General features: G+C 44.3%; 68 protein-coding genes (2 of these 68 running past the window's edge). 50 read left to right on the top strand and 18 right to left on the bottom strand.

What is annotated here, in order from left to right:
• Both AOC21_RS08105 and AOC21_RS08100 read right to left on the bottom strand, forming a co-directional pair.
• On the bottom strand, positions 1-47 hold the start of the coding sequence (locus AOC21_RS08105) for a CaiB/BaiF CoA-transferase family protein (protein ID WP_215391496.1). 1,180 nt of this gene lie to the left of the window's left edge; 47 of the gene's 1,227 nt are visible here — the first part of the coding sequence; its start codon is at positions 45-47; its stop codon lies off the left edge, out of view.
• An 8-nt stretch (positions 48-55) separates the two neighbouring features.
• Entirely contained in the window at positions 56-1,030 is a 975-nt protein-coding gene (locus AOC21_RS08100; protein ID WP_215391495.1) for a tripartite tricarboxylate transporter substrate binding protein, read from the bottom strand.
• A gap of 446 nt (positions 1,031-1,476) precedes the next feature.
• Here AOC21_RS08100 and acnA point away from each other — a divergent pair, with 446 nt between their 5' ends.
• The 7 genes from acnA (at position 1,477) to AOC21_RS08065 (ending at position 10,894) form a co-directional block, all read left to right on the top strand.
• A complete protein-coding gene (gene acnA / locus AOC21_RS08095) occupies positions 1,477-4,113 on the top strand; it encodes an aconitate hydratase AcnA (protein ID WP_215391494.1) in 2,637 nt (878 codons plus the stop codon).
• 9 nt (positions 4,114-4,122) lie between these two features.
• A complete protein-coding gene (locus AOC21_RS08090; RefSeq protein WP_215391493.1) occupies positions 4,123-5,079 on the top strand; it encodes a tripartite tricarboxylate transporter substrate binding protein in 957 nt (318 codons plus the stop codon).
• 75 nt (positions 5,080-5,154) lie between these two features.
• Positions 5,155-6,039 (top strand): LysR family transcriptional regulator, encoded by an 885-nt coding sequence (locus AOC21_RS08085; protein WP_215391492.1) that lies wholly within the window; start codon positions 5,155-5,157, stop codon positions 6,037-6,039.
• A gap of 97 nt (positions 6,040-6,136) precedes the next feature.
• Positions 6,137-7,570 carry an FAD-dependent tricarballylate dehydrogenase TcuA gene (gene tcuA, locus AOC21_RS08080; RefSeq protein WP_215391491.1) on the top strand — a complete coding sequence of 478 codons (1,434 nt, stop codon included), beginning with the start codon at positions 6,137-6,139 and terminating at the stop codon, positions 7,568-7,570.
• Positions 7,557-8,702 carry a tricarballylate utilization 4Fe-4S protein TcuB gene (gene tcuB, locus AOC21_RS08075; protein ID WP_215391490.1) on the top strand — a complete coding sequence of 382 codons (1,146 nt, stop codon included), beginning with the start codon at positions 7,557-7,559 and terminating at the stop codon, positions 8,700-8,702. Before tcuA ends, tcuB begins: the two co-directional genes overlap by 14 nt.
• Before the next feature lie 14 nt (positions 8,703-8,716).
• Complete coding sequence (locus AOC21_RS08070; RefSeq protein WP_215392796.1) at positions 8,717-9,691, top strand: tripartite tricarboxylate transporter substrate binding protein; 975 nt, start codon at positions 8,717-8,719, stop codon at positions 9,689-9,691.
• 105 nt (positions 9,692-9,796) lie between these two features.
• Positions 9,797-10,894, top strand: coding sequence for an alpha/beta fold hydrolase (locus AOC21_RS08065; RefSeq protein ID WP_215391489.1), 1,098 nt, complete (start codon positions 9,797-9,799; stop codon positions 10,892-10,894).
• 88 nt (positions 10,895-10,982) lie between these two features.
• Here AOC21_RS08065 and AOC21_RS08060 read toward each other — a convergent pair whose 3' ends face one another.
• Positions 10,983-11,678 carry an SDR family NAD(P)-dependent oxidoreductase gene (locus AOC21_RS08060; protein WP_215391488.1) on the bottom strand — a complete coding sequence of 232 codons (696 nt, stop codon included), beginning with the start codon at positions 11,676-11,678 and terminating at the stop codon, positions 10,983-10,985.
• Positions 11,679-11,826: 148 nt separating this feature from the next.
• Between AOC21_RS08060 and AOC21_RS08055 the strand changes: the two genes are divergently transcribed.
• Positions 11,827-12,522, top strand: a complete 696-nt coding sequence (locus AOC21_RS08055; protein ID WP_215391487.1) for a cupin domain-containing protein — start codon at positions 11,827-11,829, stop codon at positions 12,520-12,522.
• Here AOC21_RS08055 and AOC21_RS08050 read toward each other — a convergent pair.
• Genes AOC21_RS08050 through AOC21_RS08035 form a run of 4 tightly spaced genes read right to left on the bottom strand, consistent with a single transcriptional unit; the run spans position 12,519 to position 15,158 of the window.
• Positions 12,519-13,094 (bottom strand): histidine phosphatase family protein, encoded by a 576-nt coding sequence (locus AOC21_RS08050; RefSeq protein WP_215391486.1) that lies wholly within the window; start codon positions 13,092-13,094, stop codon positions 12,519-12,521. The two genes, AOC21_RS08055 and AOC21_RS08050, sit on opposite strands and share 4 nt — an antisense overlap.
• 37 nt (positions 13,095-13,131) lie before the next feature.
• Positions 13,132-13,518 (bottom strand): dihydroneopterin aldolase, encoded by a 387-nt coding sequence (locus AOC21_RS08045; protein WP_215391485.1) that lies wholly within the window; start codon positions 13,516-13,518, stop codon positions 13,132-13,134.
• A 10-nt stretch (positions 13,519-13,528) separates the two neighbouring features.
• Positions 13,529-14,539 carry an NAD(P)/FAD-dependent oxidoreductase gene (locus tag AOC21_RS08040; protein WP_215391484.1) on the bottom strand — a complete coding sequence of 337 codons (1,011 nt, stop codon included), beginning with the start codon at positions 14,537-14,539 and terminating at the stop codon, positions 13,529-13,531.
• Complete coding sequence (locus AOC21_RS08035) at positions 14,529-15,158, bottom strand: alpha-ketoglutarate-dependent dioxygenase AlkB (RefSeq protein WP_215391483.1); 630 nt, start codon at positions 15,156-15,158, stop codon at positions 14,529-14,531. Before AOC21_RS08035 ends, AOC21_RS08040 begins: the two co-directional genes overlap by 11 nt.
• Positions 15,159-15,238: 80 nt before the next feature.
• Between AOC21_RS08035 and AOC21_RS08030 the strand changes: the two genes are divergently transcribed.
• Positions 15,239-15,418 carry a hypothetical protein gene (locus AOC21_RS08030; RefSeq protein WP_215391482.1) on the top strand — a complete coding sequence of 60 codons (180 nt, stop codon included), beginning with the start codon at positions 15,239-15,241 and terminating at the stop codon, positions 15,416-15,418.
• A gap of 18 nt (positions 15,419-15,436) precedes the next feature.
• Here the strand turns inward: AOC21_RS08030 and AOC21_RS08025 are convergent, their stop codons facing one another.
• From AOC21_RS08025 to AOC21_RS08015, 3 genes are read right to left on the bottom strand one after another with little or no spacing between them, the layout of a single operon-like run.
• Positions 15,437-15,808, bottom strand: coding sequence for a DUF4149 domain-containing protein (locus AOC21_RS08025; RefSeq protein WP_215391481.1), 372 nt, complete (start codon positions 15,806-15,808; stop codon positions 15,437-15,439).
• A gap of 18 nt (positions 15,809-15,826) precedes the next feature.
• On the bottom strand, positions 15,827-16,687 hold the full coding sequence (locus tag AOC21_RS08020; RefSeq protein WP_215391480.1) for an oxygenase MpaB family protein: 861 nt from the start codon (positions 16,685-16,687) through the stop codon (positions 15,827-15,829).
• A 4-nt stretch (positions 16,688-16,691) separates the two neighbouring features.
• Complete coding sequence (locus AOC21_RS08015) at positions 16,692-17,333, bottom strand: LON peptidase substrate-binding domain-containing protein (RefSeq protein WP_215391479.1); 642 nt, start codon at positions 17,331-17,333, stop codon at positions 16,692-16,694.
• A gap of 132 nt (positions 17,334-17,465) precedes the next feature.
• On the opposite strand from AOC21_RS08015, the gene AOC21_RS08010 reads away from it, so the two are divergent.
• Positions 17,466-17,615, top strand: a complete 150-nt coding sequence (locus AOC21_RS08010) for a hypothetical protein (protein ID WP_215391478.1) — start codon at positions 17,466-17,468, stop codon at positions 17,613-17,615.
• Between the two features lie 33 nt (positions 17,616-17,648).
• A complete protein-coding gene (locus AOC21_RS08005) occupies positions 17,649-18,077 on the top strand; it encodes a DUF2244 domain-containing protein (protein WP_215391477.1) in 429 nt (142 codons plus the stop codon).
• On the opposite strand, the gene AOC21_RS08000 is transcribed toward AOC21_RS08005, so the two are convergent.
• Positions 18,069-18,482 carry a DUF4149 domain-containing protein gene (locus AOC21_RS08000; protein WP_215391476.1) on the bottom strand — a complete coding sequence of 138 codons (414 nt, stop codon included), beginning with the start codon at positions 18,480-18,482 and terminating at the stop codon, positions 18,069-18,071. The two genes, AOC21_RS08005 and AOC21_RS08000, sit on opposite strands and share 9 nt — an antisense overlap.
• Before the next feature lie 168 nt (positions 18,483-18,650).
• Here AOC21_RS08000 and AOC21_RS07995 point away from each other — a divergent pair, with 168 nt between their 5' ends.
• The 6 genes from AOC21_RS07995 (at position 18,651) to AOC21_RS07970 (ending at position 25,726) form a co-directional block, all read left to right on the top strand.
• Positions 18,651-19,238, top strand: a complete 588-nt coding sequence (locus AOC21_RS07995) for an Rrf2 family transcriptional regulator (protein ID WP_215391475.1) — start codon at positions 18,651-18,653, stop codon at positions 19,236-19,238.
• A 20-nt stretch (positions 19,239-19,258) separates the two neighbouring features.
• The gene (locus AOC21_RS07990; protein ID WP_215391474.1) at positions 19,259-20,659 is read left to right on the top strand and encodes an exonuclease domain-containing protein; all 1,401 of its coding nucleotides are present in this window, start codon (positions 19,259-19,261) and stop codon (positions 20,657-20,659) included.
• Positions 20,660-21,913 (top strand): DASH family cryptochrome, encoded by a 1,254-nt coding sequence (locus AOC21_RS07985; RefSeq protein WP_215391473.1) that lies wholly within the window; start codon positions 20,660-20,662, stop codon positions 21,911-21,913.
• Positions 21,914-21,995: 82 nt separating this feature from the next.
• A complete protein-coding gene (locus tag AOC21_RS07980; protein WP_215391472.1) occupies positions 21,996-24,194 on the top strand; it encodes an OsmC domain/YcaO domain-containing protein in 2,199 nt (732 codons plus the stop codon).
• A 28-nt stretch (positions 24,195-24,222) separates the two neighbouring features.
• The gene (locus AOC21_RS07975) at positions 24,223-24,918 is read left to right on the top strand and encodes a nitroreductase (RefSeq protein ID WP_215391471.1); all 696 of its coding nucleotides are present in this window, start codon (positions 24,223-24,225) and stop codon (positions 24,916-24,918) included.
• Positions 24,919-25,153: 235 nt separating this feature from the next.
• Positions 25,154-25,726, top strand: a complete 573-nt coding sequence (locus AOC21_RS07970) for a phasin family protein (protein ID WP_215391470.1) — start codon at positions 25,154-25,156, stop codon at positions 25,724-25,726.
• Positions 25,727-25,826: 100 nt separating this feature from the next.
• Here AOC21_RS07970 and AOC21_RS07965 read toward each other — a convergent pair whose 3' ends face one another.
• Positions 25,827-26,462 carry an NAD(P)H-dependent oxidoreductase gene (locus tag AOC21_RS07965; protein WP_215391469.1) on the bottom strand — a complete coding sequence of 212 codons (636 nt, stop codon included), beginning with the start codon at positions 26,460-26,462 and terminating at the stop codon, positions 25,827-25,829.
• Positions 26,463-26,571: 109 nt separating this feature from the next.
• Here AOC21_RS07965 and AOC21_RS07960 point away from each other — a divergent pair, with 109 nt between their 5' ends.
• A complete protein-coding gene (locus tag AOC21_RS07960; RefSeq protein WP_215391468.1) occupies positions 26,572-26,928 on the top strand; it encodes a DUF1622 domain-containing protein in 357 nt (118 codons plus the stop codon).
• Positions 26,929-27,000: 72 nt separating this feature from the next.
• On the opposite strand, the gene ahpF is transcribed toward AOC21_RS07960, so the two are convergent.
• Together ahpF and ahpC are read right to left on the bottom strand one after the other, a co-directional pair.
• Entirely contained in the window at positions 27,001-28,578 is a 1,578-nt protein-coding gene (gene ahpF / locus AOC21_RS07955) for an alkyl hydroperoxide reductase subunit F (RefSeq protein ID WP_215391467.1), read from the bottom strand.
• A 107-nt stretch (positions 28,579-28,685) separates the two neighbouring features.
• A complete protein-coding gene (gene ahpC, locus AOC21_RS07950) occupies positions 28,686-29,249 on the bottom strand; it encodes an alkyl hydroperoxide reductase subunit C (protein WP_215391466.1) in 564 nt (187 codons plus the stop codon).
• Between the two features lie 286 nt (positions 29,250-29,535).
• On the opposite strand from ahpC, the gene AOC21_RS07945 reads away from it, so the two are divergent.
• From AOC21_RS07945 to AOC21_RS07920, 6 genes are all read left to right on the top strand, one after another.
• Positions 29,536-30,075 (top strand): OmpA family protein, encoded by a 540-nt coding sequence (locus AOC21_RS07945; protein ID WP_215391465.1) that lies wholly within the window; start codon positions 29,536-29,538, stop codon positions 30,073-30,075.
• A 26-nt stretch (positions 30,076-30,101) separates the two neighbouring features.
• Entirely contained in the window at positions 30,102-30,497 is a 396-nt protein-coding gene (locus AOC21_RS07940; RefSeq protein WP_215391464.1) for a hypothetical protein, read from the top strand.
• 53 nt (positions 30,498-30,550) lie between these two features.
• Complete coding sequence (locus tag AOC21_RS07935) at positions 30,551-31,354, top strand: hypothetical protein (protein ID WP_215391463.1); 804 nt, start codon at positions 30,551-30,553, stop codon at positions 31,352-31,354.
• 96 nt (positions 31,355-31,450) lie between these two features.
• Positions 31,451-32,272 (top strand): hypothetical protein, encoded by an 822-nt coding sequence (locus AOC21_RS07930; RefSeq protein WP_215391462.1) that lies wholly within the window; start codon positions 31,451-31,453, stop codon positions 32,270-32,272.
• Positions 32,273-32,302: 30 nt separating this feature from the next.
• Positions 32,303-33,184: a hypothetical protein gene (locus AOC21_RS07925; protein ID WP_215391461.1), complete on the top strand. Its 882-nt coding sequence runs from the start codon at positions 32,303-32,305 to the stop codon at positions 33,182-33,184.
• Positions 33,185-33,227: 43 nt separating this feature from the next.
• Entirely contained in the window at positions 33,228-34,337 is a 1,110-nt protein-coding gene (locus AOC21_RS07920) for a linear amide C-N hydrolase (protein ID WP_215391460.1), read from the top strand.
• Positions 34,338-34,423: 86 nt separating this feature from the next.
• On the opposite strand, the gene AOC21_RS07915 is transcribed toward AOC21_RS07920, so the two are convergent.
• Positions 34,424-35,101, bottom strand: a complete 678-nt coding sequence (locus AOC21_RS07915; RefSeq protein WP_215391459.1) for a DUF1345 domain-containing protein — start codon at positions 35,099-35,101, stop codon at positions 34,424-34,426.
• 58 nt (positions 35,102-35,159) lie between these two features.
• On the opposite strand from AOC21_RS07915, the gene AOC21_RS07910 reads away from it, so the two are divergent.
• The 3 genes from AOC21_RS07910 to AOC21_RS07900 all read left to right on the top strand — a co-directional run bounded on the left by AOC21_RS07910 (position 35,160) and on the right by AOC21_RS07900 (position 36,685).
• Complete coding sequence (locus tag AOC21_RS07910) at positions 35,160-35,312, top strand: hypothetical protein (protein ID WP_215391458.1); 153 nt, start codon at positions 35,160-35,162, stop codon at positions 35,310-35,312.
• A gap of 34 nt (positions 35,313-35,346) precedes the next feature.
• A complete protein-coding gene (locus AOC21_RS07905; protein ID WP_215391457.1) occupies positions 35,347-35,985 on the top strand; it encodes a hypothetical protein in 639 nt (212 codons plus the stop codon).
• 148 nt (positions 35,986-36,133) lie between these two features.
• Positions 36,134-36,685 carry a phasin family protein gene (locus AOC21_RS07900; RefSeq protein ID WP_215391456.1) on the top strand — a complete coding sequence of 184 codons (552 nt, stop codon included), beginning with the start codon at positions 36,134-36,136 and terminating at the stop codon, positions 36,683-36,685.
• 4 nt (positions 36,686-36,689) lie between these two features.
• On the opposite strand, the gene AOC21_RS07895 is transcribed toward AOC21_RS07900, so the two are convergent.
• Together AOC21_RS07895 and AOC21_RS07890 are read right to left on the bottom strand one after the other, a co-directional pair.
• Complete coding sequence (locus tag AOC21_RS07895; RefSeq protein WP_215391455.1) at positions 36,690-37,598, bottom strand: histone deacetylase; 909 nt, start codon at positions 37,596-37,598, stop codon at positions 36,690-36,692.
• Positions 37,599-37,604: 6 nt separating this feature from the next.
• Positions 37,605-37,979, bottom strand: coding sequence for a DUF2237 family protein (locus tag AOC21_RS07890; protein WP_215391454.1), 375 nt, complete (start codon positions 37,977-37,979; stop codon positions 37,605-37,607).
• A 60-nt stretch (positions 37,980-38,039) separates the two neighbouring features.
• Here AOC21_RS07890 and AOC21_RS07885 point away from each other — a divergent pair, with 60 nt between their 5' ends.
• The 22 genes from AOC21_RS07885 (at position 38,040) to ccmI (ending at position 53,440) form a co-directional block, all read left to right on the top strand.
• Complete coding sequence (locus tag AOC21_RS07885) at positions 38,040-38,444, top strand: thiol-disulfide oxidoreductase DCC family protein (RefSeq protein WP_215391453.1); 405 nt, start codon at positions 38,040-38,042, stop codon at positions 38,442-38,444.
• 44 nt (positions 38,445-38,488) lie between these two features.
• On the top strand, positions 38,489-38,989 hold the full coding sequence (locus AOC21_RS07880) for a chalcone isomerase family protein (RefSeq protein ID WP_251371488.1): 501 nt from the start codon (positions 38,489-38,491) through the stop codon (positions 38,987-38,989).
• Positions 38,990-38,992: 3 nt separating this feature from the next.
• Positions 38,993-39,541 (top strand): DUF3833 domain-containing protein, encoded by a 549-nt coding sequence (locus AOC21_RS07875; RefSeq protein ID WP_215391451.1) that lies wholly within the window; start codon positions 38,993-38,995, stop codon positions 39,539-39,541.
• A gap of 70 nt (positions 39,542-39,611) precedes the next feature.
• Positions 39,612-40,145 carry a superoxide dismutase family protein gene (locus tag AOC21_RS07870; RefSeq protein ID WP_215391450.1) on the top strand — a complete coding sequence of 178 codons (534 nt, stop codon included), beginning with the start codon at positions 39,612-39,614 and terminating at the stop codon, positions 40,143-40,145.
• Positions 40,146-40,182: 37 nt separating this feature from the next.
• Positions 40,183-40,629 (top strand): DUF2452 domain-containing protein, encoded by a 447-nt coding sequence (locus AOC21_RS07865; protein WP_215391449.1) that lies wholly within the window; start codon positions 40,183-40,185, stop codon positions 40,627-40,629.
• 28 nt (positions 40,630-40,657) lie between these two features.
• A complete protein-coding gene (locus tag AOC21_RS07860; protein WP_215391448.1) occupies positions 40,658-41,638 on the top strand; it encodes a quinone oxidoreductase in 981 nt (326 codons plus the stop codon).
• A gap of 128 nt (positions 41,639-41,766) precedes the next feature.
• Positions 41,767-42,132, top strand: coding sequence for a carboxypeptidase-like regulatory domain-containing protein (locus tag AOC21_RS07855; protein WP_251371487.1), 366 nt, complete (start codon positions 41,767-41,769; stop codon positions 42,130-42,132).
• Between the two features lie 91 nt (positions 42,133-42,223).
• Entirely contained in the window at positions 42,224-43,078 is an 855-nt protein-coding gene (locus AOC21_RS07850) for a metal-dependent hydrolase (RefSeq protein WP_215391446.1), read from the top strand.
• A 32-nt stretch (positions 43,079-43,110) separates the two neighbouring features.
• Positions 43,111-43,854, top strand: coding sequence for a transporter substrate-binding domain-containing protein (locus AOC21_RS07845; RefSeq protein ID WP_215391445.1), 744 nt, complete (start codon positions 43,111-43,113; stop codon positions 43,852-43,854).
• Positions 43,855-43,863: 9 nt separating this feature from the next.
• Entirely contained in the window at positions 43,864-44,835 is a 972-nt protein-coding gene (locus AOC21_RS07840) for a tripartite tricarboxylate transporter substrate binding protein (protein WP_215391444.1), read from the top strand.
• Between the two features lie 127 nt (positions 44,836-44,962).
• Positions 44,963-45,388, top strand: coding sequence for a MarR family winged helix-turn-helix transcriptional regulator (locus tag AOC21_RS07835; RefSeq protein ID WP_371817786.1), 426 nt, complete (start codon positions 44,963-44,965; stop codon positions 45,386-45,388).
• Between the two features lie 19 nt (positions 45,389-45,407).
• Positions 45,408-45,821, top strand: coding sequence for a DoxX family protein (locus AOC21_RS07830; RefSeq protein ID WP_215391442.1), 414 nt, complete (start codon positions 45,408-45,410; stop codon positions 45,819-45,821).
• 41 nt (positions 45,822-45,862) lie between these two features.
• Complete coding sequence (locus AOC21_RS07825) at positions 45,863-46,414, top strand: flavodoxin family protein (RefSeq protein ID WP_215391441.1); 552 nt, start codon at positions 45,863-45,865, stop codon at positions 46,412-46,414.
• A gap of 200 nt (positions 46,415-46,614) precedes the next feature.
• Complete coding sequence (gene ccmA / locus AOC21_RS07820) at positions 46,615-47,262, top strand: cytochrome c biogenesis heme-transporting ATPase CcmA (RefSeq protein WP_215391440.1); 648 nt, start codon at positions 46,615-46,617, stop codon at positions 47,260-47,262.
• Positions 47,259-47,924: a heme exporter protein CcmB gene (gene ccmB / locus AOC21_RS07815; RefSeq protein ID WP_215391439.1), complete on the top strand. Its 666-nt coding sequence runs from the start codon at positions 47,259-47,261 to the stop codon at positions 47,922-47,924. The genes ccmA and ccmB overlap by 4 nt, the downstream gene beginning before the upstream one ends.
• A complete protein-coding gene (ccmC, locus tag AOC21_RS07810; RefSeq protein ID WP_215391438.1) occupies positions 47,921-48,691 on the top strand; it encodes a heme ABC transporter permease CcmC in 771 nt (256 codons plus the stop codon). Before ccmB ends, ccmC begins: the two co-directional genes overlap by 4 nt.
• On the top strand, positions 48,691-48,879 hold the full coding sequence (gene ccmD / locus AOC21_RS07805; RefSeq protein WP_215391437.1) for a heme exporter protein CcmD: 189 nt from the start codon (positions 48,691-48,693) through the stop codon (positions 48,877-48,879). The genes ccmC and ccmD overlap by 1 nt, the downstream gene beginning before the upstream one ends.
• Positions 48,876-49,322 (top strand): cytochrome c maturation protein CcmE, encoded by a 447-nt coding sequence (ccmE, locus tag AOC21_RS07800; protein WP_215391436.1) that lies wholly within the window; start codon positions 48,876-48,878, stop codon positions 49,320-49,322. Before ccmD ends, ccmE begins: the two co-directional genes overlap by 4 nt.
• Complete coding sequence (locus AOC21_RS07795) at positions 49,319-51,238, top strand: heme lyase CcmF/NrfE family subunit (protein ID WP_215391435.1); 1,920 nt, start codon at positions 49,319-49,321, stop codon at positions 51,236-51,238. Before ccmE ends, AOC21_RS07795 begins: the two co-directional genes overlap by 4 nt.
• On the top strand, positions 51,235-51,765 hold the full coding sequence (locus AOC21_RS07790) for a DsbE family thiol:disulfide interchange protein (protein ID WP_215391434.1): 531 nt from the start codon (positions 51,235-51,237) through the stop codon (positions 51,763-51,765). The genes AOC21_RS07795 and AOC21_RS07790 overlap by 4 nt, the downstream gene beginning before the upstream one ends.
• Complete coding sequence (locus tag AOC21_RS07785) at positions 51,762-52,232, top strand: cytochrome c-type biogenesis protein (protein ID WP_215391433.1); 471 nt, start codon at positions 51,762-51,764, stop codon at positions 52,230-52,232. The genes AOC21_RS07790 and AOC21_RS07785 overlap by 4 nt, the downstream gene beginning before the upstream one ends.
• The gene (ccmI, locus tag AOC21_RS07780) at positions 52,229-53,440 is read left to right on the top strand and encodes a c-type cytochrome biogenesis protein CcmI (RefSeq protein ID WP_215391432.1); all 1,212 of its coding nucleotides are present in this window, start codon (positions 52,229-52,231) and stop codon (positions 53,438-53,440) included. Before AOC21_RS07785 ends, ccmI begins: the two co-directional genes overlap by 4 nt.
• A gap of 3 nt (positions 53,441-53,443) precedes the next feature.
• Here the strand turns inward: ccmI and AOC21_RS07775 are convergent, their stop codons facing one another.
• On the bottom strand, positions 53,444-54,205 hold the full coding sequence (locus tag AOC21_RS07775) for an SDR family oxidoreductase (protein WP_215391431.1): 762 nt from the start codon (positions 54,203-54,205) through the stop codon (positions 53,444-53,446).
• Positions 54,206-54,321: 116 nt separating this feature from the next.
• On the opposite strand from AOC21_RS07775, the gene AOC21_RS07770 reads away from it, so the two are divergent.
• Positions 54,322-54,630, top strand: partial view of a TAXI family TRAP transporter solute-binding subunit gene (locus tag AOC21_RS07770; protein WP_215391430.1) — the start only. It continues 993 nt past the right edge of the window; 309 of the gene's 1,302 nt are visible here — the first part of the coding sequence; it begins with the start codon at positions 54,322-54,324; the stop codon falls past the right edge of the window.

Genomic DNA, 54,630 nt, shown 5'->3' with positions numbered 1-54,630 from the left:
ACATGGGATATATCAATAACTCGAATACCCTTTAATGATGCTGTCATGACTGTATTTATTCTCCGCTAATACCAGTTAGACGAATGATCTCAGCCCATTTTTTATTTTCAGTGGCCATGTAGGCAGCAAAGGCCTGGGGGCTCTGACTAGGAGTAACAATATTGCCTGCGTCTTCATATGCAGTTTTTAAGGCTGGGTTTGATAGTGCTTTGGTAATGCCTTGGAAAAGAATATTAATTCTATCTTGAGGTGTTTTGATTGGAGCCCAAATACCAAACCATGACTCTTGAATAGTGAGTTCGTTTTTCATGATTTCATTTAGAGTGGGCACTTCTGGAAACTGAGCTAATCGATTTTTGCTCGTGACGGCTAGAGCGCGAAATTTGCCCCCCTTTACTAAAGGAACCCCTGTTCCGGCAATTGGGAATGCAAATTGGGTGTCACCACGTAGTAGTGATGCTGCAATTTCAACGGATCCTTTTAAAGGGATATGTGAAACTTTTAAATTATTGAGCGATACAAAAGTAGCTCCTGCAATATGAGCCGAAGTTCCAATGCCTCCTGAGCTGTAATTCATCACTCCTGGATTTGCTTTTGCAGCATTAATGACGTCCTCTACTTTTTTGTAAGGGGAATCATGGGCAACTACCATCACGGTTGGTGAGGAGTACATGTTGCTGACGGGCGCAAAATCTTGCAACGGATTAATGGAAAGATCTGGCTTCATAATTTTCTGTACTAATTGAATATTTGATCCAAGAAGAACTGTATATCCATCAGGGGCCGACTGGGCAACAAATTGAGTTGCAAGTACGCCCCCAGCACCAACCTTATTTTCAACAATAATTGTTTGTTTTAATGCCTCCCCTAAATATGGAGATACTTGTCGCAATTGAACATCTGGACCACCACCAGCTGCGTAAGCAGAGATAGTTTTAATTGGTTTGTCGGGGAAGTTTGATTGAGCAAAGGCAGATAACGATACTGTGCTAAGTAAGAGTGCAATCTTCCAGAAGATTTTACGATCCATGTTTCCCCCATAGGTGTTCTCAAATATCATTCAAGTTTTATTGAATGCTCCATTAAGACAGATGCTGACCTTAAGATACATCAAAATCTTGCCAGCGAAGTTATGCTCCCTCTTTTTTGCTCAATTCAGTACGCAAATGCTCACACACTGATAAACAGGCGACGTAAGCCCTTGAAATTATTGTAGTTTTCTTTGGGTTTCTGAACTCATGACCCTTTGACCTCAGCTTCAAGTGCTAGTGGCCCACCAGGGATGAAATGGCTAACCTTCGGGTTGGTAATTTGTTTGACAAATTAACTTTTGTAAGTTTTAGTTAAAAGAGCGATCAATATTTAGGGTGCATACAATAAAAATTCGGCTTAAGTTAAGATTAGGCGAAGGACGAATCTCGGTCTTATACTCAAATTTAAATTTCATTTCTTCAGGGGTACTCTTGCATGCATCCAATGCTTAGCGAAAATTTTTTGGTCGGTATTACTGGAGAAGTAAATAAAAATCGACTTATTGCCTTGGAGAAGTTAGGGGGACTCAATGCAAAAATGGATATTTCTCAATTGCCATTTTGTCTTAGGGTTGTTTTAGAAAGTAATCTTCGCCACTGCAAAAGCGAGCAAGAGTTAAGATCTACTATTGATCTATTTGCTAATTGGCAGGAAGCTAGTAAACAAAGCTCCTCAATAAATATTTATGCCACTCGTGTTTTGATGCAAGACTACACGGGCATACCGGTCTTGGTGGATCTTTGTGCGTTGCGCCAAGCTGCAATCAATAAGGGCGTTGATCCCGAGACAGTTAATCCGAAAATTCCAGTAGATCTCGTGGTCGACCACTCCATTGTTGTCAATAGCTCAGGAAACTCTTTAGCTGCGACTGAGAATTCAAGACAACAGTATGAGCAAAATATTGAGAGATTTTCATTTTTAAAATGGGTATCTCATGCTTTTAAAAATTTAAGAATTATTCCGCCTGACTCGGGGATTTGTCATCAGGTTAATTTAGAGTCTTTGGCGACTGCATATGTATTGGAGCAAGGTGATGAGGTTATCAACCTTTTCCCTGAATTGGTTATAGGTGCAGATAGCCATACAACAACAATCAATTCTTTGGGTGTACTCGGCTGGGGGGTCGGCGGGATTGAGGCCTTAGGGGCATCTCTAGGGGAGTCATTGAATATTCCTATGCCAGAGGTGATTGGTGTTCGATTATCTGGGCAATTAGGGGCTGGTGTAACAGCCACAGACTGTGTCCTTACTGTTACTTCATTGTTGAGGTCAGTTGGAGTGGTAAATAAATTCGTAGAATTTTTTGGACCTGGAGCTGCAAGTCTTCCGATACCTGACCGTGCAACCATAGCAAATATGGCTCCAGAATACGGCGCTACTTGCGCTTTTTTCCCATGGGATGAGCGGACACTTGAGTATTTATTGGGAACGGGCCGGGATCAAGAAGGTCTTTTTAAGCAATATGCTCAAGCAGCCTCTTTGTGGTGTGACGGTAATGTCGAACCTAAATACTCTCAAGTGATTGAATTTAATCTTTCTGAGGTTGAGCCTCGCATTTCTGGCCCCAAAAAGCCTGAAGAAAAGAGATCATTATCTGAAGTTCCAAGTTCATTTCCTAATCATGATGTTTTGAATTCCGATCCAAATAAGTCGGGCATCCCAAACGGGGCTGTATTGCTTGCCGCAATTACTAGTTGTACAAATACATCGAATCCACATCTAATGATTGCCGCTGGGCTATTGGCAAAAAAAGCTGTTCTTCTTGGCTTAACTGTTCCACCTTGGGTTAAGACGCTCTTCGCGCCTGGAAGCCTTGTTGTGGGTGAGTATCTTGAGCGAAGTGGCCTGCAAAATTTCCTAGATCAGCTTGGTTTCCAGTTATGTGGCTTTGGCTGTACTGCCTGTATCGGAAATTCAGGTCCACTTTTACCGGCAGCTCAAGATGCTATTGAGAGTGATGGCTTGGTTGGTTGTGCAGTGCTATCGGGCAATCGTAATTTTAGTGGTCGTGTTCAACAGCAATTACAGTTCAATTATTTAGCCTCACCTCCGCTTGTTATTGCCTATGCCTTAGCTGGCAAGATTACAACTGATTTGAAAAATGAGCCAATAACTAAGATTGGTGGATCCGAGATCTTCTTGGCTGATGTTTGGCCAAGCAATCAAGAGATTAATGAGGTCTTATCAAAGTGCCTGAAACCGGAATTATTTAATTCTAGAAGGGTCGCTTTAAAAAACGGATCAGACTTATGGGAAGCGTTGAAGATTTCTAACTCTAAGATTTATGATTGGGGTGATATTTCTGGCTTTGTTAAGCAGCCCCCATTTTTTGCTAAAGGTTCAGCATCATCTTCGCCAAAAATGCTAATTGAAAAGGCGCGAATTTTATTGTTACTCGGGGATGGAGTTACGACTGATGATATTTCTCCTGCTGGAAGAATCCAGCCAAGCAGTGTTGCTGGGCAATATTTGCAAAAATTGGGCGTTTCTTTGGAGCGACTCCATACCTTTGGAGCTAGAAGGGGCCATTGGGATGTGATGCTTAGGGGTGCTTTTACAAATCCAAATTTATTGAATGAGTTAGCCCCTGAAAAGAAGGGTGGGTTTACAAAGGTCTTTCCTGGCGGGGAAATAACAGAAATCTTAAAGGCTTCTGTCGATTATCAACAATGTGGCACCCCACTGATTATTATTGCAGGTAAAAATTACGGCACAGGGTCATCCCGAGATGATGCGGCTCGAAGCACAAGATTGCTAGGTGTTGCCGCAGTGATTGCTGAGAGTTATGAGCGTATTCATCGGTCTAACCTAGCTGCTTTTGGCGTTATGCCATTACTTTTCAAGCAGGGTGAATCGCGTAAGTCTCTGAATTTGGATGGCTCTGAAACGATTACCATTTCTATGGGTGATACGCCTCCATTAACCGGTGAGTTGGTCAAAGCTTCAATCGAGAGGGTTAATGGTGAAATATTCGAATGTCATTTTATAAGCGCGCTCAGGCTTGAGGAGCTTGCTTACTTTCAGAGTGGCGGCATTCTCCCGTTTTTGGCCTACAAATTAACTGCTTCAAATTCTTTTTAGGATGAGCCTGTGAAACGAATTTTTTACTCTTATTTTTTCTTACTACTAATTTTGAGCGCTAATGTTTTTGCGCAACCAAAGCAGATCACCATTTATGTGCCGTTTTCCGCGGGTGGCTCTGTTGATATAGTGGCACGAATAATGGCCGCTCAGATATCCCAAAAAATAGGCATGCCCGTCTTGGTGGACAATAAGCTAGGTGCCGGTGGAAATATAGCGACTACCCTTGTGGCGCAGTCCAAGCCCAATGGATTGACATTGTTAGCTCATCATCAGGGAGTTGTGTATAGCTCTGCGCTATCTGATAACTTAGCTTTTAATATACAGAAAGATTTCGCACCAATTGCAACAGTTGGCGTTACCCCCAATGTGCTAGTGATTCCAGCAGGCTCGAAATTTAAAAATCTTCAAGAGTTCGTTGAATTTGCGAAAGCAAACCCTGGGAAACTAAATTATGGCTCTGCCGGCATAGGTAGTAATGGGCACTTGGCAATGGAGCTATTTCAGTCTGCCGCGGGTATAAAACTGACGCATATTCCTTATAAAGGAATGCCGCAAGCAGTAGCTGATGTAGCAGGAGGGCAAATTCAGGCTGTCCTAACAACCATTCCTGCAGCTTTGCCTTTTATTCAGGGTGGAACAGTAAGGGCGCTGGGCACATCCGGTCAAAGGCGATCCCCTGTTTTATCGGATGTGCCAACTATTCAAGAGGCTGGCATTAAAAATTTTTATTATGAGCCGTGGTATGGATTCTTGGCTCCCGCTGGAACCCCAGAGGCCGATCTTGATAGGTTAAGTGCGATTATTGTTGAGTCATCAACATCTCCAGAAATTTCTAAAAAATTTACCATGGATGGGATTGATGTAAAACCGCTTGGTAGGCAAAAATTTACCCCGCTCTTTATTGCTGATATTAAAAAGTGGGGCGACATAATTAAAGGCCTAGGTTTGAAGGGGGCCGATTAATTCGTCATATCCCTGTAAACTTTGAATTGCGCTTAGAGCTCAGCTTTCCACCAAAAATAGATATAAGAAATTGGCATGAAAATTGATTTTGATGGCATTCAAGCATTTGTAGTGATAGCAGAGCTCGGTGGCTTTAATAAAGCCGCAGATCAACTGCACATTACGCAAACAGCCCTAACACGCCGAATTCAAAAGCTTGAGTCTTATCTTGGACTCAAGCTAATTGACAGGACAACTCGTCATGTTGAGCTTACTGCAGTGGGTCGCGAGTTTTTGCCACAAGCTCGTGCGATCGTAGGTGAGATGACATCTGCGATTAGTCATCTTAAAGATATGTCGCTGCATGCAAAAGGTAGCTTTAGTCTTGCGTGTATACCAAGCCTAACAGTGAGCATGGTTCCTAAGCTTATCCAGCAATATGCCAATGCTTATCCTGATAATCGTATACGCATACTTGATGCAACCTCTAGCGAAGTCCGAAAAGCAGTTCTCAATCATCAGGCAGAAATTGGGCTTGCTTTACAGGGCGAAAAACATCCCGATTTAATAGAGACATCTTTATTTGACGATCCTCTCGTCTTTATATGCCAGGATACCCATCCGCTCAGGAGTAGGAAATTGCTTACTTGGTCGGATATGCGTGATGCGGACTTAATTGTGGTCAGTAGCCTTACTTCTACTAGAGTGCTAATGGACTATCAGCTTGCGAAGCATGGCATTCATCTCAACGGAAACTATGAAGTCCGGCATCATGCCACCGCTATCAATTTAGTGGCTGCTGGAGTAGGTTGTGCAATATTGCCTTCTTCAACACTAAATGATGGTGAGCGCCCTCATATTCACAAGATTCCATTAAAAGATCCCGCCGTTAAGCGCAAGGTTACTTTGCTGCGCCATAAAAATACCAGTCTTTCTCCGGCGGCTGAAGCTTTCTTCAAATTGATTCAAAAGAGCGTCTGAGAAGGGGGGGTAGTAGGATATTATTATTGCTTAATACGCAATAATTAGATTAAATATTGCACTTATCAATATAAAAGTTATATTGGATACTGCCAGCATGAGCTCCCAAAATAAACAAAATCAACTCGATGTACTGGTCATTGGTGGCGGTAATGCCGCTCTTTGCGCCGCTCTCACGGCTATTGAGGCTGGGGCCTCCGTACTAGTTTTGGAGGCCGCCCCAAAAGAATGGCGAGGTGGTAATTCAGGGCATACCCGTAATATCCGAGCAATGCATGATCAACCAGAAGACGTCATGCTCGAATCCTATCCTGAAGAAGAATATTGGCAGGATGTGCTCAAGGTAACTAGCGGCAAGACGGATGAACAATTGGCAAGATTTGTAATACGCGCCTCTTCTCAATGTCGCGAATGGATGAAGCATCATGGAGTACATTTTCAGCCTCCTCTATCTGGGACGCTCAATCTATCCCGAACTAATGCATTTTTTATGGGCGGTGGTAAAGCGTTAGTAAATGCGTATTACCGAAGTGCTGAGAAGTTGGGCGTAGAAATTCGCTACAACTCACCAGTAGACTCAGTAGAAATCCAGGATGGAAAGTTTATCGCTGCCTATGTAGGCGATGAACGAATTGAGGCAAAGACTTGCGTGTTAGCAGCGGGGGGTTTTGAGTCCAATCGCGAGTGGCTAAAAGAGGCCTGGGGTGTCAATGAATATGGCGAATCTCCGGCCGACAACTTTTTAATACGCGGTACGCAATATAACAAGGGCGTTCTGCTCAAGCAATTAATAGCACTAGGCGCAGATTCCGTCAGCGACCCAACCCAGGCGCACATGGTTGCGATTGATGCACGAGCGCCTTTATATGATGGTGGTATTTGCACTCGTATCGATGCGGTTTCATTTGGAATTGTGGTTAATAAAAATGCCCGGCGTTTTTCAGATGAAGGTGAAGACTTCTGGCCTAAGCGTTATGCTTTCTGGGGAAGATTAGTCGCTCAGCAACCAGGCCAAATTGGGTATTCCATTATTGACTCAAAAGTTTTAGGTCGTTTTATGCCGCCAGTATTCCCTGGGGAGAAAGCCGATACTTTGGAGGAGTTGGCCCAAAAGCTCGGATTAGATCCAAACTCCTTAGTAAAAACAATAGGCGACTATAACGCAGCGTGCCGAGTGGGAACTTTTGATCATACGATCATGGACGACTGTCACACCGAAGGTCTAGAGCCACCTAAAACGCATTGGGCCTTGCCGATAGATAAAGGTCCTTTTTATGGCTTTGCAGTTCGACCCGGCGTTACATTTACCTACTTGGGTTTAAAGACTGATGAAACTGCAGCCGTTCGGTTTGGCGATAAACCCAGCGAGAATTTATTTGTAGCCGGAGAAATGATGGCTGGAAATGTATTAGGCAAAGGATACGCCGCAGGAATTGGTATGACGATTGGCACAGTATTTGGGCGCGTAGCCGGAAGCGAAGCTGCAAAAGCAGCATTACATCAAAAAGGTAATTCTCATGCAGCAACTTAATGCCTTAATTTTGGAAGCTAGTGCTTTAGGTTCAAATGCGCCAGAAGTGGAAGCGGCGCGTATGCTGACCATCTGTAATTCTTGTCGATATTGCGAGGGCTTTTGTGCGGTCTTTCCTGCAATGACAAGAAGGATAGAGTTTTTGCCTGCTGACGTGAACTTTATGGCCAATCTTTGCCATAACTGTGGAGCTTGCCTGCATGCTTGCCAATATGCTCCACCACATGAATTTGCAGTGAATATTCCGAAGGTAATGGCGCAAGTTCGCAAAGATACATACATTGCTTATGCATGGCCAAGAGCTTTGGGTTCTCTATATAAAACAAATGGGGTGACTGTCTCAATGGCAGCATCCCTTTCACTCATTTTATTTTTACTCCTAACACTAGCGGTAAATGGCTCCTTAACTGCCGGACCCCTGAAGGGAAATTTTTACGCTATCTTCTCTCACAACACTTTGGCAATCATGTTTGGCGCAGTTTTTGGTTTTTCTATTTTGGCTTTATTGATTGGGCTGCACAATTTCTGGCGCGGTATTTCACCAGGCATTGCCTCCGGCGCTGCAGTAGCTGAGGCGACACATGACGCTTTGACTTTAAAGTATCTTGGTGGAGGTCATGGCGAGGGTTGTAACAACGAAGATGATGCATTTACTTTGTGGCGTAAGCGGTTCCATCACTTTACCTTCTACGGCTTTATGCTTTGCTTTGCAGCCACTAGCGTAGCTACTTTGTATCACTATTTGCTAGATTTACATGCCCCATATGCGCTCAATAGTTTGCCCGTTATATTGGGTACACTTGGTGGTATTGGTTTGTTAATTGGACCTGCAGGTTTGCTATATTTAAATTTCAAACGAAATTCCGAGCATGGCGATGCCTCGCAAAAGCCAATGGATAGGGCATTTATTGTGCTGCTATTTTTAATTAGTGCCTCTGGTTTGGCTTTATTGGCTTATCGGGATACGAGTGCGATGCCCGCATTACTAGCGATCCATTTGGGATTTGTGATGGGTTTCTTTTTAACCATGCCCTATGGGAAATTTGCCCATGGATTCTATAGACTTGCAGCGCTTTTAAAGAATGCAATTGAAAAACGCCAACCCAATAAGCTTGGCTTAAGTGGAGAATAGTAAAAATGATTGCTATGAAACAGAAAAATATCTTTAATGTATTGCTTAGTCTTGCATTTGGCTTGCTAAGCTATTCGGCAAATTCTCAAGAGTTCCCGCCTAAAAAGACGATCACTATGGTTGTCGGATTTGCGGCAGGTGGAGCTGCAGATACGGCAGCCCGGATCATCTCAAAAAAACTTGGTGAGAACATTGGTGCAAACGTGGTTGTAGATAACCGGGGTGGTGCAGGCGGAAATATTGCTCATCAGTTTGCAGCAACTGGGCCTACAGATGGCAGCACAATCTTATTTGGCTCTGTTGGCCCACTCACGATTGCGCCGCATATGATGAAGCTGCCATATGATCCTTTTAAAGATCTCTCGCCTATTTCGATGGGGGTTAACTTTCCCAATATTCTTGTAGTGAATGCAGGTACTGGCATCAAGACATTCGCAGAGTACATTGCTTATGCTAAGAAAAATCCAAAAAAATTAGATTACGCTTCCACGGGACCAGGATCTGCCTCTCACCTGGCTGGAGAGTTGTTAGATGAAATGGCTGGCATTGAAACTGTGCACGTCCCTTACAAGGGTGGAGCTCCAGCCATGCAGGATTTACTCGGCGAAAGAGTGGCTGCTTATTTTTCAACCTACAGTACGGCAAAAGCTTATATTGAAAATGGCAAACTCATTCCTCTGGCGGTAACTGGCCCACAGAGACTGAAGTCACTCCCAAAAGTTCCTACTATTGCTGAATCTGGATTCCCTGGATTTAATGCAACAAATTGGTATGCATTTGTTGCATCCTCTAAAGTTCCAGCTCCGATAATGGATCGCTGGAATGTCGAGATTGTGAAGGTATTGAAGTCTCCTGATGTTGTGAGTCAGTTAAATGATCATGGCCTAACGCCAATGCCAACTTCGCGTGAAGAGCTCGCCAAATATATGACCAAAGAATCTGCCACTTGGGGTAGGTTAATTAGAGAGAAGAAGATAACAGGCGAGTAATCCCATAGCGTTGATAAATAAAGCCACCCAAGGGTGGTTTTATTTTTTTAGGGGGCAGACTTTGTAACTGTGCTGTAAGATATTTCCATAACAAAAAGGAGGCTTATGAAAATCAAATTACATTTTCTTAGCGCATGTTTAGCGCTGGCATGTTGCTCTACCAGTGTATTTGCCCATAAAGATACGGATCCGGTTCATCAATCTTATACAGAGGGAAACTTTCCTCTTGAAAATGGCTCCACAATCGAAAATTTTAAAATTTCCTACACAACGCAGGGAACTCTGAATGCAGATAAATCAAACGCTATTTTGATGGTGACAGCGATTGGTGGGAATCATCACCGAATTGATTACCTCATTGGCCCGGGCAAAGCATTGGATACCGATAAGTACTTTGTCATTTGTACTGACGCAATAGGCAATGGATTAACAACCTCTCCTTCAAATAGTCAAACACAGGCAAATGTAAATTTTCCTGAATTCAATATCCGGGACATGGTCAATAGTCAATACCGCTTAGTAAGAGAGCACTTTGGAATTACTAAATTGGTGACAGTGGTAGGCGCCTCCATGGGGGGTATGCAGGCTTTGCAATGGGCCGTTTCTTATCCTGATGCAATGCAGTCGGTTGTTCCCATTATTCCGCTGGCAAAAACACATGCTTGGACTACCGGAGTACTTGAGATGCTTAGACAGAGCATCATGACTGACCCAGCATACCAGGGCGGGAAATATGACAAGCCAGTTGAGAAGGGAATGCGCTTGTGGGCAGGATGGTTGAGTGGAGTGATTGTCAGAACACCGGCTTATCAGAATCAACAATTCAATACGCCTGAGGCAGAAATAGGATTTCTGAATAAGCTTCAGGATGCTTCTTGGAAGCGCATGGATGCAAACGATTGGATTTGGCAGTCACGTGCTTATGACCGTCATGACATTGGACAAACAAAAGGTTTCAATGGAGATACGATTGCTGCTTTGAAATCTATTAAAGCAAGGACGCTTATTCTCGCGGGTACCGGGGACTTATTAAATCCAGAATCTGATGCTAAAGAATCTGCAAAATATATTCCTAATGTGAAGTATGTTGCCATTAATGATGTGATGCCTATGGGCCATTTATCAGGAGCAGGTGCAACACCAAATGAAAATGAAGTTCAAAACAAATCAATCAAGCAGTTTTTATCGACGCTTAAAAAATAATATCAAGTAGGTTTTTGTTGAAGGGCTAAGTCCAGATGGGCCCACTAATGAAATAAACGGCTTAGGAAGAAATTCCTAAGCCGTTTTTCTACCAAGGCAGCTTTTCTCCTGAGTAAGTCAGAAAGCTTCCCGAATCTTCTTTCTCTACATTTGCAAGAACACTAAACATATCAGTTACAGCTTCTAAAGGATCTCTGCCGATTTGCTGACCGCGAAAAGGTTGAGACAATCCAGAGTTCACAGTGCCGGGGTGAAGGGCAATCAAAGCGATATTGGGTTTTGTTCTTGCAAATTCGATAGAAGCCGTTTTGATGATCATATTGAGTGCGGCCTTAGAAGCTCTATAGCTATACCATCCACCCAATCGATTATCTTCAATACTGCCTACCTTAGCGGATAGTGTTGCCATGACCCCATGCTTTGGATCCAAGAGTTTTGAGAAGTACTTTATTGTTAAAGCTGGGCCAATGGTATTGGTGTTAAACATTTCGCTGAGTTGAGCTTGGTTTAAATCATCCAATTTCTTTTCAGGCATCCATTGTTCTGAGTGCAGTACACCAATGGTATTGATGATTAGTTGAAATGGCCCCAAGTCTGCCAGGCTGCTGGCAGATATTTCAATGGTCTCGGGGTGATGGTAGTCGATAGCATGAGCCGAGTTTCGGTGAATACCAATCACTCTTGAGCATGACGGATTACTCTCGAGTAGTTTTACGAAATGTGACCCTATAGTCCCTGAGGATCCAATAACAAGGGCGTTAAATGGTTTTGGAAGCAAGCTCATAAAGCCTTTGTGCAAGCGTTAAATAAATTCGATATATCTGGACTTTAGCTCAGATCACGTAAGAATGTGCGCGGTTTATTTGATTGTTCAGCATTTATCTATTTTGCTTGCTATGCTTAGGTATATTTTTACATTTGAAACGCAATAAATGAACATCAATGCTGATTACAGCCAACGGGTCGTTATAAATCATCATGACTTGCCATGGGCTCCCAGTCCCGAGCCAGGTGTCGCAAGACGCATGCTCGATCGCATGGGTGATGAGGTGGCAAAGGCGACCTCTATCGTGCGCTATGAACCTGGAGCCCAATTTAAAACCCATACTCATGAATTTGGTGAGGAGATCTTGGTATTAGATGGGGTCTTTGGCGATGAGACTGGCGAATATCCTGCTGGCACGTACCTGATGAATCCACCGGGATCTTCCCATGCGCCATTCAGTAAAGCTGGATGTACTCTTTTTGTAAAGTTACGCCATCTTGGTCCAGATCAAGTGGCACGAGAAGTAATTGACACCAAAACTGCTCCTTGGTACCAAGGTATGGTTCCGGGTCTTCATGTGATGCCACTAATGCAGCAGGGTAGCGGCTCAACCTTAGTTCGATGGGCGCCTCAAACGTATTTCAATCCCCACAAGCATTACGGAGGTGAGGAAATTTTTGTAGTTGATGGTGTTTTTGAAGATGAGCATGGGCGCTATCCCGCCGGCTCTTGGATCAGAAGCCCCCATATGAGCCTGCATCAGCCTTTTAGCAAAGAGGGCTGCACCATCTTTGTAAAAACAGGGCACCTACATGTGGATGGTGATTCAAGCGATACCAAGCAGGCTGCTTACTATCGTTAGGGGCTAGGGTATATCTGGTGAGATAAATGCTGCCCATTCTGATTGACCTTTACTAACACCATATCGCCTACGTTCACCACCTTGCCTGTATAGGCTTGTATATTGACGTGGTGGGTTACCAAAATCAGTGGCACCTTGTTATTGCTATTGAGTTTGGATTGAATAAGTTTTTCCAACTCTTTTGTTTGCTTTTTTTCAAGACTCATGTCGTCGAAGAATGAACCAAGAGCTGGTGAGATCTGAACAGGCCCCTTATTTAATAGTTTGGCTGTATCCATACAACGACACCACTGACTGCTAATGACGTTTGCGGAAGTAATCCCCTGACTTTTTAGCCAATCTCCTATGATGACGGCTTGTTTCTTTCCATAGTCACCTAGATTTCTTTGGGTGGCACATTTATCTAGTTGGTAGCCAGTAGGATCCCCATAGCCCGGGGCATCTGCATGTCGCATGAGAAGAACGTGCTGCCCATCATTTAAATCACTCGCTAAATTAGCGTTTGCTAGCAGGGGAAAAAGACTAAACGTAATACTCGCTAGTGTTGAGATCAAGATGTTGCTGAAATTCATGGCTAATGTCTCGCTGATTTAGTGCATTGAGTAAGGTCTAGCTTCTTAACTTTGATAGCGCTTCCTGGTCCAGGTTTAGTCTAACGCCAAGTGAGCCCGAGCTATTGTGAACGGGTGATTTTCTAAGGCCAATTTCTAGGGATTGGATTTGAGGGTAGCTTGCACAAGCCTCAATGATTCTGCTCATTAATCTTTCCTGAGTTTCATAATGACAATCACTAGCTAGCCTCGTAATATCAACAATAAGAGGATCGTAATCAAAAACATTGCCCATATTGTCCTCAGAAATGAATACGAGATTCGAGTCAATCCAAAGGGTGAGGTCCAATAAATGACTGTCAGGGATAATGTCACCAGTTTTGTATGTGCCAATCTGAGTTTGCAGCTTGAGATCTCGTAATTCGATAGATGCTTTGCGGGACATAATCTAGGCCTTATGGGTTAAATGTTGCTGAAATATGAATTGCGCTTGCTAATTGATAGCCGCTAAGCCATGCTCCTTCAACTCTGCCACCATTGAGCCAATCTCCACAGAGACCAAGATTGGTATCTTTATTCAGAATACATCCCATTTCTGTATTGATTGCGCCGCTTGCGTAACGCCAGCGATGGATAGAAATTTCAGCATTCTGGCAATTTAGACCGAGCTTCTTTGCGGATTCCAGAATTAGCCTGCTTGCTTCATCTTGATCTAGCTCGATCCATTGCTGACTCCATTGAGGGTTTGCATGTATTGTCCAGGTTTCTTGGCCAGTACGTCCAGGCTTAGAATTATTTCGAGAGATCCAGCTGATGATTTCATTATTAATGAAGGCAGCATCAAAAGGCATGGAAATTTTTTCTGAGAAACGTGCCATCACCGTCCAACAGCCTTGCATATTTACGCTAGAGCAAGTTGCTTCAGTAGAGTGATCTACTAATTTGGCTAGAGCGGAACTCTGAGGGGTAGGAATTGCTAATACTAAGTAATCAAATGATTGGGTAATATCGCCATTCTCTAGGCTGTGAAGCAACCATTTCCCATTTTGCTGATAAATCTTATCGATAGTCTGATTAAATTCAATGGATATATTTTTAGCTAAAAATTGACCAGGTGAGTTCATGGCAGGCACGCCCACATAACGGCGCTCACTGGAATTGCTCTCTCGCCACTGGCCACCTTCATATACAGATAAGCGTGGCTGCCATTTAGCTACGACACCTGCCTCAATCCAGGTATTCAGGATTTCAATGAATGCTGGATCTCGCGCCGTGAAATATTGAGCTCCATGATCCACTGACCAACTCTCACCATGGCGAGTACTCATCCGACCACTTGGCCCGCGACTCTTTTCATAGACCTGAACTTGAAAGCCAAGCGTTTGCAATCTATTGGCACAACTAAGGCCTGCTAAGCCTGCGCCAATGATAGCCACGGCAGCTTTGGGTTTGACCTCATTTTGCATGAGTATTGATTTTTCTAAATGTTAAATTCATGCGAATGTCCGGCACAGTTTTGGTTTTCGGTAAAGTGTGCTGCCAATACTCTTGGGTAGGCGGATGCATGATGAGGGCGCTACCGTTCTCCAAAAAAAGCGAAATTGTTTCTTGATCCTTTTTGTGGCGAAAGGCAAACTTACGTTTTGCCCCAAGACTAAGTGAGGCGATCGGAGATGTGGGATCGAGTTCTTTTTCATCATCACTATGCCAACCCATACCATCGCCTCCATCATGGTAGAGGTTTAATAAGCAAGAATTAAACTTGGCTCGTGATATTTCTTCTAGTTGAGCCTTGATGAGTAAAAGCTCAGATGTCCAGTTTTGCGGATTCTTTTTTACCCCAGAATATGTATAGCTACACTTTGGATCACCAACCCAGGCAACTTTACGGCGAGTGGTCACCAATTTTCCAAACATCATGAGTTGATCAGGCTCCCATGTAAGTGATGCCTGAAGCTGGTTCATGAATTGGGCGGCACTTTGTTCGGCAAAGACCTTGGGGAAGTAATGAGTGCTCCCATCCTTTGACAAAATATTCAAAGCAGAGTCGCCAAGTGGGGTTTCAAATAATGTACTTTGCATCATGTGCCCATTGCAAGATCAAGCGCTAGTTTCATAAAAACCCTAGAATAGTCTTAATTTCCATTTCTTGATTAGGCTAATGTATGAAGACCCCAGACAAGCGTTGCTGTGGTTCAGGCGTATGCATTATTAATGATGCAGGTGAATGTTGGTGTGGCCAAGTTTGGGATGGCGAAAAAATGGCAGCTCCTAGCCTGAATTTACCTATCAAACAAGATAAGGTTCAAGAGTCAGATCCAAATAAGGTGAAGCCTGGATCTTAGCCATCCGTCTATTGATGATTATTTGACTAGAAGATAGATAAAAGTAATTAACTGAAATAAGTTGATAACAACGCTTACGCCATGCAGTAGATGAAAACGACGACTTTGCCCTTGATCCTTGGCCTCATTAATTTTTCCAGTTAGATAAGAGAGGGTAAAGGCAAAGAGCAGTGCACAAATCGCTAATAAGATCTTGCTAACTCCATCAGTCGCAGTAAAAATGCAGGCAGTAGTAATTAAGCCCAGGCAAGCATAGTACTTGGGAAAAAAGTTCCGAACATACTTGCTTGACCATTCGACGGGGAGCACCTTAAAAACAGTCGGGGCGACAACTATAGTGAAGAAAAGCATGATGCCAACCATGCCTGATATTAGGTAATTAGTGATCATGCTGTCTTTCCAAATAAATTATCCATAAACTCTACGGAGTGAGTGGGCGGCCACCCCATCCTTAAGGGCCTCGCGAATGGGTACTGCAATTAAATCAACACTCTTTTTTACTGCTAAGCGCTCAATCAGATTGGGGGTTGGTCTCTTGATGAATGGATAGACCCAATCTGGAAGATTGAGATAGCCTGCGCGAGTAATGAGTTTAATGAAGGGTTTGGCTGCAAGCTTACTAGGGAAGTTCTCGAGCAAATCGAGAATGCTTTTTGCACGCTCTCCAAAGTAAAGTTCAGGGATATAGCCTTGAATTGCACTGCCTGTTTTGGCATAGGTGCTAGGTAAAGAATGGGCGCCCATTCTTTCACCAAGGGATTTCATTTCAAGAAAGTATTGATCCTTTTCCTGCGGGCTTAATTTCTCTTTTCGATAATCCTCGAAAGACTGCATAAAGCTGTGTGTTTCCGTGAGATGGACCCAAGACAGTAGATGTGGATCGGTAGCTGAATATGGTTTTCCGAATTCATCAAAGCCGCTAATCTTTGCATGAATCTGGTTAACCCTTTCAATCACTTTGTCTGCCATCTCAGTTGATCCATAGGTGGTAGCGGCAATAAAGAAGGCTGTTCTTCCCAATCTGCCTTTGAGATCCTCCCTAAAGCTAGAGTGGTCCCATACTCCTGCTAAGGCTTGTGGATGAAGTGCTTGCATGATCAGCGAGCTAATGCCACCGATCATCATCGAGATAAAGTCCGCATGCACTTTCCAGGCAATCGATTCTGGGCCAAAGAGACCACGATCACCTGATGGCGTTAGAAATGCTACCGGTGGCCCGCCACCACCCACCATTTCACGAATCGTTTTACGAATCAGCTCATCAAGCATGGATTTAGTGCAGCATGAGATTACTTAAGCCATCATCTTCGATAATTTCCGTCACCAGATCGAGTCTGATTCGGGGATTGGTTTGGGCTAGCAAATGGTTCTTTTGAGCTAGAGAGATAGGCAAAAGTTCTGCAAGGCGATTGGACACCCACCCGCAGTCATCTATTTTGAAAGGCTTCTTGAAAGGGGATTCACCCAATAAATCTTCACTTTGAATGACTGAAATAATTTCATTCAATAATTTCACTACCTTTTGATGCTCTTCAGGGATAGGTGTCACGGGATCATTTGCTAGAAGCTCTATCTCACCGATCCACAGTCCATTTGACTCTTGTTGACTATTCAGAAGCTTAAAGCGCTGTGTTCCAGATGACTTGGTCATATACAAGGCAGGTTGAACAGGGTCAAAGTCTTCAATTAGGGCCAGGGTTCCGATTTGAGAAAAGACTGGGGGCGAATCTTCTTTGGCGCCCTGATCCTTCATGATGCTAACAACGCCAAACTCTGTTTTTTCACGTAAGCATGTCTTCATCATGTCGAGGTAGCGTGCCTCAAAGATCTTGAGGGCGATTACGCCGTCCGGAAACAGTACGGTGCCCAGTGGGAATAGCGGTATTTTTCGAAGGGAGGAGTCTGAATTAGTCATGTAATCAATGTAATGGATTTGAATAATTTCTGCTGATGCCGTGTGCATCTTAAAACCCCCCGTATTTTGATCTAGGCTCAGCAATAAATGCCATTTCCGTTTACATTTGAGGTTCACTTATGAGAGATAAACATGATCCAAAAACTTCGCATTAAGCTCGCACGCTGGATTCTGGGGAAGCATTGCCCTTGCTACCAAATGGGATATCACTCCATGGTCGATTTTCAACAAAGAAGTGCTGACCAGTTAGCGAAATCCCAAGAGCGCAGTAAAAGCCAATAAGCGCTCACTAGCCTTTTCCAGAATTGCATCGAGATGAAGCGCTGGCAAATGCGCAGAAACTGCGCGCTCACTCCCAAGCAGCTCCTCAAGTTCTATATTGCCCTGGTTTGTCTCTCGCTGATAGTTGCAACTGGGTTCTTTGTAGCGGGGGTTTGGGTTATTCCCATTTTTACTGCTTTAGAGCTTAGTGCGGTAACGCTCGGATTTTTAATCTACTGTAGACACGCATTAGATTGTGAAACGATTGAAATTGACGGTAAATGTCTTTTGGTCAAAAAATTCATTGGCTACAAAGAGACTGTGTATGAATTTAATACACAGTGGGCCAAAATTGAGCTGCCATTGGAGGGATCGAAAATCTTTCATATAAGCCAATCAAACCTACGCATAGAGCTAGGGCAGTTTCTAAGGCCAGAGCAGCAGATACCCTTGATTGCTGCGGTGCGGGCTCATCTAGGTTGATTCTGAGTCAACCAGGCGCCATGCCACCAAGGCGCTAGAAATAATCTGCGTTAATAGCAATAACATCACCAAGACATTCAAAATCTGGAAGTAATTTGCAAACGGCGAGAGCATGACCGGCATACCGTCTATCAACGCCGTATCTCGCAAGTAATCCATGCGGGGTATCAGCAGAAAGCTCACCACCGCAACTGCCATCATCAATATTAGCAAGGGAAGGCGGATATTTTTAAGCGGGCTCGAACCTCTTCTGATAAGGATATTAGCAATGCTTAAGATTGCGAATGCGCAGCCTAAAAAATAATATGAAAGCTGTTGTACAACTATGTTCGCTACCATACCTGCCGCCTGAGAATCATTGATTAATAAATACGTTACGAGGCAAGCATAGATTTGAGCAATCATTCCGCCAGCCAGAATGCAGGCGAGAAAACGGAGTAGCCTATAGGCGAGAGGGTGCTGGAGTCTAATTATTTCAACCATAAGTTAGATAGGGTTAATTAATGCGCTGCAGCACATTTTTGGGATCGGTTTCATACTAGCCTCAATCTAACTTTTATGCCGAAAGCTCCAATGGAAGTCACCAAAGCAGTCAGAGTAGCGCTCAATACACTCGTTGATATTGCAAGCCATTCAACGAATGGGCAGCTTGTCCCTGCTCCCGATATAGCAAAAAGACAGAAAATTTCTATCAGCCGTATCGAGCTGCTATTGCGCCCGCTAAGAGAGTCGGGTCTTGTTGTTGCAGTGAAAGGCCGCACGGGTGGATATCAGCTTTCAAAAGACCCTAGAATTATTACTATCAAAGATATTGTTCTAGCAATGAACCAAATTAAGAAGAGAAAAGTGGAGGTGTCGGATATTGCGAAAGAGCTTTATCAATCACTTGAAGCTTATATGATGAGCTGCATCTCTAATGTGACTCTAGCCTCTGCAATTAAAGATTACATTCCCCGTTTTAGTGATGTGCAGACTGCTCCAGAGCGCAAGCCTTACTTTCACTTGGAAAAGCAGGTTACTCCTAGTCAAGAAAAAAAGAAAAAAGGGGAAACTCAGAAAGTGGTTAAAACAGCCTTCAAAAAAGTTGAGGATGTACCTCGCGGCCCCAATTCTATTTTTAGTTTTGCAGATTATCTAAATAGAGGTCCGTCCGTAAACTAAATGGAATTGATGCTTCTAGCGTGAATAGTAAGCTTAGCCCTTACCCAGATTTAGCTTTTGTTGATATTGAAACCACTGGGTCTCATTTCGATCGTGATCGCATTACTGAAATTGGTATTAAAACCCTAGCGGGTAATGATCTTCAAGTATGGGGAAGGTTGATTGACCCGCAAACCTATATCCCGCAAAACATTCAAAGGCTGACAGGTATTTCGCCAGCAATGGTACAGGGGCAGCCTTGTTTTTCTGAGCTTGCGGAAGAGTTAAAAAAAGAGCTCGAGGGCAAAATCTTTGTCGCTCATAACGCCCGTTTTGATTATGGCTTTATCAAAGCATCCTTTAAGAGGATTGGCATTGACTTTAAGCCGAAAGTTTTATGCACTGTCAAGCTGTCTCGATTACTGTTTCCAGATCAGCCGCGTCATAATCTCGACACCATTATTAGCTCGCATGGTCTACAGGTTAGCGCCAGACATCGTGCACTAGGGGATGCCGACTTATTACTTCAATTTTGGCGTGTATGTGAGTCAAAGTTTGGGCAAGAAAAGTTAAATGAAGCGATCAATCAACTCATTGGCAATGCTAGTCTCCCCTCAAACATCGACCAGCATGTCATTGACTCCATACCCGATGGCCCTGGTTGCTATATCTTTTATGGAGATAATAAGACTCCTCTTTATATTGGCAAGAGCATTTCCTTACGGAGCAGGGTGATGGGGCACTTCCAGGGTGCTTTAACGCAACGTAAAGAAATGAAGCTCTCTTTACAGGTTCGTGATATTGATTGGATTGAAACCAGCGGAGAGTTGGGCGCCTTAATCCTCGAGTCAAGATTAATTAAAGAGCGTATGCCCTCTATGAACATCAAACTTCGGAGATCTAAAGATCTTTGTGCTTGGAGCTTGGAAGAGGATTCTGTGGGTGTGCTCACTCCGTCTTTAATCACCCACCATCATTTGGCCCCTGGGTTACAAGATAATTTATATGGTTTGTTTTATAGCAAGCGAGAGGCGCACTCGTATTTAAAGGCGGTAGCAAAAAAATACCATCTATGTGAAGCATTGCTTGGTCTGGAGAAGCGCATTGAAGGTAAATCTTGCTTTGGCTTTCAAGTAAAGCAATGTAGCGGTACCTGCATTAATCTCACTCCCATTGCCTTGCATAATTTACAGTTAAAAACCGCTATGGAACTTTTTAAGGTGCAGGTTTGGCCATACTCTGGTGCTATTGCCATTCAAGAAGGTGGCGAGATGATTGTGGTCGACAAGTGGTGCTATCTAGGCACTGCGATTAATCAGGAAGAGCTTTACGAATTGGCGGATTCTGGTGAGGCAGAGTTTGATCTCGACATTTATAAGATAGTGAAAAAAGCACTATCAGGAGCCTACAAGAATCAAGTGATTCAGATCGGTGCAATATAGATGACGACTGCAATCTATTGGTTTAGAAATGATCTCCGCCTCGAAGATAATCCATCGTTTTTACAGGCATGTAAGGCGGCAGATTCTCTTCTACCGGTCTACATGCATCAGCCTAACTTAGAGCAAGAGACTGCATGGGGATTTCCGAGAATAGGAGAGTATCGTCAGGTATTTTTGGACCAATCTCTTCAGGACTTGCGGAGTCAGCTTAGGAAATTGGGATCAGACTTATATGAGGTGGCTGGTGATGTCTTGGATGTGTTTGAGAAATTAAAATCCCAGATTGATATAGGCACTATCTATTGCGAGCAAATTCAAGCACCAGAAGAGTTAGAGCAAGTGGCGCTATTAAGGGGTGCTGGTTTCCGGATTAACGCGCTCTGGCAATCTAGCATGTTGGATGCTCAGTCCCTGCCATTTCCATTGGAGGATATGCCAGATATCTTTACCCAATTTCGTCAGCAAGTAGAAAAAAAGAAATTAAAGTTTTTCAATCCTATAGAGGCTCCTAAGAGTATTCCTCCGTTGCCGACTATCCAGATCCCCCCGATCACAGTTGCGAACCAAAGCACTTTATCTAATGGCAGTAAGTTTTGTGGAGGGGAGCGCAGTGCCGATGCCTACATCGAACACTATTTTGAGAGACGTCTGCCTGATACTTACAAACAAACACGTAATGAGCTGATCGGCATGGACTATTCCAGCAAATTCTCTCCATGGTTAGCGCAGGGTTGTTGTTCTGCAGGATCTATTGCAAAGAAATTGTCAGATTATGAAATTTGCTATGGGGCAAATGATGGGGCCTACTGGCTTTGGTTTGAATTACTTTGGAGGGACTACTTCCGGTTTCTGCACTTTAAGTATGGCAAAAGGCTCTACTACTCCAAAGGCTTAAGTAAGGCGCCTAGCAATCAGTTTGATAGTGAAAAATTCTTGAAGTGGTCATCTGGCCATACAGGAGAATCGCTGATTGATGCCGGTATGCGTGAATTAAAGAATACGGGCTATCTATCCAATCGTATGCGTCAAATTGTGGCAAGTTATTGGATTTATGACATGCAGGGCGATTGGCAAGCTGGTTCCGCTTGGTTTGAATGTCAATTGATTGACTATGACGTTTATAGCAATCAAGGTAATTGGTTATATATTGCCGGCAAAGGCACGGATCCTAGGGGAGGCAGGCCTTTTAATGTGGCTAAGCAAACCCAAGATCATGATCCGGATGGCGTATATCGCCAAATGTGGCTAGCTTAAGCTTTAAAGACATTCTATAGATTGAAGATGCGATGGATAATGGTGTCCACATCATTATTTGCGCTATTTTGGAACTATCTCCATGGAAATTAAGGTCAACTTTCTCGATAAGCTTCGTTTAGAAGCAAAGTTTGATGACTTCACAGTTATTGCTGACCAACCAATCCGATATAAAGGTGATGGTTCAGCGCCTGGACCATTCGATTATTTCTTAGCTTCGTCTGCTTTATGCGCCGCCTATTTTGTGAAGTTGTATTGCGAGACTCGAAATATCTCCACTGAAAATATTCGCCTCTCGCAAAATAATATCGTTGATCCAGAGAATCGTTACAAACAAATATTTAAGATTCAGGTGGAATTGCCGGCAGATATCTCTGCTGTTGATCGCCAAGGTATCTTGCGGTCTATTGAGCGTTGCACTGTCAAAAAGGTCGTACAGGAAGGCCCTGAGTTTCTTATTGAGGAAGTCGCTAATCTTGACGCTGATGCACAAAGTCTACTCACTTTAAAGCCAGATGTCGGATCCAGTACTCATATTATTGGCAAGGATCTCCCTTTGGAGCAAACGATCGCCAATATGTCTGCCTTGCTGGCAAACCTGGGTATCAAGATTGAGATTGCTTCATGGCGCAACCTAATTCCAAACGTTTGGTCCCTACATATTCGTGATGCACATTCACCAATGTGCTTTACCAACGGCAAGGGCGCTACAAAAGAAAGCGCTTTAGCTTCTGCGCTGGGCGAATATATTGAACGCCTGAGTAATAACCATTTTTATGCCGGCTCTTATTGGGGTGAGGACATTGCCAATGCAGAGTTTGTACATTATCCAAATGAACGTTGGTTTAAGCCTGGCAAGAAAGATGCTTTGCCGACAGATATCTTGGATGAGTACTGTCTGAATATTTATAACCCCGATGGAGAGCTGCGTGCATCGCATCTGGTAGATACGAATTCTGGAAATGTAGAACGTGGCATCTGCTCCTTGCCTTATGTTCGTCAGTCCGATAGAGAGACAGTTTATTTTCCATCTAACCTCATTGAAAATCTATTCGTTAGTAATGGAATGAGTGCTGGTAACACGTTAGCTGAAGCTCAAGTGCAATGTTTATCAGAGATTTTTGAGCGGGCAGTCAAGCGTGAAATTCTGGAAAGTGAAATTGCGTTACCTGACGTTCCTAAAGAGGTGTTAGCAAGATTTCCTGGCATTCTAGCGGGCATTCAGAGTCTAGAGGAGCAGGGCTTCCCAGTATTGGTTAAGGACGCTTCACTCGGCGGCATTTATCCAGTGATGTGTGTCACATTAATGAACCCAAGAACAGGCGGCGTCTTTGCTTCCTTTGGTGCGCATCCAAGTCTTGAGGTTGCGCTGGAAAGAGGTTTGACTGAGTTATTACAGGGTCGTAGCTTAGAGGGTCTAAATGATCTACCCCCGCCTACCTTTGCCAGCGAAGCAGTAACCGAGCCCAATAACTTTGTTGAGCACTTTATTGACTCTAGTGGCATTGTGTCATGGCGTTTCTTTAGTGCTAAATCCGATTATGAATTCGTAGATTGGGATTTCTCGAGTAAGGGTGAGGACTCCAATACCAAAGAGGCGGAGACTTTATTTGGCATCCTGAAAGAGTTGGGTAAAGAAGTTTATGTAGCCACATATGATCAGTTGGGCGCAACCGCCTGCCGAATTCTGGTGCCAGGATATTCTGAGGTTTACCCGGTTGAAGATCTTATTTGGGACAACACCAACAAGGCATTGCTATTCCGTAGTGATATCTTGAATTTATCTCAGCTCAATGATGTAAGTCTAGCTGCGCTCTTGGAGCGTTTGGAGAATAACGAGCTAGATGAGTATGGCGACATTGCGACACTGATTGGCATCGAGTTTGATGAGAACACAGTCTGGGGTCAACTTACCGTACTCGAATTGAAGTTATTAATTCAATTGGCTCTTAAGCAATTTGAAGAAGCGCATGAGTTAGTTGGTGCTTTTCTTCAGTACAACGACAACACAGTCGAGCGAAAATTGTTTTATCAAGCTCTAGATGCTGCCCTTGAGGTTCTGCTCGATGACGAGCTAGAGATCTCAGCCTATGAGGCTAACTTTCGTCGTATGTATGGTGACGTCAGGATGGATGCCGTATTGGATTCAATCGAAGGAAGTGTTCGTTTCTTTGGTTTAACGCCAACGAGCATGAAGTTAGAGGGTCTAGATAGGCACCATCGCCTAATTGATAGCTATCGGAAGCTACATCAGGCACGAGCTAACAGCGTTAAATCTTAATAAAACTCAACAGAGCCAGAGGATACTAATGAAGGCATTAACTCCAGCTGAAGCCATCACTTCTCGCATGTCAGTGCGCGCATTTACTAAAGAGGCTGTCTCAAAAGAGGTCATCCTGAAGTTGCTTGATATCTCTGCGCGAGCACCTTCTGGTACAAATACTCAACCATGGAAAGCATATGTTGTAGAGGGTGTGGCGCTTGACACCTTATGCGAAAAAGTGTGCGCTGCTTATGACAGTATTGCGATCAATCCCGAGTTAGCAAAAGAATATCAACCAGCATATGACTATTACCCAACCAAATGGTTTAGTCCTTATATTGATAGACGTCGAGAAAATGGTTGGGGTTTGTATGGCTTATTAGGAATTACAAAGGGCGATAAAGATAAGATGCATGCACAGCATCGCAAAAATTTCCAAGCCTTTGGTGCGCCAGTGTCTATATTTTTCACAATAGATAAAGAGCTTGGTAGAGGCTCCATGCTCGACTACGGTATGTTCTTGCAGAACATGATGGTTGCCGCCAGAGGTGAAGGTTTGGATACTTGTCCACAGGCCGCTTGGAACGACTACGCAAAAATCATTCTGCCATCCATTGGCGCCAAAGAGAATGAGATGCTTGTGTGCGGTATGGCACTCGGGTATGCCAACAAAAACGACATAGTGAACAGTTTTCATACCCCCAGAGTGAGAGCAGAAGAATTTACTACTTGGGTAAGGTAGCGGCTCCAACACTGTTATTACTTTTGATTTGTGGAAGCTTCTCCATAATTACCCTAAAAACTTTAGGGGAAAAATAGAATTGAATTACCCAATAACCCTCATTTCAGGGCTTTAAATGAGGGTTTAGATAATATATGTTGCTTTGCAACAAAAATATCTTGCTTTTGGAAAATGGGGCTCTTAAAATGGTGCATCGCAATAAAAAACCCATATTTACTTAAAGTTAGGATAAATCATGTTTCAAACTCAATTAAACGACCAACTCGCTTCTGCACAAGCTAAAGCAATCGAAACCGCTAAACATTTGGCACAAGTTGCTGTTGAAAGCGCTCAAGAATTAGCTGAAATCAATCAAGCTGCCGCTAAAGATGCTTTAGCTGCTGCTCAAGATTCAAGCGCACAATTGTTGGCAATCAAGGATCCACAACAATTAGCTAAATTGGCTCAGCCAGAAGCTGCCCAAGAAGCCGCTAAATATGCTGCTGCTTACCAAGCTAAGGTAAACCAAGTAGTTCGTAACGGCAACAAAGAAGTGGCTCAAGTAGTTGACGCTTCTATTGATGACGCACGCGCTGATTTGGTTAAGTTTGTTAAAGAAGCTACTAAGACAGCTCCTGCTGGTTCTGAGGCTTTTGTTTCTGCATTCAAAACTGCATTTGATTCTTCACTCCAACAATTCGACCAAGTTCGTGCAACTGCAACTGATGCATTTGCTAACTTCGAGAAGAGTGTTGATGCTGCTTTGGCAAACATTCAAGGTCAATACGCTGTTGCTAAGCCAGCAGCTAAAAGCCGCAAAGCTGCTTAATACAGCTGCTTAATACAACTGCTTAGTTAACTGAATAGTTAATTTTGCTGTAAAAAAAGCCACCTTCGGGTGGCTTTTGCTTTTGTAGAGCCCTTACCTATTACTTAATCCAGGTAATGAATTCTTCCTTGGGCTTTCTAACTTTTTTCATGTTTGCTAACCAGTCTTCATCAGCCTTTCTGTATCCGAGAGGCATCATAACCACGCTACGTAAACCTTTTGCTTTGAGGTTGAGGATTTCATCGAGAGCTGCGGCATCAAAGCCTTCCATTGGCGTAGAGTCCACCTGCTCATATGCTGCAGCAATTAGAGCAGTACCTAGTCCAATATAGGCTTGCTTTGCGGCATGTGTGTAATTGGTTTCAGCATCTCTTGCGGTGTAACCGGATAGCAATTTTTGACGATAGATGTCACCAGCCTCACTTTTAAAGTTGCGCAGCTTCTCGGTCATATCGAAAGCATGATTGATACGATCGGCCGTATAGGTATCCCAAGCTGCAAAAACAAGTAAATGAGAAGAGTCGACCACTTGCGTTTGGTCCCATGAAATTGCTTTAATCTTTTCGCGAATGGCCTTATTGGTGATCACGAGGACTTCGTATGGCTGAAGTCCACTCGAGCTAGCGCTTAACCGAATAGCTTCCAAGATTTGCTCTACCTTGTCTTGGGGTACAGATTTTGTTGCATCCATTTTCTTAGTAGCATAGCGCCACTGGAGTTTGTCAATTAAGCTCATTCTGATTTCCTTTGGTCTAATAAAGCAGTAAATAATCCAGTGTAATTTATAACGGGGACTAGTGCTAAACGAGCTAATATATAGGCATTCAACCTCAAAAGACTACAACATGAATCAAATAGAAATCATTCGAAATGTCAGTGATGTGATGGATGCCCTAGGGGTTGCGGTTGTATCCATTGGCGTTTTATGGGGCCTCTTCTCTTTTGCAAAAGGCTTGGTGACGCAGACTGCCGATATTGCCTATAAAACTTTTCGCATACAAATCGTGCGCTCCCTCATTTTGGGACTCGAGGTCTTGGTTGCAGGGGATGTGATCCGTACTGTAGCCATTAGCCCAACCTTAACTAGTGTTGCCGTATTGGGTGCCATTGTTTTAATCCGCTGCTTCTTAAGTTGGTCTCTGACCTTGGAGATTGATGGTCGTTGGCCTTGGCAAGCCCCTAGACCGGGGCAGACTGAATAAGCTGTATTTATTTCAACGAGAAAAAAGGGAGTCGAATGACTCCCTTTTGTTTTGCTGCAGAAAACTAGCTTCTTATGCAGCAACCGCCTCTTGTGGTTCTGCAACAGATGAGCGAATGAGGTAATCAAACGCTCCGAGCGAGGCCTTGGCACCTTCTCCCATCGCAATAATGATTTGTTTATATGGAACTGTGGTGCAATCACCGGCCGCAAATACACCTGGCAGAGAAGTTTCACCCTTGGCATCGACGATGACTTCACCATGCTTCGATAGATCAATCGTACCTTTGAGCCAGTCGGTGTTTGGTAATAAGCCGATTTGCACAAAGATGCCTTCCAAATCAATCATGTGCTCAGTATTGTTAACGCGATTAAGGTAGCGTAAGCCATTTACTTTTCCGCCTTCACCTAATACTTCTTTGGTGAGCGCACTCATAATGACGGTCACGTTTGGCATGCTAGCCATCTTCTTTTGCAAGATTGCATCTGCACGCAACTTACTATCAAACTCAATTAAGGTAACGTGGCTAACAATACCTGCTAAATCAATCGCAGCCTCAACACCGGAATTGCCCCCACCAATTACAGCAACACGCTTACCTTTGAATAGAGGGCCATCACAGTGAGGGCAATACGCTACACCCTTGCCACGATATTCTTGTTCGCCAGGAACATTCATCTCTCTCCAGCGAGCACCAGTGCTAATGATCACAGACTTGCTCGCCAGGACTGCACCATTAGCTAATTCCACTTCAATACCGTTGTCTGTTTTGCGCAAAGCATTGGCACGCTGTAAATTCATAATATCTACTTCATAACTTTTCACATGCTGCTCAAGCGCCTGAACTAACTTAGGCCCTTCGGTCTCCTTAACGGAGATAAAGTTTTCAATACCCATGGTGTCCATGACTTGACCGCCAAATTTCTCAGCAACGATGCCGGTGCGGATACCCTTACGTGCAGCATAAATTGCAGCAGCTGCACCAGCAGGCCCGCCACCAATGACTAAGACGTCAAATGGATCTTTAGCGGAGAGTTTTGCGGCCTCTTCTTTAGGGCTGGAGGTATCCAGTTTGGCGACAATCTCTTCAACACTCATGCGGCCTTGCCCAAATGCTTCGCCATTCAAGATCACGGTTGGTACAGCCATGATTTGGTATTGATCGACCAAGCCTTGGTAAAGCGCACCGTCAATCATTTCATGGGTGACGTTTGGATTGAGTGCGGCCATTAAATTTAAAGCCTGCACAACGTCTGGGCAGTTGTGGCATGACAAAGAGATAAATGTTTGGAAGCTGAGTTTTGCATCAAGCTTGATGATACGGTCAATTACATCCTGCTCAACTTTTGCTGGGTAACCGCTAGCTTGCAAAATTGCCAAGATGAAGGAGGTCATCTCGTGACCCATTGGTAGGCCAGCAAAAGTGATGCGCGCCTCTTGGTCCACCTTACTCACAGTAAAGCTGGGCTTATGCTCAGCTTTGCCATCAGTTTTGACGGTGATCTTATCGGACTGCTCAGCTACTTCATTTAAGAGTTCGAGCATTTGCTGGGAGCTATCGCTTCCGTCGACGCTAGCCACCAATACGATTGGGCTAACAATCTTTTCAAAATATACCTTTAACTGGGATTTGATATTGGTATCGAGCATGATATTTTCCTTGGGAATTTTTTAGGTGAGTCTATTGGGCAGGATCCTATCCTCTCCAATAGACTCTCTTAAAGAGAGTCTATGGATTAACTAATTAACTTAGCAACTTAGATCTTGCCTACGAGATCCAAAGATGGAGTCAATGTTGCTGCGCCTTCTTTCCACTTAGCTGGGCAAACTTCACCTGGGTGAGCTGCTGTGTATTGAGCGGCCTTCAACTTACGTAAAGTTTCAGAAATATCGCGAGCGATTTCATTTGAATGAATCTCTGCTGTCTTAATGATGCCTTCTGGGTTGATGATGAATGTGCCACGCAATGCTAAGCCTGCTTCAGGAATATGAACGCCAAATGCATTTGTCAAAGTGTGTGTTGGGTCACCAACGAGCGGGAACTTTGCTTTACCAACAGCTGGTGAAGTCTCGTGCCAAACTTTGTGTGAGAAATGAGTATCGGTTGTTACGATGTAAACCTCAGCACCCATTTTTTGGAATTCAGCATAGTTCTCAGCTGCATCTTCAATCTCTGTAGGGCAGTTAAAGGTAAATGCTGCTGGCATGAAAATCAAAACTGACCAATGACCTTTGAGGGTTTCGTCAGTAACCGTTACGAACTTGCCGTTGTGGAAAGCTTCGGTTTTGAATGGTTGTACTGCTGTATTAATAATGGACATACTGTGCTCCTAGTGTTGGTTAATCAATTTCTTTAGTAACTACTGCAACTGGATGAATTTTGAACCTCAGTTGTTTATTTGTCTAATGAATAAATTTGATATTTATGATCGATTTTATAGATAATTACTCTTTAGCCCATACACGCTGCTGACAGGGCGTTCGGGCACATTCTTCGACCTAATTATTGGATTTTTTATAGGTTTTGGAAGGTTTTAGTGCGCCTTTGGGCTTATAGTGCTCTTAAGGGCCTTCAAGGCTTACTTTGACTGAATTTTGAGAAATTACATGAGATATATCAAACCAGGATTGCTGGCCTTATCTATTGCGGCATTTGCACTATTAAGTGCTTGCGTCACTGACAGTAAATACAACCAATTAGACCAGGCGTATAGCCAGCTTCAACAGGCCTATCAAGGCGACGAAGTAGAAATTCGTCAGTTACAGGGTGAATTGCGCATTACTATTCGTGACAAAATTTTGTTTCCTGAGGGCGGTTATCGTTTGAATGCGAAAGCTGACCAGGTATTAGCAAAAATGGCGCCAACACTATCAGGCTTTAAAAACACTAAGGTAGTAGTTCGGGGATATACAGACAACATTGCCATCGGTGCTGAGTTACGCAGGGAAGGAATCACAACTAATCTTGACCTGTCTTCCAAGCGTGCTGATAACGTAGTTGATTATTTGATTCGCAAGGGCGTAAGTCAGAGCCTCATTTCTGCACAAGGCATGGGGGAGTCCAATCCGATTGCTTCTAATGCGACTCCAGAAGGCCGTGCCCAGAATCGTCGTATTGAAGTTACCTTAGTTGGCCCAGGTAATTAATTCATAGCCCATTTAAAGGATAAAGAATGAAACATTTATTAAAGCTTTGTGCAGCAGCAATTGTTGCTATGACATTGGCGGCTTGTGGCGCTCCTGATGTAAAAATGTCTTCAGCAGATTTTGTAAAGGTAAGTAATGGTATTTTGACCAGCAGTTACGGTAAGACCATCTATACCTTTGATAAAGATCAAGCTGGTTCAGGTAAATCTGAGTGCGTTTTAACGTGTGCCGATAATTGGCCGCCAGTCTACATAGAGCCAGGAGTGATGCTCTCTGGAAATTTTGCTTCTATCACCCGTAACAATGGTCAGAAGCAACTAACTTACAAAGGCAAGCCACTCTATTTCTTTATTAAGGATAAAAATCCTGGCGATAAGACTGGTGATAACGTCAATAATGTATGGCATGTAGTCACACCATAAAGTATTAAAAGAGACGAATGTAAAAATGCCACCTTAGGGTGGCATCGCCTTTTATGAAATTGTTTTTATCAATTCTCGTATGTCTTTTTGTTTCAGCAAGCTATGCTGAAGAACTATTAGTCCCCATCTCAAAATTCGACAATGACTCTCAGCGTTTAACAAACAGTAGGGTTCTGGAGTTTTGGGGTTATCACAATTACGATAGCAGCGATAACTATCAAAATATTCTGAAGTTGCGGTACTACAACCCCTTGGAAGCAGGTGATTGGCGCGGACGTATACGTCTGGATACTTCTTACGCATCAAATTACAACTCTATTTCCTCCGCCAATAATTCAGGTCAGTACAGCGCAGGTAACACCATGGTGACGGTGTGGGGACAAGACCGCACTTTTCTAAAACCCTTGGGCGCTTTGGTTGGTGGACGCGTTGTATTTCCATTTGGCAATAATGGCCAATGGGCGGTTGGCCCACAACTAGGGTGGTCGTTTATTCCTGAGGTCGATAGCTTGTTGGGTGTAACTGATTTCTCACCCTTATTACGTTATATGTATGGATTCGATACCAAAAACAATAGCCTGAGCACTAATCCCAATCAACCGGCACTTGTTAGAAATCTGCAGGTATTCCCAACCATCGGCTTCCAGCTATCCCCAAACACGATGCTACGTTTTTGGGATGAAAACGGGGCAGTCTATAACTCTGCTGGCGGAGGCTGGTTTGTGCCGATAGATGCTATGGTGACCCATCGCTTTGCTAAGCAATGGGTATTTGCAGTAGGAGCCAGCAAACAGGTAGTGCAAAGCTATCGTCAATATGACTGGTCAAGCTATGCAAAGATCTCATTCAATTTCTAGTGCGTAAGCCCAGTCTGATTACCCCTACAGCCTATAATGACTCCCAAAATTAGCATTAACACCTCACCTCTTCACCTCACCCCAAATAGAGCTTTTATGAACAAGAAAATCTTTGCGTCTTTAGTGATCACATCTTCAATCTTGATGTCTGCAGGCATTGCTCATGCAGCTGAGAACCTTTCGCCGCTGCCAAAAATTTCTGATGAGTGGCGTTTTGAAGTAACTCCTTATATTTGGGGGTCCGGAGTTTCATCTACGCTGTTCTACAACGATCGTTACCTGAATACAGCAAAGCTTTCTACAAGTAATGTACTTGGAGATCTCAAATCTGGCGGAATGATTTCTGCAGAAGCGCATTACGGTAACTGGGGCATCATGGGCGACCTAGTCTCTGCAACTTTGCAAACTACAGGTAGTAATACTGTTGTGGTTCCAACACGAAGTTTTGGGGGTGTTCCCGCTCGTGCTGCGGACAAGGTCACGCTACAGCAAAATATTATTACTGGCGCAGCCACTTACACTGTACTTAATAACCAGAGCATATATTTGGATGGCTTGGCGGGTGTGCGTGGAATTATGGCGACAGCTACACTTTCATTGAATCTGTCTGCGGATGGTGTGTCTGCTGGCGTTGTTGACTCTAAATCTGTGTCTACTGCCGATCCAATTGTGGGCTTCAAAGGCCGCTACCGTATTGCTGACTCTACTTGGTATGTCCCTTTCTATGCTGACATCGGCGGCGGTGGCGGCACAACCAATATGACTTGGCAGGGCATGATCGGCGTAGGCAAAACCTTTGAGAAGTGGGTAGATGCTTCTCTTGCTTATCGCACCTTGTACTACGACATGAAGGGTGATGGTCTTTTACAGAAAACCACTTTTAAGGGCCCGCAGTTAGCTGTGACCTTTAAGTTCTAATTTCCATTCTCACTTCTTAAGAAGCCTTCTATGAACATCACCTTAAAAATAGTATCTGCTTTAGCTGTTTCTGCAGTCTTTGCAGGTTCAACTTTTGCACAGGAAATTCCTGCACGTGCAGGTACGGTAGCCGCTGAGAAATCTGGTTCGGTGAGTGTTGCTGCTAAGCCAGAAGTAAATAGCGTTGATATTGCTAAAAAATTGGCAAACCCTATTGCGAACATGATCTCCGTTCCGCTGCAATATGAATTTAGTCGTGGCGTGGGTAAAAACCAAGGCGGCTCAGAGCAATCGCTTTTATTTCAGCCGGTAGCCCCATTTAATTTAGGCGGCGGCGATGTTTTTATTGTGCGCCCAATCATTGCGGGCGTAAGGGAAGTTAGCGTTCAGGATGCTTCAGGCAAAGCATTCTCTGGTTATGGCATTGCCAGCGTGACACTCGAATCTTTTTATGCGCCTAATACCAACTCTTCCTGGATTTGGGGTATTGGTCCTTATGCGCAATCCCCTTCGGGTAATAGCGGTAAGTTCGGCTCACAGCAAACAGGTGCTGGGGTAACTGCTGTTGTATTGAACCGTGATGGCCCATGGACTTATGGACTCTTAGGTTATCAATCATGGAATGTGGGTGGTAACCCAACCTTTGGCACGCAAAATAATTTATACGGACAACCCTTTGTTGCTTACACCGATAAACAGGCTTTGACATATACAGTCAATATGGAGGCTCTGTATAACTACGATACTCACCGCACCTCCAATCCTCTTTATGCGGGCGTTTCTAAGTTAGTGGTACTTGATGGTGTGCCTTTCTCCTTTGGGGCGGGTCCTATGTATTACGTTAGCAATACTCCAGGCGGACCATCCGGTTGGGGTGCTCGCGCTACGGCAACCCTCGTTATTCTGAAATAATTTGTTGTAGAAGTACTCACTTATTCAAGATCGGAAGTCAAACATGAAACAAAAGATATTCAAGAAAGTATTAGCTGCATCAGTTTCAGCAACCCTGGCATTCTCCCCGCTGGTAAGTGAAGCCTGCACTAGTTTTCTATTGAAGGGAAGTGATGGCGGCTATGTCTACGGACGTACGATGGAGTTTGGCTTGCCCTTGAATTCGCAGCTCACCACCATTCCAAGAGCTTATGCCCACAAGGGAATTGGTGTTGATGGTAAATACGGCTCTGGCCTGAGTTGGAATTCGAAATATGCAGTAGCTGGCATGAATGCGCTTGGTTTGCCTGAGCTTGTGGATGGCATGAATGAAAAAGGACTCATCGGAGGTGTGCTCAACTTCCCGAATAGCGCCGCTTACCAAGCAGTCTCTCAAGCAGAGTCAGCTACCAGCATCAATTCTGTTCAAGTACTGACTTATATATTGACGAATTTTGCTACTGTTGATGAAGTGAAGGCGGGCCTACCAAAAATTAAAGTGAATGGCGCCAAGTTGGCTGTTTATGGAAATCAAACACCACCAGTGCACTATACATTGCACGATAGCAATGGGAAAAGCATTGTGGTGGAGTACTCCAAAAATGGCTTGGCTACCCTCGATAATCCAACCACAGTATTGACAAATGATCCTCCGTTTCAGGATCACCTCAATAGCATTGGCAATTATGCCAATCTCTCTAAGGTAGAAAAGCCACCCCTCGTCATTAATGGCGCTACTTATGCCGCCCCTAGTTCTGGCAACGGATTGCATGGCCTTCCGGGTGATTTCCTGAGTCCTAGCCGTTTCATTCGCGCATTATTTTTATCCAACTCTGTGCCAACAACCTTTACCAATGCTCAGATGGACAGCGCTGCTTGGCACATTCTAGGAAGCTTTGATATTCCTCCTGGATCAGTAACATTGCCAGCAAGCAATCCCTACGGTGGCGGCACTGGTGGCTATGAAGTAACTGAATGGAGCATTGTGGCGAATAATAAAACCATGGTCTACAACGTCAAGATGTTTGAAAATAATAATATCTATGCATTCGATCTGAAGAAAATGGATGTGAATGCAAAAGATATTAAGTATGTCAAATTGGCGCAGCCAAAAATCTTGGTTCCAGTAAATTAGATGATTTAAGTTAAGGCATCTAGTATTAAAAAGAGGCTCGCTTGTCGAGCTTCTTTTTTTATAACTCAATGATTTCTAGTCAAGACTTAAGAAAGCGCCACTACTCCTGAAATCAAGTTAATGGCTAAAGCTAGTAGCGAGGCATTAAACACAAAAGCAGCCATCCCTTGAAGCATGACTAAGAATCGAATTCTGGAGCTAGCAATATTGACGTCAGCAGTTTGACAGGTCATACCAATGACTAGTGAGAAGTATAGAAAGTCCACATAGGTGGGCCTTAACTTAGAGGCAAATAGCAAAGGGGCCTCTTTGGTTTTTTCAAGCTCTTGATAGTAAGCATGAGCGTAGTGCAGAGCAAATGCGGTATGTACAAACAACCAAGAAATGATGTAGGTTGCCAAAACTAATCCCACATGACGAATGGCAAGATTGGTAGGTAGCACCTTGATGCCTGAAAGGATGATCACAATCGTTACTAAGCTAGCTGTTGCTGCAAGCACGATGATGAATAAGATCATCGCTGCGCCATCGTCCTCTTTCTTTGAGAGTCCCTGAATATTTTCTTGGTTAGAAAAATACATCATGATGTAAGTCAGGATGAGGTAGAGTCCCCCGGCAAGGACCCATGAAAGCGCTAAACGAACGATTGCGCTTTGATCAGCTGGAATTAAGAAGTAGGATGCAAACCCTACGAACGTAACAATGAGTAGTCTTTGAGTGGCGCTTATCTGGTGCCAGTATTGAGTCCAAGGCGATGCTTTCATAGTAGCTCTAGTATGCCTTTAAAATAGATACAACAAACATAAAGAAGAGGATACGAGATTGAGGTCAAACATCAGAACTTGGAGTCTAGTGGGTGGCGCACTCATTATTTTGGCTGCTTGCATTTTTTCCTATATATTGACCAAGCCCGCCGAGGCCGATGTATCGTTCTTGAATAAGGTTTTGATGTCGGCTGCTATTCAAGTTGCATAAACCTTACCCATTCATTTAATCGAATGCTTTCACTATGATCAACCCAATCAATACTCTTGCTAAGGCTATTTCTATCGCCTTGTTCACATCGATATTTTTGGTGGGCTGCCAATCTACCGGTCAGGATGGTAAGCCGCTTACTCCTGCAGAAATCATACAAAAGCGTGATGCCACCTTGAAGATGTCTAAGACTGGTCTTGATGCTTTGATTAGGCAAAAGCCAGAAGTTCAAAAAGAAATTGACGCTGCAGCGGGCTATGCAGTTTTTACCACCACCAACGTGAATATTGTTTTGATAGTAGTGGCTCGTGGCGAAGGCGTCTTGTTCGACAAGCGACGTAAAGATCCTATTTTTATGCAGGCACTCAAAACAGGTGAGGGCCTAGGAGCTGGTTATCAAGATCAATATCAAGTGGCAATCTTTAAGACTCCGAGTGCTATTGATCAGTTTTTATTAACTTCAATTGACGGCAGGCGCGGCGGTATCGATGTGGATGCTAATTTCTCTGCGGGATCCGGTGGAACCATTCGCTCGTTTAATCCTGAAATTACCTTTTATACGGTGGGTCTGTCCGGCTATGATTTGCAAGCAAACTACGGTGGAACCCTCTATTTAGTAGACCAGCAGCTCAATGATGCGGCTACCTTAAATAGCCTGCCCAAAAAGAAGTAGTCTGTTACAAATTGTTTTAGAGCCCCGGCTGGCAACACCCGGGGCTTTTTTATTTGGGTAGATTCGATCATCTACTGGTATTTCTCTATAGAAACCCACCTTAAGCGGAGTAGATTAGTGAATGACTTAACCCATCTGAAAGGCTGATATGAGCAAGAAACCATTGGATATGAATGCGATGCCGGGACAACAAAGGGCAGTCGATGCGACCAAGGCTGCTGGGCGTGTAGCTATTGAAAGCGCTCAGGCGATTGCACAGATCAATCAACAAGCCAGCCAAGAATTGGCTGAAATGATTCAGAAGCGGGTTTCTGAGCTCATGAAAACTCAGGATCCAAAGGCTGCTTTTGAGTATATCCATGCTGAAGTATTGCAAGATGCCGCCAAGGAAATTTCTCAGTATCACAATCAATTGTTGCAAGTACTCAAGAGTGGCAATAAAGAGTTGGTTGATATAGCTGAAACCATGATCCAAGAATCAAAGGCAGACCTTATTCACTTTGTGAATGATGCAACTGACAATGCTCCTCTGGGTAGCGAGGCTTATGTATCGGTATTTAAGACATCCTTCAATAATGCGCTGCAGAATTTTGAATTGATTCGCGCTGCAATGGCTGACTCATTCACTAATTTTGAGAAGAGTGTAGAGAATGTTGGTAATCTCGCTAGCCCAAAAGGCGCATCAAAAAAGAAAAGTTAACGTGTTAAGGAAATAAGTACTGCTTTTGAAATTGCAGGGCGGTTTTGATGGTCTGAAAATGAATATTCACAGTAGATTCAATTTCTTTTCCATAGCCGCCCGCCATTGAGAATGCAATGGGCAGTTGTCGATTCAGAGCGTACTGAAATACCATTTGATCTCGTAAGCGCATTCCCTCTCGGCTTACTTTTAGCCTCCCCAATCGATCTCCTTCATGGGGATCGGCCCCAGCTAAGAAGATGAGGCAGTTTGCCTTGAAGCGCGCATCGAGTTGATCAAGGCATTCTCCCAGAGAGTGTAGATAGACTTCATCGTTGCAGCCATCAGGTAAACCTACATCAAGATCGCTCTCTTCTTTCTTAAATGGAAAGTTATTTTCTCCATGAATCGAGAGGGTAAAAATAGATTCATCATGTTGCAAAATCGATGCCGTGCCATTGCCCTGATGGACATCTAAATCAATCACAGCAATTTTGAGTGATGCGCTCACCTCTTTTTGTAAAGTGCGCGCCGCTATCGCTGAATCATTAAATACGCAAAAGCCACTGCCGGTATCTCGATAGGCATGATGTGTGCCACCAGCTAAATTGGCAGCAATGCCTTCGCGTAAGGCTGTCTTAGCGGCAGCTACCGTTGCACCCGCAGAGCGGCGTGAGCGCTCTACCATTTGTTCACTCCAGGGAAATCCAATCTCTCTTTGTTCTTGTGGGGAAAGTTTTCCTTCGATTACTTTTATAAGGTAACTAGGGTCATGGGCATAAAGGATTTGGGTATCCGTTGCTGGAGGCGCTTCTACAAGCTCTATATTTTCTTGCGTACCTACTAAATCCCGTAAGCGGGAGTACTTTTCCATTGGGAAGCGATGGCCCTCTGGCAAAGGTAATACAAAATGATCTGTATAAAAAGCTTTCACACTTATTTACACTTCTCTCGCATATTCTTTCAGAATATTGAGAGGTACTGTTTCCAATGCTTTGATATGGGTACTTTCTAATTTGATGAATGGCGCGCAATTCGCATTCAACGCTTCAACCCAGCGATTGATGCACAAACACCATTGGTCACCCGCAACTAATCCTGGGAAGCGATACTCTGGCCTTGGTGTGATCAGATCATTGCCCTTTTGTAGGCTAAATTGTAAAAATTCATCGGTCACGATTGCGCAGACTAAGTGACTGCCCACATCCTCTTCGTTGGTTTTGCAGCATCCATCTCTAAAGAACCCTGTTAAAGGATTAAATGAGCACGGAATGAGCGGCTCTCCAAATACATTTAGCGCAATTTCTTTTTGCATATCAACCTTGAAATATCTGTATCAGCCAGTTTATTGAATAAGTCGTAAACTTGCTCAATCATGACTCAACTAGAGAAACTCACCCTGTTTTACGATGGCGCTTGTCCTTTGTGCCAGGCAGAGATTCTTTTTTTATCTGGCCGCAATCAGGGCAATCTATTGGATTTTGTTGACATTAATTCCGATCAGTTTGATCCGCAAAAAGTAGGCGTCTCCTGTGAAGCTGCATTGGCAGCTATGTATGGGCAATTTGCTAGTGGTCAATTGATTCAAGGCGTTTCCGTTTTTCCTGAAGCCTATCGTCGGGCAAATCTACCGCGGATGGCGTGGCTCTTTTCAAGAAGGCCTCTACAACCATTTTTAAGATTAGCCTATCTCTTTTTTGCTAAGAACAGACATGCCATTTCTAGCCTCTTGGGTCCCGCTGCATTGCGTCTAGTGAAGTCAAAATCGGCAACCAAATGAAGACTATTCGAATTGTATTTATCACTGCGTTATTAGGTTTTCTAATGCCGACTAGCTTTGCTCGTGATCCTTTGGAGCTACCGGTACAGTTAAGCGCAGCAAAACTACAAGGCAGTGGTCGACTGACTTGGTGGGGTCTACATATTTATGACGCCTCTTTTTATCGAGTGGGTTCGTTATCTTCTTCTGAGTTTGCGTTGGAAATGCGGTATCAAAAATCTTTTTCTGGTGCAGCTATCGCCAATCGCAGTGTCGAGGAGATGAAGCGCATTGGCGTTTCAGATGCGCAGGCAGCGCTTTGGGGGAGGGAGTTAACTGCTTTCTTGCCCAATGTAGAGTCTGGCCACACCTTGATAGCGATCTACTCCCCTAAACAAGGGACTACTTTCTATCACGATGGCAAACAGATTGCCCAAATTCCGGGTACTGAATTCCCTAAGGCGTTTTTTGGTATTTGGTTGGATCCCAAAACCAGCGCGCCTAAGCTTCGCTCAGAATTGCTCGGACAGACTTGTCCACCACCACTTTTCAATGAGGCTTGCTAAGTTATGAAATCTATTTTGACTCGTTTTATATTCACAGCCTTTTGTACGGCGCTTTTAGTTTCATGTACATCACCTCAGGTATCTCAATATGCTTCAGAAAAACCTGCCCTAGATTTAAGTGAATATTTTTCAGGAACCATCGATGCCTATGGCATCTTTACAGATCGCAGTGGCGAGGTGAAAAAACGTTTTACCGTTTTAATCAAAGCCAATTGGAGTGTTGTTAATGGTAAAAAAGTCGGCACTTTAGATGAAAGTTTTGAATATTCTGATGGCACAAAGCAAAAGCGCATCTGGACTTTAACTGAACAGTCACCAGGCCAATATATTGGTAGGGCAGATGATGTGGTTGGGGATGCGCAGGGCCAATTAGCTGGAAATGCCCTGAATTGGACATATACCCTTGCGTTGCCGGTAGATGGCACTATTTATAACGTGCAATTTAATGACTGGATGTACCTAGTCACCCCCAAGGTGATGCTCAATAAGGCCAAGATGAGCAAGTTTGGGATTGATTTGGGTGAGGTTACTTTGAGCTTCTATAAGCGCTAAGCAAAAGCTCTCGATTTGTGTCACACTTTCTTGGAGGGCGCCCGTGAGCACCCAATCCAAGGAGATCTAAATGAATATGAAATTAAAACAAGTTTCTATTGCGTTAGCGGTGATGGGAATTTTGTCATTGGTAGCCTGTCAATCGATGGAACAAGGTACTGGGCAAAAGGCTAGCGCAAGTTTAGATTCAAGATCAGGATCTCAGGCCAAGGGTGAAGTGATGTTCACTTGGCAAGGAAATGATGTTCTCATCAACGGTAAATTCTCTGGCTTGAAGCCAAATTCAGAGCAAGGATTTCATGTTCATGAAAAAGGAGACTGTTCCGCTCCAGATGCAATGAGCGCAGGTGGTCACTTTAATCCTGAGACAAAATCTCATGGCATGCCAAATAGCGGCATGAATCATGCAGGTGATTTACCAAACATTAAATCAGATGCGAGTGGTAACGCCACTTACACTGCTAAGTTGCATGGGTTTGCTGTGAACACTGGACCAACTGGCATTGTTGGCCGCTCAGTAGTAGTGCATCGTGATCCAGATGATTACAAATCTCAGCCAGCTGGAAATTCCGGTCCACGGATTGCTTGTGGCTTGATTAAGTAATTCCTATATTCATTAAATTAGTACATACAGGGCATTCATGAGAATCGAAGATACCGATCCAGCGCGCCACGCAGCGATTGAATATCCAATGGAAGTGGGTGCCCCTGTATTTGCGCCTATCAAGGTCACAGAAGAAAAAGATAAGGCTGTAAATGTAGCGCGCCAAAATGCCAAGCTTGAGTACGACCGCATTATGGAGCAGGCTGAAGTGCTGATGAAGCAAGCTAAAGCTTTGCAAGCAAGGTTGGATGCCACTGAAATGGTGCACAGTGCTAAATTTGGTTTTAATCCTATTCACGGAAAAATTTATCACCTCTACTATGACAGTAGAAATAGCGTGAACGTCCTTATTCAGAATGGTCCAAGTGGCTGGAGTTGTGGTATTCCGGACGGCTGGACATATTCAATGGCGGTAAAGAAGTTGGGCGATAGCACTTGGGCGGTCGTTGAAGAGGATTCTACGGGCGCCCTTACTGTATTATGATTTTCAATAAAAAATAAATAGGTGACATGTGACAAAAGCAAGAGTAGTGAGTCTTACTGAACTCGGAAGCGCAGATGTAATCAAGGTAATCGATAAAGAGCTACCTCCGCCTGCAAAAGGTGAAGTGCAGATTCGTCAAACTGCGATTGGATTTAATTTCATCGACGTATATCAGCGCTCTGGCGTCTATCCACTAGAAATGCCTACTGGCCTGGGTCATGAGGCTGCCGGTGTAGTTGAGGTTGTGGGTGAGGGTGTCACGGACTTTAAAGTAGGCGATCATGTCGTTTATATGAATGCCGGTATTGGTGCTTACGCAAGTGCGCGTAACGTAGCGGCAGAAAAATTGGTTCAGATACCTAGCAACATTTCTGATGAAGTGGCTGCAGCTGTTTTCTTTAAGGCGATGACGGCGCAATATCTGGTGCAAAAAACTTATAAAGTTAAAGCAGGCGATATCGTTCTGGTACACGCAGCAGCTGGTGGTGTTGGTCAAATTCTGGCTGGCTGGGCAAAAGCATTGGGCGCATTTGTTGTGGGTACTGTGGGATCACCTGCAAAATTTGCCGCTGCTAAGGAGGCGGGTTGTGATGCAGTAGTTGACTATTCTCAGCCTCATTGGGTTGAGGATGTTCTTAAGGCCACTGGTGGTAAAAAAGCCAATGTCGTTTATGACTCTGTCGCCAAAACTACCTTCTTGGGATCTTTGGATTGCACTGCTCCATTTGGTACGGTTGCTTTGTTTGGTGCCGCATCTGGTCCAGCTCCGGAAATTCAGCCAGAAATTCTCAATAAAAAAGGCTGCCTGTTTTTAACAAGGCCTTCCGTATTTCCACATAACGCAACTTCCGCTTTATTAAAAGAAAATGCCAAAGCTGTATTTGATGCAATTGCCAAAGGGCATGTCAAGGTACAAATTGGCGCTAAGTTTTCTTTAGAGCAGGCTGCTGATGCGCATCGCGCTGCCGAAGGACGAAAAGTTTCAGGTGCTATTGTGATGACGCCTTAAGCTTAAGTGTTCTAGCGTACACAAGCCCCGTTACTTAAACAGCGGGGCTTTTTTTATGGCTGAATCGGTCGTAGTATGGATCAATGAAAACACTGCTAAAAATAATTTTTTCCACTTATCTAATTCTGATGGGCTCTTGGGCTGTGGCTCAAATTCCAGAGACGCAATATTCGCAAGGAATTTCTTATATTACTGGTGGTGTCGGAGAAGAGGAGACTCTTGCTATTCTTGCTGAAGCAAAGCAGTGGCCTCTGTTGTTGGAGATGTCTCAAATTAAAAATGGCAGAGGAGTTTGGATATTCGGTGCAACCATCCAAATCACTGACTCAAAGAGTTTGACTATTTTTGATGCACAAGCGGATGGTCCTTATATGCTGCTGAATTTAGTGCCTGGTGATTATGTAATGGAGGCGACATATCAAGGGGTAGCTCAAAAGAGGGGCGTCTCTATTAAGGCAAACTCCCCGCAAAAGATTTCTCTGTTCTGGAAGTAAGATCCCCAAAAATGATGCATTGCGTCATAAGCCTAAACAGTCAATTTGGTCTATAGTTTCTGGATTATTACGATAATCAGGAGACGCGCTAATGAAAAGCTTTTTAACTAAGGGTAGTTTGGGCCTATTACTCACAGCAGTTCTAGCTTCAGCCTCGACAATCAGTAGCGCGCAGAATGCTGCGCCCGCAGGAGCTCAAGGTAAGACCGAAGCGCTATGGCTTGGACAAGCAAGCTTTCGCATCAAATCGCCTCAGGGAAAAATGATTTTGATCGACCCCTGGATTACTGGTGGACCTAAGACGCCGCCAATCTATAAGAATGATTTAGCTGCGATTGGTCCGATTGATGTGCTGTTGGTGACTCATGCACACGTTGATCATATTGGTGATGCTCCGACTTTAGCGAAGATGAATAACATCAAGCTATATGGTCCGGCAGACATGATTACCCCCCTAACTACTTTAGGCGTGCTACCGGCAGATTTAGGTCATCGTTTTAATAAAACGGGCCGCGTTACGCCGTCTCCTGGAATTAAGGTTACAGCGGTGCAGGCTGAGCATTCATCGATATTAGTTTGGAAGAATCCTGCCACAGAAAAAATGGAGTCTCATCCCGCGGGAGAGGCCATGGGTTTCATCATAGAGTTAGAGAATGGGTTCAAGATTTGGCACATGGGTGACACCGGTTTATTTGGCGATATGAAATTTATTAGCGAGCACTACAAGCCAGATCTAGTCATGATTCCAATTGGTGGCAATTTCACAATGGCACCTGATGATGCTGCGTTTGCCTTGCGTACTTGGGTTAAACCAAAGATGGTCATACCGATGCACTACAACTCTAATCCCATGGCAAAAGGTACTTTGGCTGAGTTCCAAGCGGCTATGAAGGGTAGCAATATCAAAATCATCCCAATGACTGAAGGCGAAACTGTTCAGTTCTAATAGTTTCCACTTCATCAACATCGAAGGTTCTTTTGAATTCAATTTCTGAAGCGGTGAGGGCGCAACTCGCCCCTCACGGCGTTCTTTCTGCTGCTGTATATCTTGGCAACTTCTTATTAGTGACGGGCCGCAGTTCTTCGGGTGAGCCTACTGGAATAGCTCCAGACATTTGCCGCGCAATTGCAAAGCGCCTAGATGTGAGTTTGGAGCTAACGGGCTATGAAACTCAAGATCAGGTTGTGGATGCTGCGGCTTCTGGTAAGTGCGGCATTGTTTTGGTGGGCTCAGACCCAGCACGCGCTCAAAAGATTACTTTTACACCTGCTTATGCTGAGTTGGAGGCAACTTACTTGGTGTCTGCCGACTCACCAATTCAGGATATTACCCAGGTGGATCAACCTGGCGTGCGCATTGCCTCCTTTTTCAAGGGCGCATACGATCTTTGGTTGCAGCGTAATTTGAAATATGCCACATTAGTTCACGCTGATAGTATTCAGGCGAGCAATGAACTTTTTATCAGCGAGCGTCTAGATGCATTAGCTGGTCTTAAGATGGGCTTAGTTGCTTTTGCTAAAAAACATCCAGGCTTGCGTATATTGGATGGTCAGTTCACCGGGATTCAGCAGGGCATTGCAACTGAGAAATCTAACTTAGAGGCCATCACTTTTTTAAATGCTTGTGTTGAAGAATTCATTCGCAGTGGTTTGGTGACGGATTTAATTCGACAGTACCAAGTACAAGGTTTAGCTGCTGCACCCATACATCAAACTCTGTAGAAAAATAATATGAAAAAAATCGTTTTCACCTTGAGCGTATTGCTCGGATTATTAGTTTGTCATTTTGCAAATGCCCAAACCGGTAGTTATCCCAATCGCCAAATCAAGATCATTTCTCCATTTGCAACAGGCGGTATTGCGGATGGTTTTTCCAGAATTATTGCCCAGGGCTTAAGTGAGGCGTTTGGACAGCCGGTGATTGTAGAAAACAAGACTGGCGGCGGCGGCAATATTGGGGCAGACTTTGTCGCCAAGTCTCCGGCAGATGGTTACACCTTAATCATGGGTAGTATCGGTACGCATGCAGTGAATCCTTATTTAGTCAAAAGCATGCCCTATGACCCGCTGAAAGATTTTGTACCAGTAGTGTTTGTTCTGGATGCTGAGGGCTTATTGGCTGTTAACCCAAGTCTTCCAGCAAAGAATGTGCCTGAGTTGATTGCCTACTTAAAAGCAAATCCTGGAAAGGTGTCTTACGGCTCAGGCGGCATTGGTACCGCCAGTCATTTGGCGGGAGAACTTTTTGTGATGACTGCTAAAGTCGATATGACGCATATCCCTTACAAAGGAAATGCGCTCGCTATTACGGATTTGATTGGCGGCCAAACGCAAGTCATGTTTGCAACTATGCCAACCATTCTTCCTTATGTAAAAAGCGATAAGTTGCGAGGTCTAGCAGTTACGGGCGCAACGAGAGATCCATCGATGCCAGACTTGCCAAGCATTAGCGAAACCTTACCGGGCTTTGATGTGAAGAATTGGATTGGTCTATTTGCTCCAGTAGGCACAGCACCTGCAATCGTTAAAAAGTTACATGATGAAGTTAGTAAAATCATGCAGCAGACTGCAGTACAAAAGAAGTTGGAGTCAGAGGGCGCAAAGTTTTACGCAATGACGCCAGAGGCATTTGGGGCATTTCAGAAGAAAGAGTCTGCGCGCTGGGGCAAGATCATCAAAAGTGCCGGCATTAAGCCGGAATAAACTCTCGAAAACACTTCCGCACCCTGACCGCCAGGCAACCCCACCAATAAGGTGGGGTTTTTTTATTGCCTAATCTTGCATATAGTCTGTATTAGTACTAAAATAGTTCTAATAAGTACTTTATGTGATGCCAATGAACTTTTTACCTACCTTACGTAACCTGGTTTCCGCATATCAATCATTTGAGCGGTATTCAGCGCCCGATCTTAAGGCGATGGGAATGACCACCACCCAGTTTGATGTGATTGCCACCCTGGGAAATCAGCTGCCTATGACATGCAAGGAGCTTGGTAAAAAGACTTTAGTGACCAAGGGAACACTCACGGGCGTACTTGAGCGCCTTGAAGCAAAGGGGGTTTTGGAGCGCAAATTAAATCCAGAGGACGCACGTAGTCAAATGATTGGCTTAACAAAAGAAGGACAGACTTTATTTGAAAAAGTATTTCCAGCGCATCTTCAGCACTTAGAAAAAGCATTTTCCAAATTGAATAAAAGTGAATTAGAAGAGATAACAAAATCTTTGCAATTAATGAATCAAATTTTTACAAGTTAATTTATCAATAGGAGCGGGTATGAACACAACAAATCAATATTTGGTATTAGTCGCCAGAATCTTGATGTCAGCCATATTTATCTCAGCAGGCTTTTCCAAACTCTTGGGATTTGATGGTGTGACTGCCTATATTGCATCCAAGGGACTACCAATGCCGATGGTGATTGCTGGGTTCACTGTTGCCTTAGAAATCCTTGGCGGTTTAGCCATCATTGTTGGCTATAAAGCCCGTATTGCTGGCCTACTATTAGCTTTATTCACCATTCTGGCGGCCTTTATATTCCATAACTTCTGGGCCTTTCCTCCAGAGCAGGTCTACCTCCAGAACATCATGTTTATGAAGAACCTCAGTATGGCTGGTGGACTATTTTTATTAACCGTATTTGGTGCGGGTGGATATTCCATTGATGCAAGATGTGAAGTAAAGAAGTAAATAATTCAAATATTTAAAAACTCATTTTTAAGGAAAAAGAGATGACAAAAATTGCGGTGGTATTTCATAGTGGCTATGGTCACACAGTGAAACAAGCGGAAGCAGTTGCAAAAGGTGCTAACGCTACATTAGTGGCAATTGACGCCGAAGGGAATTTAACTGACGCACAGTGGGAAACCATCAATGCAGCAGATGCGATTGTTTTTGGTTCACCAACCTATATGGGTACAGTGAGCTGGCAATTTAAAAAGTTTGCTGACGCGAGTTCTAAGCAATGGTTCTCTCAGCAGTGGAAAGATAAAGTTTTTGGTGGCTTTACTAATTCAGCCACCATGAATGGCGATAAGCATTCCACGCTGCACTATTTCTTTACCTTGGCCATGCAACATTCTGGTTTGTGGGTTGGAACAGGCTTAATGCCTTCCAATTCCAAAGCTGCTAAGCGTGATGACGTTAACTATGTTGGCTCATCAGCTGGCGCGATGATGCAAACCCCTTCAGATGCAAGTGCCGATGAGGTAAATGCGGGTGACTTAGAGACCGCAAGACTCTACGGACAGCGTATTGCGGAAATTACTAAGCGTCTAAAGTGATCTTGACGTGAGCTAAGTAATTGATTTGATAGCGAAAACCACCCTTGGGTGGTTTTTTCTTTCTGGCTTAACTCAGTTTATAATTTCATAAGTAATTGAATTGAAAGGGAATATTTCCTTAATTCACCTTTTGCTGGTTTGACAGTCCCCAGGGGCTCTTGGACAATGCCTGGGGTGCTTGATTCAAGCCGCAAACCCTCATGACAGTCGATACCTTCTCCTCCCCCAGTAAGCCGTATTTCAAGCTCGAAGCGCGCACGCTTTGTTGTGTGCGCGGAGAAAGACGCTTATTTCAGGATCTCAACTTAACAGTCTCTAGTGGTGAGTGTTTGCACGTGCGTGGTGAGAACGGTGTTGGCAAAACGAGTCTATTAAGGCTGCTGACAGGTTTATCTACGCCAGAGGTTGGAGAGATTCTGTGGAATGGCCAGCTCATTACCAAGGACGTTTCTTCCTATCATCGTGAACTATTATTTTTGGGGCATCGGGATGCCTTAAAGGAGGATCTCACTGCACTAGAAAATCTGGAGCTCTATGCCGCACTTGATGACGTTCTTTTACCAGGCGACAAAGCTTTAGCTGCTCTCTGGCGTTTTGGTTTGCGTGGGCGTGAGCACTTGCCGGTCAATTGTTTATCAGCTGGACAAAAGCGTCGCGTCCTAATGGCTCGAATGTTGACACGCCAAGCCAAGTTATGGATTTTAGATGAGCCATTCAATGCGCTTGATACCCATGCGATCAAAGCCTTGCAGGGACTTATCGCTGAGCATGTAGAGCAAGGCGGCTTAGTAGTGTTCACTAGCCATCAAGAGGTGAGTCTTCCTCATATGAGGGTGCTAGACCTATGAAAGCCTTGTTCGCCATCATCCACCGTGATTTGCTCTTAGTGATGCGTCGCAAGAGTGAGGTGCTCACAGCCCTGTTTTTTTTCGTCGTGGTGACTAGCTTGTTTCCGCTAGGCATCGGCGCAGATGCAGCCTTACTCCGAAAAATTGCACCAGGTGTGCTCTGGGTTGCAGCCTTGTTATCGACTTTGTTGGGCTTACATCGTATGTTTGCGGCTGACTATCAAGATGGCACATTAGAGCAGCTTGCTTTATCGCCCCAGCCGATGGTGCTGCTAGTAACCGGAAAAATAATTGCTCACTGGATTGTATGTGGCCTACCGCTCGTGCTTTTGGCTCCTGTTATTGGCATTCAGTTTGATCTGGATGCTAGCTCTTTATATGTACTGATGGGCACTCTCTTATTGGGTACGCCAGTGCTATCCTTGATAGGCTCCATAGGCGCAGCACTGACCTTGGGGGTAAGAGGAGGCAGCGTGTTATTGAGCTTATTGATTCTGCCTTTATATATTCCTGTGCTTATTTTTGGTGCTGGCGCTGTTTATGCAACTAGCGTTGGCTTAGATGTATCAGGTCATTTTTCGTTGCTAGGCGCGTTATTGATTTTGGCTTTAGCATTTGTTCCTTGGGTCAGTAGTGCAGCTGTAAAGATTGCGATTGAATGAGTCAAGTAAATAATTTTTCTAATCACCGCTTGGTTAACTGGTTTAAGTTATCTAGCCCCAGCACCTTTTACCCGGTGGCGGGTAAGCTCATCCCATTCTTTTGGGTACTGGCTTTTTTATTTGGTGCCGCGGGTTTGTGGGTTAGCTTTTTCGTTGCACCGGTAGATGCTGTTCAGGGGCAGGGCTATCGCATCATCTTTATCCATGTACCTGCCTCATGGATGTCAATGTTCATTTATTTAGTGATGGCCGCATGGGCGGGTCTAGGTCTAGTTTTTAATACCCGCTTATCTGCCATGATGGCTCAAGCACTGGCTCCAATAGGTGCATGGATGGCATTCCTATCTTTGTGGACTGGTGCTTTTTGGGGTAAGCCTATGTGGGGTGCTTGGTGGGTCTGGGATGCACGCCTCACCTCAGAGCTTATTCTCTTGTTTCTTTACCTAGGCTTTATTGCTTTGCGAGCATCCATCGACGATCCTCGTCGTGCTGATAAGGCAAGCGCTATTTTGGCATTGGTAGGCGTTGTGAACGTACCTATTATTTATTTCTCTGTGAAATGGTGGAATACCTTGCATCAGGGTGCTTCTGTTTCCTTGACTAAAGCACCTGCAATGGCTCAAACCATGCTGTGGGGAATGCTTTTGATGGCTTTGTGCTTTTGGATGCACTCCATTGCAGTCGCCTTAATGCGAGTAAGGGCAATCATCTTGGAGCGCGAGGCCCATGCTGATTGGGTGAGACAATTAAATGAGGTGAAAAGCTGATGTGGAATAGCCCTTCCGAGTTTTTTGCTATGGGTGGCTACGCACTGTACGTGTGGAGTAGTTTTGGTGTTTGTGCACTTGTGTTGGTATTGGAGCCCCTGCTTGTACGTGCTCGATTTAAAGCGATTGTTCGCAGACTAAAGCAAGAGCAATTAGCAGAACAGTTTGATAAAGAGATTGGTCAGTGAAGCCTAGACATAAACGTGCATTGATGATTGTTGCAGCCCTGATTGCTATCGGTGTGGCTGCATTATTAATATTGAATGCGCTCAATAGCAATATTGCTTTGTATGTAACCCCGAGTGAAGTTGCTTCAGGTAAGGCCCCTCAAGGCCAAGCATTTCGAATTGGCGGTATGGTCAAAGACGGCTCATTGAAGCGTGATGGCCTAACAGTGCATTTTGTGATCACTGATCTAGTCAAAGCTATTCCAGTTGCTTATACGGGCATTCTTCCGGATTTATTTAAAGAAGGTAAGGGCGCAGTGATTCAAGGCCGCATGAATGCAAATGGTGAATTTATTGCTAGTGAAGTCTTGGCTAAGCACGACGAGAATTACATGCCCCCAGAAGCTAAGCACGCCTTAGATCAAGCCCAAAAAAATAGCAGTAACAATGGAAGCGCTAAATGATTCCTGAGTTTGGGCATTACGCATTAGTTCTGGCGCTTTGTATTGGCCTCATTCAAGGGGTATTGCCTTTGTTGGGCGCGCACTTTGGTCGTCGTGACTGGTTGGTCTTGGCGCGGCCTGCTGCCCAAACAGTTTTCTTATTGCTTGCAATTGCCTTTGGAATATTGGCTTGGAGTTTTTATGTCAATGATTTCTCTGTACTCTATGTTGCTGAGCATTCCAATTCACAACTACCAGTTATATATCGATTAGGTGCAGTTTGGGGTGGTCATGAAGGCTCGCTCTTGTTGTGGATTTTTTTGCTTGCCACCTGGACCATCTTGGTTGCCCAGCTGTCTAAGGCCTTAGATGATTTTATGGTGGCGCGAGTCATCGGCGTATTGGGCTTGGTTACCAGTGGTTTATTGTTATTTGTTTTAACCACCTCAAATCCGTTTGAACGTTTATTGCCGGCAGCTCAAGATGGCCGCTCTTTAAATCCGCTCCTGCAAGATCCTGGTTTGGTATTTCATCCGCCAATGCTCTACATGGGTTATGTTGGTTTCTCGGTAGCCTTTGCATTTGCCATTGCTTCTTTGTTATCAGGCAGATTAGATGCTGCATGGGCACGTTGGTCACGTCCATGGACTACTGCCGCTTGGGTTTTTCTGACGCTCGGTATTGCTCTGGGTTCCTGGTGGGCTTATTACGAATTAGGTTGGGGCGGTTGGTGGTTCTGGGATCCGGTTGAGAACGCTTCTTTTATTCCGTGGCTTGTTGGTACTGCCTTATTGCATTCTTTAGCAGTTACTGAAAAGCGTGGCGGCTTTAAGAGTTGGACTGTGCTCTTGGCGATCACCGCATTCTCTTTATCTTTGCTGGGAACCTTCTTGGTTCGTTCTGGCGTGTTGACTTCAGTGCATGCGTTTGCGACTGATCCGCGACGCGGCATTTTTATCCTAATCTTTTTATCCCTGGTGGTTGGATCATCTCTAGTACTGTATGCATGGCGTGCGCCCAAGAGTTCAATGGGCGGTAAATTTAGCCTGAGCTCTAGAGAAACATTTATTTTGCTTGGCAATGTCTTCTTGGTAGTTTCTGCTGGATCTGTATTGCTGGGTACTTTATATCCATTGCTGATTGATGCTTTGCATTTGGGCAAGATTTCTGTAGGACCTCCTTATTTCAATAGCGTATTTGTTCCTATCATGGTCCCGTTGTTGGTATTGATGGGCATTGGCCCATGGGCTAGCTGGAAGCAAAGTAACTTGTTAACCATCATCAAGCGTTTATGGATTGCTGGGCTGGTTGCTTTAATTGCAGGCATCTCCATTCCTTTGATCATGGGTCAATTTACTTGGCTTGCAGGCATGGGCTTCATGTTGGCGTTCTGGGTGATTGCTTCAGGCTGCATGCAAATTGTTCGCCAAGCTAAAGCTGGTAAGCCCACACGTTCTTTTATTGGCATGCAAGTGGCCCATTTAGGTATTGCCGTGTTTGTCATCGGTGTCACGATGGTGGGGGCTTACCAAGAAGAAAAAGATGTGCGTATGTCAGCGGGCGATACAGTAACAGTTGGGGGTTATCAAATTCAGCTGCAGGGTGTCAATGCCGCTCGTGGACCGAACTATCAAGCAATGCGCGGCACATTCTTGCTATCAAAGAATGGCGGCAGTCAGATTAACCTTTATCCAGAGAAGAGAAGTTACTTCTCTTCAACCATGCCGATGACTGAGGCAGCAATTGATGCAGGGCTGACTCGCGATATTTATGTATCTCTTGGTGAAGAGCTGGGAGATCAGTCTTGGGCTGTACGTGTTTACTACAAGCCTTTTGTAGATTGGATTTGGGGCGGTTGCTTGTTAATGGCTTTAGGAGGTGTGTTGGCCATGTCGGATAAGCGTTATCGCCTGAAGTTAAAGAGCAAGTTTGCATGAAGGCAAAATTTTTAATTCCCCTTTTCTTGTTTGTAGGCTTAGTTGTCTTTTTGGCTATTGGCTTGAATCGCGATCCGCATGAAGTGCCTTCGCCATTTATTAACAAACCAGCGCCAGCATTTGATATTCCTCAGTTAGCCGAAGGTGGTAAAACGTTTTCACCGGCAAGCATGAAGGGTCAAGTGTGGATTCTGAATGTTTGGGCATCCTGGTGTGTGGCTTGTCGCGAGGAGCATCCGGTTTTGGTTGAGCTGGCTAAATCGCAAATGGCACCAGTCATTGGTCTGGACTATAAAGATAAGCGTGAAGATGCCTTGGCTATGTTAGCTAAGCAAGGTAATCCATATACCCTCTCTGCTTTTGATGGCAATGGCCGGGTTGGTATTGATTACGGTGTTTATGGCGTTCCAGAGACCTACATTATTGATAAGACCGGAATCATTCGCTTTAAACATATCGGCCCACTTACGATGGATTTGTTGAATCAAAAAATTTATCCTCTACTGAGTGAGCTGAAAAAATCATGAAAACGATTTTCTTAGTCGCTATTTTTGTATTTAGTCTAGGTGGCGCTATTGCTAATGAGGCTGCACCATTGGCAGATGATCCTTTAACTGAGCAACGCCTCATTAGTATTTCAGAAGAAATGCGTTGCTTGGTATGTCAAAACGAATCTTTAGCTGGCTCACGTTCTGATTTGGCAAATGATTTGCGTCGAGAAATACGGACACTCATTAAAGAAGGTAAGAGTGACGATCAAATTCGTAACTTTATGGTTGAACGTTATGGCGATTTTGTTTTGTATCGTCCACCAGTCAAGCCTGTCACCTGGCTGCTATGGATTGGACCATTCGTTATTTTGCTGATTGGTATTGCGGGCTTATTGACTTATTTACGACGCAGAAATAGCAGCGTCCCCAATATCACTCTGACCGCTGCAGATAATCAGAAGATTGATGCGATGCTCAACGCAGCTGACAAGAAAGAAGGATGAACTTAGTGACTAGTTTCTTAATTCCAGCTTTTCTGCTGCTGATATTGGTCTTGGTCTTGCTGTTGCGCCCCTTTATTTTCCCCGCGAAGAGTAAGGCGACATCACGTCGGCAGATGAACGCCACGATTTACCGAGAAGAGTTAGATAAATTAGAGGCCGAGCATGCTGCTGGCGTGATAACTGCTGTTGATTATGAGATTGCCCATGCAGAAATGCGCCAACGTCTTTTTCAAGACACGATTGAAGAGGATGATCGAGAAGTTGAGGGCTCCTCAAAGAAAACTGCCATTGGCCTATGCATCTTTATTGTCTTGCTATCTTCAGCGCTGTATTTCTCTTTAGGTGATGCTGTCCGCATAGCCCAAAGTAATTCTGAGAAGCCGGTAACTCAAGAGGGTGTTGAAAAAATGGTGGCTGAATTTGCCATCAAGATGGAAAAAGATCCAAGTAACTTAAAAGGTTGGGCGATGCTCGCTCGATCTTATCGAATTTTGGGTCGCAACGAGGATGCCGCCAAAGCATATGCACGCGCAGGCAACTTTATTGATTCTGATCCGCAGTTATTAGCAGACTATGCAGATGTCCTGGCGACTAACGCAAACGGTAGTTTTGCTGGTAAGCCTTTGCAATTGATTAATCAGGCCCTTAAGCTGGACCCCAATAATCTAATGGCGCTTTGGCTTTCTGGAACGGCAGCTTATGGCTCTGGTAATTACAAGTCCGCAGTGCAGACTTGGGAGAAGCTGGCAAAACAAATACCGCCTGATACCGATGAAGCACGTGCTATCCAAGGATCGATTGCTGAGGCTCGTTCTAAGGGTGGCTTAGCTAGTGCTGCAGCTGGTCAAGCCCCCATAGCCTCTTCCAGAAAATCTATTAGCGGCAAGATTGAACTATCGGCTGACATTAAATCCAAGATTCAGCCAGGCGATATCGTGATGGTGATTGCGCGCAAGCCTGGAGAGCGTATGCCAGTAGCTGTCTTAAAAGTAGCTGCAACAAACTTTCCATTGAGTTTTGTCTTAAATGATACTTTGGCAATGAATCCTAGTGCGCCACTCTCGCAATTATCGGAGGCGAGTATCGAAGTACGTATCTCTAAAACAGGAATGGCCAAACCTGAAGCGGGAGATTTAATCTCTACAGTGCAAACGGTTCAGGTTGGCGCTAGCAATGTTCGCCTACTAGTCGACCAAGTTCGACAGTAAACCTTACCCTCTGCCAACAAATGGCATATTGGTTGCCATAATCGTCATCGAAAGAATATTGCTTTCTAGTGGAAGTTGCGCCATGTGTAATACAGCTTCCCCTACGTGATCAACATCCATGCGTGGCTCTACTTTGATGGATTGATCGGCCTGCATAATTCCGGCAGCCATGCGCTCAGTCATTTCTGTGGCGGCATTACCGATATCGATTTGACCGCACGCAATATTGAATGGTCGCCCATCTAGGGCAATCGTTTTTGTCAGACCGCTAATGGCGTGTTTTGTAGCGGTATAGGGAGCTGACATTGGGCGTGGGGCATGCGCTGAGATTGATCCGTTATTGATAATTCTGCCGCCTTGTGGAGATTGCGCTTTCATCATGCGGATTGCTTCTTGCGAACACAGAAACGCACCGCAGAGATTGGCGTTCACCACGTTCATCCACTGTTCGTAACTCAGGTCTTCCATGGGGATAGCAGGAGCGCCCATACCAGCGTTGTTAAAAAGCACGTCAATGCGGCCAAACTGCTTCTGAAGTGCCTCAAATAGTTTTTTGACCTCATCCGGTTTACCAACATCACAGGAAACTGCAAGGCAGTTATTTGGAGTGCCGCCTATGTCAGAGATAGCTTTCTCCAGCTTATCCAAATTGCGCCCAGTGAGGACGACTTGATAGCCCCCCTTAAGAAGGGCTTTAGCTGCGGCTTTTCCGATGCCAGTTCCCGCACCTGTAACTAGGGCAACCTTGGTTTTTGCTAAATTCATAATGGTCTTTAAGGCTTCTAAAAAGCCCCATCTTATCGTGATTTATCTGTTTGGTTTTGAAAGCTTTTCCTAATGCCATGCTCGGGGCATAATGCAAAAAAACAATAGAGACTTTAATGAAATTCATCAAAAGACAAATTTACAACCCAGTAGCTTTGCTAGCAGCATTCTTTATGCTGTTAATCATCCTTTTTGGCGTGTTGTGGGTTTTGGTGCCTCCGCCACCAAAGTCAATAGAAATGGCCACTGGTTTTCCTACCGGACTTTACTACCAGTTTGGCGAGCGCCTCAAGGCGGAGTTAGCCAAAGAGGGTGTAGATCTCAATGTGCGTTCCACTGGCGGCACTCTAGATAATCTTGCGCTTTTAAATAATCCCCAGTCTGGCGTTGGTTTTGCAATGGTGCAAGGTGGTGTTGCCAATTTG

Origin of the sequence: Polynucleobacter sp. VK25 (assembly GCF_018687355.1) — a bacterium.
Taxonomy (GTDB): domain Bacteria; phylum Pseudomonadota; class Gammaproteobacteria; order Burkholderiales; family Burkholderiaceae; genus Polynucleobacter.
Note: the sequence above shows the minus strand (reverse complement) of the source record. Positions and strands in the feature narration are given on the sequence as shown.

Coding starts and splice junctions, on each gene's coding strand:
- AOC21_RS08100 (WP_215391495.1), bottom strand. CDS start 1,030: ATGGATCGTAAAATCTTCTGGAAGATTGCACTCTTACTTAGCACAGTA.
- acnA (WP_215391494.1), top strand. CDS start 1,477: ATGCTTAGCGAAAATTTTTTGGTCGGTATTACTGGAGAAGTAAATAAA.
- AOC21_RS08085 (WP_215391492.1), top strand. CDS start 5,155: ATGAAAATTGATTTTGATGGCATTCAAGCATTTGTAGTGATAGCAGAG.
- tcuA (WP_215391491.1), top strand. CDS start 6,137: ATGAGCTCCCAAAATAAACAAAATCAACTCGATGTACTGGTCATTGGT.
- tcuB (WP_215391490.1), top strand. CDS start 7,557: ATGCAGCAACTTAATGCCTTAATTTTGGAAGCTAGTGCTTTAGGTTCA.
- AOC21_RS08070 (WP_215392796.1), top strand. CDS start 8,717: ATGAAACAGAAAAATATCTTTAATGTATTGCTTAGTCTTGCATTTGGC.
- AOC21_RS08065 (WP_215391489.1), top strand. CDS start 9,797: ATGAAAATCAAATTACATTTTCTTAGCGCATGTTTAGCGCTGGCATGT.
- AOC21_RS08060 (WP_215391488.1), bottom strand. CDS start 11,678: ATGAGCTTGCTTCCAAAACCATTTAACGCCCTTGTTATTGGATCCTCA.
- AOC21_RS08055 (WP_215391487.1), top strand. CDS start 11,827: ATGAACATCAATGCTGATTACAGCCAACGGGTCGTTATAAATCATCAT.
- AOC21_RS08050 (WP_215391486.1), bottom strand. CDS start 13,094: ATGAATTTCAGCAACATCTTGATCTCAACACTAGCGAGTATTACGTTT.
- AOC21_RS08045 (WP_215391485.1), bottom strand. CDS start 13,518: ATGTCCCGCAAAGCATCTATCGAATTACGAGATCTCAAGCTGCAAACT.
- AOC21_RS08040 (WP_215391484.1), bottom strand. CDS start 14,539: ATGCAAAATGAGGTCAAACCCAAAGCTGCCGTGGCTATCATTGGCGCA.
- AOC21_RS08035 (WP_215391483.1), bottom strand. CDS start 15,158: ATGATGCAAAGTACATTATTTGAAACCCCACTTGGCGACTCTGCTTTG.
- AOC21_RS08030 (WP_215391482.1), top strand. CDS start 15,239: ATGAAGACCCCAGACAAGCGTTGCTGTGGTTCAGGCGTATGCATTATT.
- AOC21_RS08025 (WP_215391481.1), bottom strand. CDS start 15,808: ATGATCACTAATTACCTAATATCAGGCATGGTTGGCATCATGCTTTTC.
- AOC21_RS08020 (WP_215391480.1), bottom strand. CDS start 16,687: ATGCTTGATGAGCTGATTCGTAAAACGATTCGTGAAATGGTGGGTGGT.
- AOC21_RS08015 (WP_215391479.1), bottom strand. CDS start 17,333: ATGACTAATTCAGACTCCTCCCTTCGAAAAATACCGCTATTCCCACTG.
- AOC21_RS08010 (WP_215391478.1), top strand. CDS start 17,466: ATGATCCAAAAACTTCGCATTAAGCTCGCACGCTGGATTCTGGGGAAG.
- AOC21_RS08005 (WP_215391477.1), top strand. CDS start 17,649: ATGAAGCGCTGGCAAATGCGCAGAAACTGCGCGCTCACTCCCAAGCAG.
- AOC21_RS08000 (WP_215391476.1), bottom strand. CDS start 18,482: ATGATTGCTCAAATCTATGCTTGCCTCGTAACGTATTTATTAATCAAT.
- AOC21_RS07995 (WP_215391475.1), top strand. CDS start 18,651: ATGGAAGTCACCAAAGCAGTCAGAGTAGCGCTCAATACACTCGTTGAT.
- AOC21_RS07985 (WP_215391473.1), top strand. CDS start 20,660: ATGACGACTGCAATCTATTGGTTTAGAAATGATCTCCGCCTCGAAGAT.
- AOC21_RS07980 (WP_215391472.1), top strand. CDS start 21,996: ATGGAAATTAAGGTCAACTTTCTCGATAAGCTTCGTTTAGAAGCAAAG.
- AOC21_RS07975 (WP_215391471.1), top strand. CDS start 24,223: ATGAAGGCATTAACTCCAGCTGAAGCCATCACTTCTCGCATGTCAGTG.
- AOC21_RS07970 (WP_215391470.1), top strand. CDS start 25,154: ATGTTTCAAACTCAATTAAACGACCAACTCGCTTCTGCACAAGCTAAA.
- AOC21_RS07965 (WP_215391469.1), bottom strand. CDS start 26,462: ATGAGCTTAATTGACAAACTCCAGTGGCGCTATGCTACTAAGAAAATG.
- AOC21_RS07960 (WP_215391468.1), top strand. CDS start 26,572: ATGAATCAAATAGAAATCATTCGAAATGTCAGTGATGTGATGGATGCC.
- ahpF (WP_215391467.1), bottom strand. CDS start 28,578: ATGCTCGATACCAATATCAAATCCCAGTTAAAGGTATATTTTGAAAAG.
- ahpC (WP_215391466.1), bottom strand. CDS start 29,249: ATGTCCATTATTAATACAGCAGTACAACCATTCAAAACCGAAGCTTTC.
- AOC21_RS07945 (WP_215391465.1), top strand. CDS start 29,536: ATGAGATATATCAAACCAGGATTGCTGGCCTTATCTATTGCGGCATTT.
- AOC21_RS07940 (WP_215391464.1), top strand. CDS start 30,102: ATGAAACATTTATTAAAGCTTTGTGCAGCAGCAATTGTTGCTATGACA.
- AOC21_RS07935 (WP_215391463.1), top strand. CDS start 30,551: ATGAAATTGTTTTTATCAATTCTCGTATGTCTTTTTGTTTCAGCAAGC.
- AOC21_RS07930 (WP_215391462.1), top strand. CDS start 31,451: ATGAACAAGAAAATCTTTGCGTCTTTAGTGATCACATCTTCAATCTTG.
- AOC21_RS07925 (WP_215391461.1), top strand. CDS start 32,303: ATGAACATCACCTTAAAAATAGTATCTGCTTTAGCTGTTTCTGCAGTC.
- AOC21_RS07920 (WP_215391460.1), top strand. CDS start 33,228: ATGAAACAAAAGATATTCAAGAAAGTATTAGCTGCATCAGTTTCAGCA.
- AOC21_RS07915 (WP_215391459.1), bottom strand. CDS start 35,101: ATGAAAGCATCGCCTTGGACTCAATACTGGCACCAGATAAGCGCCACT.
- AOC21_RS07905 (WP_215391457.1), top strand. CDS start 35,347: ATGATCAACCCAATCAATACTCTTGCTAAGGCTATTTCTATCGCCTTG.
- AOC21_RS07900 (WP_215391456.1), top strand. CDS start 36,134: ATGAGCAAGAAACCATTGGATATGAATGCGATGCCGGGACAACAAAGG.
- AOC21_RS07890 (WP_215391454.1), bottom strand. CDS start 37,979: ATGCAAAAAGAAATTGCGCTAAATGTATTTGGAGAGCCGCTCATTCCG.
- AOC21_RS07885 (WP_215391453.1), top strand. CDS start 38,040: ATGACTCAACTAGAGAAACTCACCCTGTTTTACGATGGCGCTTGTCCT.
- AOC21_RS07880 (WP_251371488.1), top strand. CDS start 38,489: ATGCCGACTAGCTTTGCTCGTGATCCTTTGGAGCTACCGGTACAGTTA.
- AOC21_RS07875 (WP_215391451.1), top strand. CDS start 38,993: ATGAAATCTATTTTGACTCGTTTTATATTCACAGCCTTTTGTACGGCG.
- AOC21_RS07870 (WP_215391450.1), top strand. CDS start 39,612: ATGAATATGAAATTAAAACAAGTTTCTATTGCGTTAGCGGTGATGGGA.
- AOC21_RS07865 (WP_215391449.1), top strand. CDS start 40,183: ATGAGAATCGAAGATACCGATCCAGCGCGCCACGCAGCGATTGAATAT.
- AOC21_RS07855 (WP_251371487.1), top strand. CDS start 41,767: ATGGGCTCTTGGGCTGTGGCTCAAATTCCAGAGACGCAATATTCGCAA.
- AOC21_RS07850 (WP_215391446.1), top strand. CDS start 42,224: ATGAAAAGCTTTTTAACTAAGGGTAGTTTGGGCCTATTACTCACAGCA.
- AOC21_RS07840 (WP_215391444.1), top strand. CDS start 43,864: ATGAAAAAAATCGTTTTCACCTTGAGCGTATTGCTCGGATTATTAGTT.
- AOC21_RS07835 (WP_371817786.1), top strand. CDS start 44,963: ATGCCAATGAACTTTTTACCTACCTTACGTAACCTGGTTTCCGCATAT.
- AOC21_RS07830 (WP_215391442.1), top strand. CDS start 45,408: ATGAACACAACAAATCAATATTTGGTATTAGTCGCCAGAATCTTGATG.
- AOC21_RS07825 (WP_215391441.1), top strand. CDS start 45,863: ATGACAAAAATTGCGGTGGTATTTCATAGTGGCTATGGTCACACAGTG.
- ccmA (WP_215391440.1), top strand. CDS start 46,615: ATGACAGTCGATACCTTCTCCTCCCCCAGTAAGCCGTATTTCAAGCTC.
- ccmB (WP_215391439.1), top strand. CDS start 47,259: ATGAAAGCCTTGTTCGCCATCATCCACCGTGATTTGCTCTTAGTGATG.
- ccmC (WP_215391438.1), top strand. CDS start 47,921: ATGAGTCAAGTAAATAATTTTTCTAATCACCGCTTGGTTAACTGGTTT.
- ccmD (WP_215391437.1), top strand. CDS start 48,691: ATGTGGAATAGCCCTTCCGAGTTTTTTGCTATGGGTGGCTACGCACTG.
- AOC21_RS07795 (WP_215391435.1), top strand. CDS start 49,319: ATGATTCCTGAGTTTGGGCATTACGCATTAGTTCTGGCGCTTTGTATT.
- AOC21_RS07790 (WP_215391434.1), top strand. CDS start 51,235: ATGAAGGCAAAATTTTTAATTCCCCTTTTCTTGTTTGTAGGCTTAGTT.
- AOC21_RS07785 (WP_215391433.1), top strand. CDS start 51,762: ATGAAAACGATTTTCTTAGTCGCTATTTTTGTATTTAGTCTAGGTGGC.
- ccmI (WP_215391432.1), top strand. CDS start 52,229: ATGAACTTAGTGACTAGTTTCTTAATTCCAGCTTTTCTGCTGCTGATA.
- AOC21_RS07775 (WP_215391431.1), bottom strand. CDS start 54,205: ATGAATTTAGCAAAAACCAAGGTTGCCCTAGTTACAGGTGCGGGAACT.